Genomic DNA, 45,567 nt, shown 5'->3' on the forward strand with positions numbered 1-45,567 from the left:
AGTTCATTGGCGTTAGGTAAATGCCGATGTCCACAACCGCACGTTTCATCGTGACTATGTGCTGGTGGGGCAACGGCAGAGGGTAATACGGATGATCGCTGTAATGTACGGATCGTCAGTGGTCTGGTTATAAATGATTTATCTAGGCGAAATCCACTGGCACGCAGCAATAATATCAGACCAAAACAGGCGATAAGCACGGCACTCCCTTTCTCTACCCAATAGCGACTGAGGCTAAGGTCACCCATTGAAAAATTTAAGATAATCGCCAATATCAAAACGAACAGAATAGCCGTCAACCCTTGCAACAGACTGCCGAGTAGGGTCACCAAAAGACTGCGAGGCAACTGTTGTCGATGAGTGGACAGATATGTGGTAATTACAAATTTACCATGCCCCGGCCCGATAGAATGGAGAAATCCATAGGCAAAACTCCCCAAGACTAACATGACTCCCCCATTGTATTGATGCGCACGTAGTTGCAGGAGGTAACTTACCAGCGAGCGGTGCATATAAATCTGGGTATTAATGCAGAACTGAACAAAATCCGCCCAATAACGAACGAATACAAAAAGCGATGAAGTAAGCAGTAACCCTATGACTCCGATGCTAATCATACCCGTCAGAGTGATATTGACTGATTGTGTTCTCATGGCTTATCAGACTCAAGTTGTGTGCACCGGGCGACACCCGTATATGCCGCGTTATTCGGCCCAAGCAGGACCACCCACTAAGGGGCTATGATGGGATACATCCCTGTATCCCACCCTACGGGCCGACTGAATGCCGTTCAAATTTGCTCTTGGCAAATTTGTCGGCGGCTGGCACCGCTACGCCCCCTTCAACAGGCTTCCCCTAATAATAGACTTGATCAAGCGTTTTCAAGTTAATTAAGTATATAAGATTGATATTTAATAAGACTGAACCTGCGATATCACTCTTCGAACCACGGGGAAACAGGATCTGGGTAGGTGAGCCACTTCTCGGGCCCTTCCGCCATTTCCTGCTCAGTGAGTAGCGCTGCATCAAGTTGGCTGCGTAATACATTTTCATCCATATCTATCCCGATAAAAACCAGCTCTTGGCGGGCATCCCCTACATCATCAATCCAATGCGATGCGATAAAATCGAGAGATTCCGTATCTGTCGGCCACTCCGCTTGCGGAACGTTTACCCACCACATTCCACCTAACCCCTGATGTGCCACACCGCCCGCCTGCGACCATGTTCCAACATATTCCCGACGACTTGCAAGCCAATAATAGCCTTTAGATCTGATGACACCGGTCAACTCATTTTCCATGATTTGCCAGAAGCGTGCAGGGTGAAAAGGCCGACGAGCCCGGAATGTAAAACTGGAGATACCGTATTCATCAGTTTCAGGAAGATGCTCTCCCCGTAATTCTTTCAGCCAACCAGGAGCCTGAGCTGCTCTCTCAAAATCAAACAAACCGGTATTAAGTACCTGCTCTAGCGAAACAGCACCATATTGTGCGTTGATGATTTTTGCCACGGGGTTAAGGGAACGGATAATAGCAACGAGTTTCTCTTTTTGATCCTTATCTATCAGGTCGATTTTATTGAGAATAAGCACGTCACAGAACTCAATTTGCTCAATAAGCAGATCTACAACGCTACGTTCGTCTTCTTCACCTAAAGATTCACCACGTGACTGAATACTATCTTCAGATTCATAGTCGTTTAGAAAATTCCAAGCATCGACAACTGTTACCATGGTATCCAGCCTGGCAATATGTGACAGGCTCTCTCCATCATCGCCAGCAAAGGTAAAGGTTTCAGCGATTGGTAAAGGTTCAGAAATCCCGGTCGATTCGATCACTAACTGGTCAAAACGCCCCTCTTTGGCCAGTTGATTGACTTCCAGTAGCAGATCTTCACGTAATGTGCAGCAGATGCAGCCATTACTCATCTCTACTAACTTTTCATCTGTTCGGGAAAGTGCTGCGCCGCCATCTCTAACCAAAGAAGCATCAATGTTGACTTCTGACATATCGTTAACGATAACAGCAATACGCCTGCCTTCACGGTTATTTAAGATATGATTGAGCAACGTGGTCTTTCCTGCGCCCAAGAAGCCAGATAACACGGTGACAGGTAATCGGCTATCTTTTGTAATCCCTAGTGAAACCTCTGACATTGCTCACTGTTCTCCCAATACTTTCATCAATAATCCGTTAATCGTGTTTACCCCGCCAATTCCGTTACGGGGCTCGTTGACGGTAATCCCGCACAAACATTTGAAGGTCATTTTGATATTATTACGTTATAACATAACAATATCAATTGCCAATTTGATCGTTACCATTGAACCTGTGTAGTCATGCGGGAAGAGTTGGCTTTAATAAGCGCGGTCTGTGGAGGATTACCAGGCTAGACAGTACCTGACCGCAAAGCCGGGGAGTTGTTGATCAACCTACCTGTACCGACAGCATGCTGAGGGCCCCCATTTCGATCCCATCAACCGGGATCGACATCGCTTCATTGCCATCCCAACTCCCTAGGATGTACAACAGTGGCAGGTAATGTTCTGGCGTTGGGTTCGACAACATCGCCCCTTCATGCTGGTGATAATTCACCAACGGATGATGTTCACCCTGATAATCAAGATGGTCACGGACATATTGGTTAAAAGACTCCGCCCATGGATAGGGGCTGATATCTTGCTGCCATTTCAGCATACGCAGGTTATGTACCACATTGCCACTGGCCACCAGCATCACTCCTTGATCACGAAGGGCTGACAGCTTACGGCCTAGTTGATAGTGATATTCTGCTGGCTGGGTCCCATCAATACTCAATTGCACCACCGGAATATCCGCTTGTGGATACATCTTGATTAAAACTCCCCAGCTACCATGATCAAGCCCCCACTCGCTGCTATCGGCGATAACCTTAACCGGGGCCAGTAAACGTTGCAGTTCTGCCGCCAGTTCAGGCGAGCCGGGTGCCGGATATTGGATATCAAACAATGCCTGAGGAAAACCACCAAAATCGTGGATGGTTTTCGGCTGAGCCATTGCAGTGACTGCGGTCATTTGCAGGCACCAGTGAGCAGAAATAGCCACAATCGCCCTGGGCCTTGGCAATTGTTCACCCAGCGCACGCCATGCCTGCGTATAACGGTTTTCTTCCAACACGTTCATCGGGCTACCGTGGCCAAGAAAAAGAGCGGGCATACGAGAAGTGGTCATAAATTACCCTCAGCTTAGAATAATAATTCGTCTGCTGATGACATTACGCTCTTCATGCGGTTAAAAAAGTCAGATAAGTATGATAAAGATTTTCAATAAATTTGAATTACTGTATTTAACCAATAAAAAAGCCGCAACGCGGCTTTTTTATCTATACCGTCACCAATGGCGCTGCAGCGGTGTTCAAAACGCACGGCGTTTTGTCCTGCAACTTCATTGAACTTGGGTATACATCAGTCAATTAACTGACTTTTTTTCCTGTGCCTGACGGTAAGCCACCAGATCTTCGATGGTCAACACCACCATGTCATGTTGCTTGGCAAAGGTGATCACTTCAGGGGCACGTGCCATGCTGCCGTCATCATTGGTCAATTCACACAGCACACCTGCAGGTTTAAACCCTGCCAGGGAAACCAGGTCAACCGTTGCTTCGGTATGGCCTCGGCGGCTCAATACGCCACCGGGTTGCGCACGTAGTGGGAAAACATGACCAGGGCGATGCAAATCACTGGGTTTGGCATTATCAGCAATCGCCGCACGGATAGTGGTCAGGCGATCAGCCGCAGAAACACCGGTGGTGACACCTTGTGCCGCTTCAATGGTCACGGTGAACGCCGTCTGGAATTGGCTGGAGTTATTGCTGACCATCATCGGCAATTCAAGCTGCTGACGACGCTCTTCGGGGATACAGAGGCACACAATACCGCTACAATGGCGAATGGTCAGCGCCATCTGCTCAACGGTCATGGTTTCTGCGGCGAAAATCATGTCACCTTCGTTTTCACGATTCTCATCATCAAGCACCATCACACCACGTCCACTACGCAGTGCCTCCAGAGCATGTTCAACGCGTTCTAACGGCGTACCGAAATCTGAAAGTAGAGTCTGATTCATGGTAAAAAAACCTCATTAATATTATGGATTACCAGAATCAGGGCGATCTTGAGGAGTGGCCATCACAATAGCCGAAAAAATAACGCAAGCGGGCTTCGGCCCGGCAGGTGTCGTTACTCTCTCCCATCCGGACTATTACCGTCGGCCCCGGAATTACACCGGATCTGCTGACCTCTAACCCACTCCAAAGAGACAGGCTGAGCGCTCGCGGGCTTTCACCGTAAAAGATGATTTACCGCCGGTGGGGACTTGCACCCCGCCCTGAGAATAAGCCCACAAACTATAAACCTATCCCCTGTCTCTTTCAACTGGGTTCATCGCAAGAGGTTAATAGTTTATCTGGCAAGCAACACGCATTACACTAGACGGTAGCCACCCAATATCAGAAAGGGAAACACCACCATGATTGACCCGAAAAAAATTGAACAGATCGCACGCCAAGTACAAGAATCGCTGCCTAAAGGCGTCCGTGAATTCGGGGAAGACGTTGAGAAAAAAGTCCGCCAGGTATTGCAAGCACAACTGACCCGCCTGGATTTAGTCAGTCGCGAAGAGTTTGATATTCAGACCCAAGTATTACTGCGCACCCGTGAAAAACTGGCGCTGCTGGAACAGCGCCTAGCTGAGTTGGAAAACCAACGCCACAGCGCAGTAACCACCAAACCCGAAGAGTAATAGCGGATTTCTCCGCCATCATTATCAGGTGCGAGCCCCTCTAGGTGGGTTCGCAATAATGTGGTGCGCAATAAATAAATGTGGGTACGCAATAACTGTCGGTTCGCAATAACTGTCGGTTCGCAATAACTGTCGGTTCGCAATAAATGTGGCTTTTGCTTATTGCTTGCGGACTACCGCTGGCAGTTTACGCGGCATCACCAGCCAGATGACCGCGAACATTCCCAGTGCATACAGGCTTTCCCAGCCAATAATCACCAGCAACAGCAAGCACAGTAACGAGCCGACAATCGCCATCAGCCGGGAGCGCCCCTGTAATATCCGCCAGCCCGCCAGCATACACAGCAGATAAATCAGCACAAAAATCCCATTGGCATAGACCAACAACATATCCAACGGCAATTCCAGGGTATGAATCAGCAAGGTAAAGCTCAGGCAACTGACTGCCACCGCATTCAGTGCATTAACGGGAACCTGCCCAGCGGAGAGTTTAGCTAACGGGCTCGCGGGTCTCTGTTGTGCTTGTGACCACACCAGCCGGGCAAAACTCTGGGTATAAATATTCACGCTGGCAAAGCAAGCCAGATAACCGATGATGCAGGCAACCCATAACGCATGTTCGCCAAAGAGCTGCACCACAATGCCTGGCAGTGAAGCCGCCGCTGCCTGATCCTCACTATATGCATGGAAATGCAACACCGCGACAGTACAGCCCCAATAGACCGCCCCCGCGACCGTCAACCCCACCAGCAACGCCCGGGGAAAATCCCGTTCCGGGTTACGAAATTCTGTCGCCAGATGAGCAAAAGCCTCCAGCCCGACAAAGCACCAGAACATCACGGCAAGTGCGTGGAACATATTAGTTGAAGAGATATCGTGGATAGCTGGCCAAGCGATCTGTGCTGGGGTGATCCCCCCTTGCAGCCAGATCGCCACCACCAATGCGATCACCAAAAGAGCGATCAACGTCTGAATATTCGCGCTGGAACCAGCACTACGTAGGCCCAGTAACCAAATCACCACCAGTGTGGCAATTTCAACCAACAGTAATTGATTAGAGCCCCAACCAAATGCCGCTTGCCAGAAACCCACCGCAATCTGCAAGGCCGCAGGCAACCCCACCGGGATCACGGAAAGAAATAGCCAGGCGGTGACTTTGGCCATTCGCGGGCCAAACGCCAGGCCAACAAAGTGCGCAGCCCCTCCGGCACTGGGAAAATGGCGCCCCAATGCGGCAAAAGCAATGGCAATCGGAAAGACCAATATCAACAATATTGGCCAGGCCCACAGGCTGTCACTTCCCGCCACCAGTGCAGCCAAGGCGGGCACAGCAAAGACCCCGGTACCCAACAGTGAAGTGGACAACAGCCCCACGCCTTGTAACAAACTGAGTTCTTGCTTTAGTCCGCTCACTGTACACCGCCTTGTAAACCCAACCACCATACAAACAAATTGTAGCCGAGTTAATGGCCCTTAGTTGCTGGAGCGGTCCTTGATGGCTTTAATGATATTGGTCGTTGATAACCCATTCTCAAAGTTTAGTACTTTGACCTCACCACCATTAGCCCAGACTTCAACACTACCGGCAATTTCATGCGGTTGATAATCGCCACCTTTGACCAGCAGATCAGGCAAAATATCGGCGATAAGACGCTGCGGAGTATCTTCTTCAAACGACACCACCCAATCGACAGCTTCCAGCGCAGCTAACACCACCATGCGGTTTTCCAGCGGGTTAATTGGCCGGGTTTCCCCTTTCAGGCGTTTAGTGGACGCGTCACTATTCACTGCAACAATCAGGCGATCACCCAATTTACGGGCGTTTGCCAGGTAAGAGACATGGCCGGCGTGGAGAATATCGAAAATGCCATTGGTCATCACCACTTTCTCACCCCGTTGGCGCGCCTGTGCCACGGTCTTTTTCAGTTCAGCTTCGCTCATGACACCAAAACCGGTTTTTGCCCGGCCACGAATGGCATTTTCCAGCTCAATAGGGGAAACGGTGGAGGTACCCAATTTACCGACCACCACACCAGCGGCGGCATTAGCCAGGAAACAGGCATCTTCCAAGGTATTGCCGGCGGCCAGCGCCGCGGCCAACACACCGATAACCGTATCACCGGCGCCGGTCACGTCGAACACTTCTTGCGCCAGGGTAGGCAAATGCAGCGGAGCCTGCCCCTGTTGTAACAGGGTCATCCCTTGTTCTGAACGGGTAATTAACAACGCTGACAACTCATAATCCGCCACCAGCTTGATGCCCCGCTCAACCAATTCGGCTTCACTCTTGCAATGACCCACTACCGCTTCAAACTCAGACAGGTTTGGCGTCAATAAGGTGGCCCCGCGATAACGTTCAAAATCGGAGCCTTTAGGGTCAATTAATACCGGTACCTTGGCAGCACGCGCCAACTGGATCATCCCTTGTACCTGGCTCAACGCCCCTTTGGCGTAATCCGATAAGACTAGCGCACCAATTTGCGGCAATGCGTGCTGAATGCGATCAAAGATCGGCTGTTGATCAACGTTAGAGAAGCCTTCTTCAAAGTCGAGGCGAATCAACTGTTGATTACGGGAAAGTACCCGTAACTTGGTAATCGTAGGATGGGTGGACACCGACACAAAATCACAGCGCACATTCACTTCACTGAGTTTGGTATTCAGGGCTCGTGCGGCGTCATCAATCCCCGTCAACCCGACCAGACGAGAGTTGGCACCCAGCGAAGCGATATTCATCGCCACGTTCGCTGCACCACCTGGACGCTCCTCGATAGCCTCAACCTTGACTACCGGCACCGGCGCTTCCGGTGAAATACGGCTGGTCGGCCCGTGCCAATAGCGATCCAACATGACGTCACCCACCACCAATACACTGGCACGGTGAAAATCTGGCAGTGTCACTTTCATCCAATAACTCCCAACAAGTGATATTTCTCATGATTCAAGCGGCAGGAAGCCCTTCGCTCACTGCCGCTAGCCATATGATGAGTACAAAAAAAATTTGGCGAATATTAACATAAAAGCCGAAGTAGCCGTAAAAACTGACGACAAATTACCCCAACCATTTACGCCAACTGGCACACACCTGCTCACGCTCAGCCGCAAACAACGTCTGACTGACTTTACTGGACTGTTCTTGCAGTGCCAGGTGGTGAATTTCATCACGCATAGTGACATAGGCCATGGTTAACGCCTGCGCCTCCTGTTCCGGCATGATGTTATAATTGGCCATCAGCTCAAAGATCCGCACATTATCCGACCAACGCGTTAAACGCGGTTCCCCCCGGGCGTAACGCAACACCAGGTATTGGGCGATAAATTCAATATCGGTGATGCCACCTTCATCGGCTTTGATATCGAATAGATCACGCTGCTTACTCCCTAAATGGTGGCGCATCTTTTCCCGCATTTCCCGCACTTCTTGTTGTAGTTTGGTGACCTCACGCGGTTTACACAGAATCTCGTGGCGGATGTGGTCAAATTGCCGATGCAATGCCGGGTCGCCATAGACAATACGCGCCCGCACCAACGCCTGATGTTCCCATGTCCAAGCCTCATTACGCTGGTAGTCAGCAAACGCCTCTATCGTGCTCACCAGCATCCCCGCCGCACCGGAAGGGCGCAGGCGGGCATCCACCTCGTAGAGAATACCGGAAGAGGTACGGGTGCTGAACAGATGCATGATTCGTTGTGCTAAGCGCAGATAAAACTGGCGACCATCAATACAACGTTCGCCGTCAGTCATCACTTCCGGTGGGCAATCCAACAGAAAGACCAGATCGAGATCTGAGCTGTAGCCCAATTCCCAGCCCCCCAGCTTACCGTAGCCGATAACCGCGAACCCGCGCCCCTCACGCTCATGTAAATGGGTGGGTTGACCGTAACGGGCAGACATATCCATCCAGGCCTGCTGCACCACCGTATCAATGATGGCTTCTGCCAGATAGGTTAAGTGATCACTCACTTTCATCACTGGCAGAACTTCAGCAATATCTGCGGCGGCAATACGCAATTGCTGCGCCTGCTTGAACTGGCGCAATGCTTCTAACTGCTGCTCTTCATCATCTTCCGGGACCCGCAGGCGGTATTGGCGCAATTCACTGCAATACGCCCCTGGAGCCACCGGTTGATACAGCGTGGAGGTATCCAGCAACTCATCCAGCAGTAGCGGATAGCGTGCCAATTGGCTGGTGACCATCGGTGATGCCGCACAAAGACGAATCAGGTGGCTAAGGGCCGCATGGTTTTCCATCAGCAGCTCAAGATAGGTGGTGCGAGTAACAATGCTCAGCAGTAATTGACTCAAGCGCACCAACACCGTGGTCACATCATGACGTGGGCACACTTCAGCCAATAGGCGTGGCATCAATTGATCCAACACATCTCGCCCACGTGGACCGATAGTCCGCTTGTCTACATCATGACGGAAGCTGGCAATGGTATGCAGCATCTGCTTGCGCGACTCTGGATTCAGATGGGGCGTCAAAGGGGCCAGTTCATTCTCATCCAGCGCATCCTGCCATAGGCTATGGAAATGCTGATAGTTGGGATCTTCACCCACATCCGGGCTGTCGTCACCAATCAGCTCATCAAACACTGCTCGAACTTGCTGCATATGGTTATCCAGCAGGGTGACCAGCGCTTGCCAATCCGCTTGCCCCATCCCCCAAGCCAAGCGAGCCTGATCCAGCTCATCCTGCGGCAAGGTTTGCGTTTGTTGATCACCAATCGCCTGCAGCAGGTTCTCCAAGCGCCGCAGCAATAGATAGCTCTCACTGAGTGAAGCAACCTGTTGCTCAGCCAGCAGCCCTAACGCCCCCACGGCTTGCAACGTGGGTAACAGCGAACTCCCTTGTAAATCCGGCTCACGCCCACCGCGGATCAATTGGAATACCTGAGTAATAAACTCAATTTCGCGAATACCGCCGGCACCCAGCTTGATATTGTCTTTCAACCCCCGCCGCCGCACTTCACGGGCGATCATGCTCTTCATATTACGCAGCGACTGGATCACACTGAAATCGATATAGCGACGGAACACAAAAGGCCGCAACAGGTTACGCAGTTCCTGACTGTAAGGGTCTTCCGCCCCGCCCATCAACCGCGCCTTCACCATGGCATAACGTTCCCAATCCCGCCCCTGCTCCTGGTAATAATCCTCCAGCGCGGCAAAGCTCATCACCAAGGGGCCGCTATCACCAAAGGGCCGCAGGCGCATGTCGACACGATAGACAAAACCATCAATAGTTTGCTGATCCAGCACCTTGATCACCCGTTGCCCCAAACGGGTAAAGAACTGGGCATTATCCAACTCACGCCGCCCGCCCTGAGTGTGACCATTTTCCGGATAGGCGAAAATCAGATCGATATCAGAAGAAAAATTCAGTTCCCCACCGCCCAGCTTGCCCATCCCCAGGATCAGCAATGGCTGAGGTTCGCCCTGGGCATTACAAGGAGTCCCCCACTCGCAACAACAGGTTTGATATAGCCAGTCACGGGCGCTGACGATCAGCGTTTCCGCCAAGGCGCTCAACTGCTGCAGTGTATCTTGCGTTGAACACAACTGTAGGGCCTGCGCCCAGGCAATGCGCACTAGGCTTTCACGGCGGAACAGGCGCAATACCTGCATTAACTGCCCTTCGTCACGCACGTCTTCAAGTGTGTCCTGCAACCAGGCGGCATAATGCTGCCACTCATCCGCCACTGGCGGTTGCTTGCGCAGCGTCTCTAACCATTCTGGGTGATGAAGCAACATGTCACTGACAAAATCGCTCGACACCAGAACAGCCTGTTCGGTGTTACTGAGCACCATTTCGGCACCCAACGTTTCCTGAAAACGCTGCACAATATTCTGTGCCTGGCGCTGTAATGCAGCAGAGAGTGGCAACATAGTGATGGACCTGTGCTGTGGCCTGCCAGCCATGATTAATAAACTTGGGTATACACCCTTTAACTTAACCAAAACGACGCATGGGAAAGCGCCTGTTTACGACAAGATTCATACCAGCCCTGGCGATTCTCGGCGACAGCAGATTGCAACTCACGCCAACCCGCAATATAGGGTTCAGTTTCGCTATCAGGATAAGCGCCAGACAGTAATAGCAACGACAGTACCTGCCGGGTCAAACGTGGCAATTGCTCTTGGTAATCATCTTCGCTCAGTTTCTGCGCGAAAGCCGCTTTCAACTCCGCCACACAGCGCGCCAACATAATATCGCAGAAACGTTTGAAGGAACCGCCCAGCTTGACCTGTGCTTTACTATCAATAAAGGGTCGCCATGCAGCGGTCACTAACCACGACGTAAGTACCAACTTACCTTGCAGGTACTCTGGGCTGTAACACAACACCTGAGGCTCGGTGGTTTTTGCCTCCAGCAACGGCTCCAGTGCCGTCAAACAGGCGCGTAAATCCGTACTGGCTTTACGAGGCACCAGACCACCAAACAACACCAGCGCCTGGCGAATCAACGCTATCGCCTCTATCACCCCGTGACGGGCCTGTTGGTCACCACGTAACCAGAGCTCTTCATGATATTGCCAATGACTCAGCGCCTGCTCACAGGCAGCCACCATTCCCTGTTCCACGGTGGATTTGGCCGCCAGTTTCAGTACCTTTAGCGGCTGCCGCTCACGGGGTACATTACCTTGCGCCAAGTGGTAACCGCGAGCGGCCTTGCTCAGGCTCCCCTGCCGCAAACCACCTTGTTCAGCCAATTTTGCCGCCAAAGCCAGTAAATCCGCCGTTTCGCCACTTTTCAGCTCCAGCTCCAGTTCGCATATGGCTTCACTGTCTTCACCTGCACGCACTTCGCCTTGGTCAAAGCCAATCTCGACCTCGCTGTTACCGTAAGTAACCACCCACTTCTCACGCACAAAATCAGTGCGAAACAGCGGCTGCAACGCCTTTTGCAACGGCAGCAACTTGCAACCCTCTGGCCAGATATCCGCAGGGAATTTTTTCAAGCCCAGCGTGGGTTTAGCGATGGCAACATTATATTCTGGCCGCTGATGCAGCCCCCCAATCACCGAACCGGCGGTTTTAAGGGTCATCTCGTATTTGCCATCACAACCACGAATACGCAAACCCATATCATGGTTGCGCATAAAGTTATCGGCAGTTTCATAATAAATATTGGTTAGCTGCTGCGGTGCCACATGCTCATTAGGCCAGGCCGCAAATCGCTCGAAAAGCGTATCGACCGCAGTGGGGGAAACAATAAACTTCAGTTCTATTTCAACACTCATTTTGTTTTTATACTCTAAATCATGCCAGTTATATAAAGACACCAACCACTCACATTCCGCTCTGCTTACCCTGTCAAATCATCCGCAAGTTTGCGGGTATTCTGCAACTTGAATCAAGCTGAGGATGAGATCTCCCCGGGAAAGATAGCTTTCATTCCGGTTTTGCCGTTGCACCTTCAGATTTAACACTCTACTATCTTTCCATAAATCCACACAGAAACGATCAAACTATGCCGAAATTACGCCTGATTGGACTTACCATATTCAGTTTTAGCATCACTTGGTGCGCACATGCCGAAGATAAACGCTATATCTCCGATGAATTAAACACCTATGTCCTTAGCGGCCCAGGTAACCAATTTCGTGTTGTCGGCACACTTAATGCCGGCGAAGAAGTCACGCTATTGAACGTCAATGACAGTAACAGTTACGGGCAGATCCGTGATGCCAAAGGGCGCACGGTCTGGATCCCACTAAGTCAACTAAGTCAAACACCCAGCCTGCGCACGCAAGTACCACTGTTAGAACAGCAGGTGAAAGACCTGACCGATAAATTAGCCAACATTGATAACAGCTGGAACCAACGTACCGCCGACATGCAGCAGAAAGTCGCCACCAGCGACAGCACCATCAATAGTTTGCGCCAAGAAAACCAGAATCTAAAGAATCAGTTGATTGTAGCGCAGAAAAAGGTAGATGCGGTTAACCTGCAGCTTGACGACAAACAACGGACCATTATTCTGCAGTGGTTTATGTACGGTGGTGGCGTCGCGGGTATGGGGTTACTGATTGGCCTACTGCTGCCTCGCCTGGTGCCACGCCGTAAAAACAGCCGCTGGATGAACTAATAACCGTTACCTACGGTTCAAATATCTGTGGTTGTTGACCAGGTTCTTAAGCTCAAGATACCCGAGCCAAAACCGACCATGGGCATACTAATGACCGATGTTGCCAACAGCCCATCGGTCGGTTTGCCCTGATAACCGCTGTACCCACAATATTCAGGAGCTAAACCGTGAAGACTTACCTGGTCGGCGGCGCTGTACGCGACACCCTGCTTAATCTGCCGGTAGTTGATCGGGACTGGGTGGTGGTGGGTGCCACACCCGATGAACTGCTCGCGCTCGGTTATCAGCCTGTGGGTAAAGACTTCCCGGTGTTTCTCAACCCGAAAACCCATGAAGAGTACGCGCTGGCACGTACCGAGCGTAAATCGGGTCAGGGTTATACCGGTTTTAACTGCTACGCGGCCCCGGATGTCACCCTCGAAGCAGACTTGATGCGCCGTGATCTCACCATCAATGCCATGGCACAGGAAGACAACGGGAATTTGGTCGATCCCTATCATGGTCAAGCTGACCTGAATGCCCGCATTTTACGCCATGTTTCCCATGCCTTTGCAGAAGATCCGCTACGTGTTTTACGGGTAGCCCGCTTTGCTGCCCGCTTTGCCCCTTTGGGCTTTACCATCGCAGCGGAAACCCAGGCGCTGATGCGTAGCATGGCTGAAAGTGGCGAGTTATCCAGCTTAACCGCAGAACGAGTTTGGAAAGAAACAGAGAAAGCCTTACAGAGCCAGACTCCCCAGGTTTATTTCCAGGTACTACGGGACTGTGGGGCGTTAAAGGTGTTGTTCCCAGAAATTGATGCCTTATTTGGCGTACCGGCACCCGAAAAGTGGCACCCAGAGATCGATACCGGGGTACATACGTTGATGACACTGGCGATAGCCAGCCAACTCAGCGCTGAAGTGGCTATCCGTTTCTCCGCTCTGTGCCACGACTTGGGTAAGGGGCAAACACCGAAAGAACTCTGGCCCCATCACTACGGTCATGGCCCAGTGGGGGTCAGGTTGGTGGAACAACTCTGCCAACGGTTACGCGTGCCGAACCCACTGCGTGAACTGGCCAAACTGGTGGCGGAATATCATGACCTGATCCACACCGTTGACAAGCTACGCCCGGAAACATTACTCAAGTTGTTTGATAACATTGATGTGTGGCGTAAACCACAACGTCTGGAACAGATGATCCTCTCCAGCGAAGCTGATGCCCGAGGGCGCACCGGGTTTGAAAACTCACCTTACCCGCAAGGTGACTACTTGCGCCAAGCCTATCTGGTCGCCAACAGCATTTCGGTGAAAGAGGTGGTAGCCAGTGGCCTGCAAGGGCTGGCAATCCGCGATGAAGTGCGCCGCCGCCGCCAGCAAGCACTGGCAGAATGGAAGAAAGCGCAAGCCCCTTCAGCGTAATCATCACGCCAGGGGGGCTTACCCTTTTTACTCAATTACATAAACACCATATAAACCACACCCGCAACGATAAACCGGTAGATAGCAAACGGCACAAACGAAATACGTTTGATCAACTGCAGGAAAGTTTTAATCGCGATCAGCGCGACAACGAAAGCCGTAATAAAACCAACGGCGAACATTGGCAAGTCGGCCAAGGTCAGAAAATGCAGGCTCTTATAGAGATCCAGTATACTGGCCCCCATCATCATCGGTACCGCCAGGATGAAGGAAAACTCAGATGCTGCATAACGGTTTACCCCCACCAGCATACCGCCAGAAATGGTGGATCCTGAACGGGAAAAACCCGGCCACAGCGCCAGACACTGGAAGCAACCGATAGCAAACGCTTGACGATAAGTGATGTCATCCAACCCCACTGCCCGTGGGTTTTTCGGTTTTAGCCATTCCGCTACCAACAGCAGCACACCACCGGCAATCAGGGCATACATGACGTTTTTCGCTTCAAACAGCGATTTGATAAAATCATGAAACAGCAGCCCCAACACCACCGCCGGGAACATCGCCAGCAGGATATGCCCCAACGTCAGGTGCCCTGCCGTCTTCCCTTCATGAGCTACTGGTTTACCACCAAAATGAATGCCGATCAGGCCAAACAAGCGGCGCCAGAACACCACCACTACCGCCAGAATCGAACCCAGTTGAATAATCACTTCAAAAGTTTTGGCCGTATCCCCGGTAAAACCCAACCATTCCCCAACAATAATCATATGGCCAGTGGAAGAGACCGGTAGGAACTCCGTCAATCCTTCAACCACCCCAAGCACAAATGCCACAAACAATAAATGTACGTCTGTCATCAACCTGCCTACTCCGTTTAAAATTTAACAGCTTATTCTATACCCAGGTTCATTCAAGTTGCAGCCAATATCACTACCGCATAAAAATGACCGAGTTTCAGACTGGCCGCCTACCGCGTTCAATAATCACCCCAACCCGGTTTGCTTGGGCCACCGCCCCCGGTTTGCTGACTTTAATACGCACCCAAGGAGAGTTAAAACGTTGCAGTAAAATTTCAGCCACCTCTTCCGCTACACGCTCTACCAAAGCAAAACGATTAGGTTGTACATGCCCAATCACCGCCTCACTGACATCCGCGTAGCTTAGGCAGTCATTCACATCATCACTGGCTGCGGCTTGGCGATTATCCCAGGCCATTTCGATATCGAACACCAGCTTCTGTTGAATGGTCTGTTCCCAGTCATAAACACCAATGGTGGTGATCACACTAAGTTCTTCAATAAATACGATATCCATCACGTCATTCTCAGTTTTTGCCCTTGCCAGTACCACTTCTGGCTGAATATGCGTATTATCCATGGATATTGTAAGTAAAACGACCATTATTAAACGGAACCGCGTTATGAGTGCTACCGCGCTTGGCATGATTATCTTCGCGTATCTGTGTGGCTCAATTTCCAGTGCGATCCTGGTTTGCCGGATCGCCGGGCTACCTGATCCGCGTGAACAAGGGTCAGGAAATCCTGGTGCCACCAATGTCCTGCGTATTGGCGGGCGCTTGGCGGCACTGGCGGTATTACTGTTTGATATTATCAAGGGGATGCTGCCGGTCTGGCTGGCTTATTGGCTCAACCTGCCACCGCTATACCTGGGGTTAACCGCCATCGCCGCCTGCCTTGGGCATATTTACCCGGTGTTCTTCCATTTTCGTGGGGGGAAAGGCGTCGCCACTGCATTCGGTGCCATTGCACCAATCAGTTGGGACCTCACCGGCCTGATGACCGGAACCTGGCTGCTGACGGTACTCTTGAGTGGTTACTCCTCGCTGGGGGCAATCATCAGCGCACTCATTGCACCGTTTTACGTCTGGTGGTTCAAGCCGCAGTTCACCTTCCCGGTCGCCATGCTCTCATGCCTGATCCTGTTGCGCCATCACGACAATATTCAGCGCCTGTGGCGTGGGCAAGAAGGGAAAATCTGGGGGAAATTCCGCAAAAAAAATAAAGAAACAGCGGAATCGGCAGAAAAAAAAGAAGAGTAATCAGCGGCTAAGTTATCTATTCAAGCTTAATCCAGCCGCTGTTTATCTATTCACTTGGCGCTATCTAGCGTGACGGGGTTGAAATCAACCGCAGGCAACTCTGCCAGTGGCCAGCGTGGGTGCACCGAAACACTCAATTCACTATCGGCGCCATTTTTCAGCCGGATAATCCCGGCGTAGGCAATCATGGCACCGTTATCGGTACAAAATTCCGGGCGAGCATAAAAAACCTCACCCCGACGTTTTTTCATCATTTCCGCCAGTTTATGGCGTAACGTCTGGTTTGCACTCACACCACCTGCAACCACCAGCCGCTTAAGGCCGGTTTGCTCCAACGCACGTTTACACTTGATGGCTAAGGTTTCTACCACCGCATCCTCAAATGCCCAGGCGATATCAGCTTGAGTTTGCTCATCGTTACCGTTGGCACGAATCGTATTGGCAGCAAACGTCTTCAAGCCGGAAAAACTGAAATCCAAACCGGGACGGTCCGTCATTGGCCGTGGAAAGGTAAAACGGCCAGGAGTCCCCTGTTGCGCCATTTTTGACAACAATGGCCCCCCTGGGTAATCCAACCCCAACAACTTTGCCGTTTTGTCGAATGCTTCACCGGCAGCGTCATCAATCGACTCGCCGAGCAAGGTATATTCACCCACGCCGTTGACACAAATAAGCTGGGTATGGCCACCAGACACCAGTAACGCCACAAAGGGAAAGGCCGGTGGGTTATCCTCCAGCATGGGAGCCAGCAAGTGCCCTTCCATATGATGTACCGGTACTGCAGGGACGTTCCAGGCAAAGGCCAGCGCGCGACCAATGGTAGCCCCAACCAGCAGTGCCCCGACCAAACCCGGGCCCGCGGTATAGGCGACACCATCGATATCCGCCGCCGACAACCCGGCCTCTTTCAGCGCAGCCTGTATCAACGGCACGGTTTTGCGCACATGATCACGGGAAGCCAGTTCCGGCACCACACCACCATAGTCGGCATGCAGTTTAACCTGGCTGTAAAGTTGATTAGCTAATAAACCGGCTTGGTCGTCATACACTGCAATTCCGGTTTCATCACAGGACGTTTCTATACCCAGTACGCGCATTACATTTCCCATCATTCACGTGCAGCGGTCAGTTTATCACAATCCAGATAGCGTTTACTGCCAATCCGGCAAGTTGAATCAACCTGAAAGGCTGCTTTGGCTAAAGGATAATCATATGAGTTTGCCATGGTGCTTTACAAAGCAGCATGCATTGAAGTAAAATTCCGCACCATTTTGAAAAGGCTGGCGCTTGGCCAGCAGCAAACCGAATTTTATTGAGGTGAGAGGCACATGCCTGTAATTAAAGTACGTGAAAACGAGCCATTTGATGTTGCTCTGCGTCGTTTCAAGCGTTCCTGCGAAAAAGCGGGTGTTTTAGCTGAAGTTCGTCGCCGTGAGTTTTATGAAAAACCAACTACCGAGCGTAAACGTGCTAAAGCTTCTGCGGTAAAGCGTCACGCCAAGAAACTGGCTCGCGAAAACGCACGCCGCACTCGTCTGTATTAATCCTTCGGGGGCAACCCCACCGCGTGTTTGTTGGTTTTAAACAACACGCAGACCGAGTAGTTGCATACGAAGGCCGTGCCTTCCGGAAGGAAAGCGCGGCTTGTTCTTGTTTATAGCAAATATAACAGGGGCTTATGGCTGGGCGAATTCCGCGTGTATTTATCAATGACTTGCTGGCTCGTACCGACATCATCGATCTGATCGATGCGCGGGTGAAGCTTAAAAAGCAGGGCAAGAACTATCACGCATGTTGTCCGTTCCACCACGAGAAAACACCTTCATTCACTGTAAATGGTGAAAAACAGTTTTATCACTGTTTTGGTTGTGGGGCACATGGCAACGCCGTCGATTTCCTGATGAATTACGACAGACTGGAGTTTGTCGAAACCATCGAAGAACTCGCCGCCATGCAGGGTCTGGAAGTGCCTTACGAGGCAGGTAACGGGCCAACGCAAATTGAACGCCATCAGCGCCAAAATCTCTACCAACTGATGGAGCAGCTCAGTACGTTCTATCAACAGTCGCTACATCAACCCAGTGGGTTGTCGGCACGTCATTACCTACAACAACGTGGCTTGAGTGATGAGGTTATCCGCCATTTTGCCATCGGTTTTGCACCGCCGGGTTGGGATAACGCGCTTAAACGTTTTGGCGGGAATGGCGACAACCGGGCCGCATTGAATGATGCCGGTATGCTGGTGACCAACGATCAAGGGCGTACTTATGATCGTTTTCGCGAACGTGTGATGTTCCCCATTCGCGACAAACGTGGGCGAGTCATTGCTTTTGGTGGGCGGGTATTGGGTGATGGCTTGCCAAAATACTTGAACTCGCCAGAAACTGAAGTGTTCCACAAAGGCCGCCAGTTATATGGCCTGTATGAAGCACAACAGATTCACTCCACCCCGCAGCGCCTGTTGGTGGTGGAAGGTTATATGGATGTGGTGGCATTAGCGCAATATGGCATAGATTATGCCGTTGCCTCATTAGGCACCTCAACCACGGCGGAACACATTCAGTTACTGTTCCGCGCCACAGATAATGTGATCTGTTGTTATGATGGTGACAGGGCTGGCCGCGAGGCAGCTTGGCGTGCGTTAGAAACCGCACTGCCCTATCTTAATGATGGTCGCCAGTTACGTTTTATGTTTTTGCCTGATGGTGAAGACCCGGACACCTTAGTACGCAAAGAGGGCAAAGAGGCCTTTGAACAACGAATGGAGCTGGCGCAGCCGCTTTCCACTTTCTTATTCGAAACCTTGATGCCACAAGTGGATTTAAGTAGCCCGGATGGTCGCGCCAAACTGAGTACACTGGCACTGCCGTTGATCACTCAGGTGCCCGGAGAAACGTTGCGTTTATATTTGCGTCAACAACTGGGTAGTAAGCTGGGCCTGCTGGATGACAGCCAACTTGATAAGTTGATGCCCAAACAGATGGAAAATGCCAATCCTTATCAGGCCCCCCAGCTAAAGCGCACGACCATGCGTATGCTGATAGGTTTACTGGTGCAGAATCCACGTTTGGCTACACTTATACCATCGCTGGAAGGGTTAGAGCAGAGCAAGCAGGCAGGCTTACCGTTATTTTCTGAATTGGTGCAGACCTGTTTAGCACAGCCTGGGCTCAACACTGGCCAGTTGCTGGAGCTCTATCGGGACAATGAATTCAGTCCGCAGCTTGAAACCTTGGCAACATGGAACCATATGATCGTTGAGGATCAAGTTGAACAACATTTTTTAGATACATTGACTAACCTGTACGAGTCAATCCTGGAAAAACGCCAGGAAGATTTAATCGCCCGTGACAGAACGCATGGCCTGAACGCCGATGAGCGTAAAGAACTTTGGTCATTGCAGCTGGCGTTAGCGAAGAAAAACTGAATACCAAACGGCTTAAGTGCCGCTAAAAAACAGGGAAATGCCCTGATATATGTCGCCATAGTGGGCCGCGACAACAATGAAAACGCCCCAAATGCTATTGTTGGCAGTTTAGCCGACCGACACCAACCTAAATACTCTGAAGTGTGGATACCGTCTTATGGAGCAAAACCCGCAGTCACAGCTAAAGCTACTTGTCACCCGCGGTAAGGAGCAAGGCTATCTGACCTATGCTGAGGTCAATGACCATCTGCCGGAAGATATCGTCGACTCCGACCAGATCGAAGACATCATCCAGATGATCAACGACATGGGCATCCAGGTGCTGGAAGAGGCACCGGACGCCGATGATTTGATGCTGGCCGAGAATACCACCGATACTGACGAAGATGCTGCAGAAGCTGCAGCTCAGGTGCTCTCAAGCGTTGAATCCGAAATTGGCCGTACCACTGATCCGGTGCGCATGTATATGCGTGAAATGGGTACCGTTGAACTGTTGACGCGTGAAGGTGAAATCGACATCGCCAAGCGCATTGAAGACGGTATCAATCAGGTACAGTGCTCAGTTGCCGAGTACCCGGAAGCCATTACCTACTTGTTGGAACAATACGATCGTGTCGAAGCGGGCGAAGTGCGCCTGTCTGACCTGATCACCGGCTTTGTCGACCCTAATGCGGAGGAGGAAGTTGCGCCAACCGCTACGCACATCGGTTCTGAATTAACACCTGAAGAACAGAATGACGACGAAGAGGACGAAGAAGACGAGGATGATGCTGAAGACGACAACAGCATCGACCCGGAACTGGCACGCCAGAAGTTTCTTGACCTGCGCACCCAACATGAAGCAACCAGCCTGGTTATCAAAACCCATGGCCGTAGCCATGCCAGTGCAGCAGAAGAGATCCTGAAGCTTTCTGAGGTCTTCAAACAGTTCCGTCTGGTGCCTAAACAGTTCGACTTCCTGGTCAACAACATGCGTGCCATGATGGATCGCGTTCGTACTCAAGAACGCCTGATCATGAAACTGTGTGTTGAACAGTGCAAAATGCCGAAGAAAAACTTTGTGACCCTGTTCGCGGGCAACGAAACCAGTACCACCTGGTTTGAAGCTGCACTTGCCATGGCCAAACCATGGGCAGAGAAACTCAAAGAAGTGGCTGACGATGTTCAACGTAGCCTGCAGAAACTGCGCCAGATCGAAGAAGAAACCGGCCTGACCATTGAGCAAGTTAAAGACATCAACCGTCGCATGTCGATTGGCGAAGCCAAAGCTCGCCGCGCGAAGAAAGAGATGGTTGAAGCCAACTTGCGTCTGGTTATCTCTATTGCCAAGAAATACACCAACCGTGGCCTGCAATTCCTGGATCTGATCCAGGAAGGTAATATCGGTTTGATGAAAGCAGTAGATAAGTTTGAATACCGCCGTGGCTATAAGTTCTCGACTTATGCAACTTGGTGGATCCGCCAGGCGATCACCCGTTCGATTGCGGATCAGGCGCGCACTATTCGTATTCCAGTGCATATGATTGAGACCATCAACAAACTCAACCGTATCTCACGCCAGATGCTGCAAGAAATGGGCCGTGAACCGACGCCGGAAGAGTTGGCTGAACGCATGTTAATGCCGGAAGACAAGATCCGTAAGGTGTTGAAGATCGCCAAAGAGCCTATCTCCATGGAAACGCCAATTGGTGATGATGAAGATTCGCATCTTGGTGATTTTATTGAGGATACCACCCTTGAGCTGCCACTGGATTCTGCCACTTCGGAAAGTCTGCGTTCTGCCACCCACGATGTTCTGGCTGGCCTGACCGCGCGCGAAGCGAAAGTACTACGGATGCGTTTCGGTATTGATATGAATACCGACCACACTCTGGAAGAAGTGGGTAAACAGTTTGACGTTACCCGCGAGCGTATCCGCCAGATCGAAGCTAAAGCGTTGCGTAAACTACGCCACCCAAGCCGCTCGGAAGTGTTACGCAGCTTCTTGGATGATTAAGTTTTTCGACCCAAGCCCCAGCATTGCTGGGGCTTAATTATTGAAAGACAGAATAGACCACCTGCTTATTTTCCATAGTGGAAATATCCGCAGATACCATTCTAGATTCCCCCCAGTTCCTCTAATCAATTCTGTCACCGAAGTGGATACCAGCAGATTTAGTCACCATCAGCCATAAGGCATTCTGCGGGTATTGAGTTGTAAAAACGACCTCCGCGCTTGGCAATATCATCTCAGAAAATTCCGTCCTGCTTTCCTTTGACCCTATCCTTACCTCTACCCTAGTCAGGTTCCAAAGCTACGTTCGCTTGCCGTCCCTTGCAGTGGATACCCTTGCCACGGGTCATAACTCTGCAATTTAATGGTGATGGATATCCTCTTGAGATGTAACGCTAATTACATATTACTTTCATATTTTTACCATCATTGAGGACTACAGTGCAGGAGATCATTTTAAACTGATCATTTTAAACAAGGAGAGTAAAACATGCCTATTACCCGCCATCGCCAATCTCATTGGCTCAAGAAATTGTCTTATTTATTTCTCGTTTCATTCTGTTTGACATGTTTGTCAGCCTGTGACTCATCCGACAGTTCTAAATCTTTCAGTGATTTTAATAAAGAGCAGAAAGAAAATGAAAAAGAGGAAGGAAAAGAAAAAGAAGAAGAGAAAGAGAAAGAGAAAGAGAAAGAAGCCACCATACGTTGCGCCCCTTAATTAGGTCGAAACACCCCCTAATTATCACCTGATATTATAGATGAAATGATCCTTTAGATAATTTTAGTTGCAGGACAAAACGCAAAGCGTTTTGAACAGCGCTTGCGCTGGCCCTTTAGGGCGATGCCTTGTGCCGAGTAACGTGGTGAACTTATGACTCATCGGTCGTTAACCGATTTGAATTTCACAAAACAATAGCCCGAAATGTCAGCCCCATGGAGAAGTAAATCATAAGCACAGCCAGCACATCGACAACTTTCATTATTAAAGCGAAGAATAAGGGAAACAGGACTCCGTTATGACTATTGATAAAAGCAAACGCAAATTTTTAAAAGGGTCATTAAGCACCGTTGCTGCGATGACTGCTATGCAAATGTTCCCACCTAGCATTCAAAAAGCGCTGGCCATTGCGGCAAATAATGCAACCGGCACGATTAATGATGTGGAGCATATTGTTATATTTATGCAGGAAAACCGCTCCTTTGATAATTACTTTGGTACGCTCCCTGGCGTGCGTGGTTTTGGCGATCGCTTTACGATTCCATTACCCGATGGCCTGAATGTGTGGCAACAGAAGGATGGTAAAGGGAACACCATATTACCTTATCGTCTTGATCAAAATCAGGGTAATGCGCAACGTGTTGCAGGAACGCCGCATTCTTGGGTTGATGCCAGAAATGCCTGGGATAAAGGCCGCATGACAAACTGGCCTCAATACAAAGAACCTCAATCCATGTCCTATTATGGTGAGCAGGAATTAGAATATCAATTTGCCCTCGCTAATGCTTTTACCGTCTGTGATGCCTATTATTGCTCTCTGCATGGTGGTACTAATAGCAACCGTTTATTTCATATGACGGGGACCAACGGCGCAACCACACCTACCGGCAAGGTCGTGGTTAATAATGTCTTCGATGAACTCGCCACTGATACCGACCTGAATTACGCGTATGACTGGACCACCTACCCAGAACGTTTGGAAGCTAAAGGCGTATCCTGGAAGGTTTATCAAAATATGCCGGATAACTTTACTGACAATCCATTGGCGGGGTTCGCTCAATATCGCGAAGCCAATATCCTTTCTGGCAAGCCAGTCTATAACGATCTTCAACCGGAAGAAAACCCGAGTTATGATCCGGCAACCGATAGCAAAGGATTATATAAAGGTATTGCCAATACCATGTCCGATGGTGGTTTTTTAGCGAGCTTTAAACAGGACATCTTGTCAGGTAATTTGCCGCAGGTAACTTGGATTATTGCTCCTGCCGCCTATTCCGAACACCCTGGCCCTTCAAGCCCAATACAGGGGGCTTGGTATACCCAGGAAATTCTGGATGCGTTAACGGCTAATCCGGATGTGTGGAGTAAGACGGTATTATTCCTCAATTTCGACGAAAATGATGGCTACTTTGATCATATGCCTCCACCTTGTGCCCCTTCCTTGGATGAGAATGGTCAGCTTATCGGTAAATCTACGCTCAGTGATAAGGATTTATCGTATGAGTATTACACACATCCGATTGTTGATGGCACTAGAATGCCCCCTCAGGACCAAGATTGCTATGGCCCTGGTCCACGGGTACCGATGTATGTAATTTCCCCTTGGAGTCGCGGCGGTTGGGTCAATTCGCAACAGTTTGATCACACATCGGTACTGCGCTTTCTGGAAACCCGTTTTGGCATAGCCGAAGAAAACATTAGCCCTTTCCGGCGTGCGGTGTTCGGCGATTTGACCAGTACATTTAACTTCGCCAACCCTAATTTTGAGCAAATGCCCGCCCTCGCAGGTCGAAATACCAAAGACAATGCGGATACATTGCGCAATGAACAGCAAAAGAAGCTAAAAATTCCTGTTCCATCACAACAAGACTTGCCAGTACAGCAACCGGGTATAAAACCAGCGCGTGCTTTGCCTTATGAACTCCACACCAGCGCCCGCACTGATGCTAAGGCCCAAGTCGTCAGCCTGATCTTTTCCAATACGGGCAGTGAGGCGGCGGTATTCCATGTATACGATAAGTTGCATCTGGATCGCGTACCGCGCCGTTATGTTGTTGAGGCAGGTAAACTATTAGACGATATCTGGGCACTTGATGATGACGGGCGTTATGATTTGTGGGTATTAGGCCCCAACGGCTATCACCGTGCTTTTGCTGGTGTATTAACTCAGGATAGTGCTGCTGCTAATCCCGAAATACGTGTTTGCTATAACATTACGACAGGTGGCGTGATAGTGACGTTGATGAACAACGGTACGCAACCCTGCATCTTTAACGTATCAGCCCAAGCCTATCGTAAAGATGGCCCTTGGACGATTAACGTTGACGCTGGTACCCAAAAGGATTTGGACTGGAACCTGGACGATAGCGGGAACTGGTATGATTTTGAGGTGACTTGCCCAGCATTACCGGATTACCGTCGCCGTTTTGCTGGCCATGTGGAAACGGGTAAACATACCATTACCGACCCTGCCATGGGGCTGTTGTAAGGCATAGACCCGACATTGCGATTGATACAAACCTAATATCAAAATACGTCAGGGATTCACCTGATGTGCATTATCCCGGAGGTTAAACCTCCGGGAGCGTGCTTATCGTGTTCATCTTATTATTTAAAGCATAGAAATCCGGTTGACCAATAATTGCTTTAAAATTTAATTTTTCAAAAAAACGTCATAACAGCATCATATTGTAAATTTAAGTGCGGGAAAGGCCAGAAACCTTAAACCAATCCGATTAATTAAAATTACGTCATTTAAACAGCCTTATTATTTCTTCATAAAATATGAAAGGAAGCTATTATGATTGATATTAATCGCCGCCATTTCCTGAAAATAGCAGGAAGCATGGCGACATTAAGTATGATTCCTGAAAGTATCCAAAAAGCATTAGCGATACCCGCCAACCAACGTACCGGATCGTTACAGGATGTCGAACACATCGTCGTCTTAATGCAGGAAAACCGCTCATTTGATCATTACTTTGGTACCCTCAATGGGGTACGCGGTTTTGGCGACCCACGCCCCATCCCCTTGCCCAGCGGAAGACCGGTGTGGTATCAACCAGTAGGAAAAAATGCCGATCAACGCTTAGCTCCCTACGCTAATGTCAGTAACAGTAGCTGGCAAAAAACAGACTTATGGTATGAAGCGGATCCACTGGCACAGGCGAAAATGGATTATTTGCTGCCATTCAAACTCGACCCAACATCGACAAGTGCTCAGCATATGGAAAGCACCGACCATCACTGGAAACTGAGCCAAGGATTATGGAAAAACTGGGATGCCTGGGTACCGTTGAAAAGTAAAATGTCGATGGCTTATTTTGATGCCGCTAAAGATCTGCCGTTTTATTATCATTTGGCAGACGCCTTTACTATCTGCGACGCCAATCACTGTTCGATCTTTGCCAACACCGAACCCAATCGCGAATATTATACCAGTGGTGCCAGTGTTTACACCATGAGCGGCTATGACCCGAAAAACCCTAACAAACGTTTACATGGGCAGGAGCTTGACAGTAACTGGACTGGGGAGATGAAACAGGATACGCCCTGGGAAGGATTGTTATGGAAGAGTTATGCGGAGCAACTGCAGGAACATAATATTGACTGGCGTGTCTATCAGGCTTATTCAAATTATGGCTGCAATGAATTTGCTTATTTCAAAACATTCAGAAAGCTGGATGAAAGTTCAGATCTCTATAAACGTGGCCGCGCTTATGTGGGTGAAAAGCTCCCATCATTTGATGGACCTTACGATGAAATACTGGCAAATGCCTTGCAGGAGGATGTGCTAAATGATCGGCTACCTCAGGTTTCATGGATCATCTGCCCAGATGCGTTTTGTGAACACCCTACCGAAACCCCTGCTGCCGGACAGGCTCTGGTGGACAAGTTACTGCGAGCACTCACCTCTAACCCTGATGTCTGGTCAAAAACCGTATTCATCATCAATTACGATGAGAATGATGGTTTGTTCGACCACATGCCGGTAAATGTTCCCCCGGTGAATACCCAGCTCTACGGTTATCAGGGATTAAGCACGGTCTCAGTTGCCGAAGAAAATTACAATGGTGTGCCAATCGGCTTGGGGCCTAGAGTGCCGATGATGGTCGTTTCGCCATGGAGTAAAGGGGGCTGGGTCTGTTCCGAACTCTTTGATCACACCTCGGTATTGCGTTTTATCGAACAACGCTTCGGCGTGGCATGTGAAAATATCTCCCCGTGGCGTCGTGCACTCTGTGGGGATTTAACCTCGGCTTTTGATTTTAAAACGCCAGAGACTCTCCTCCCTCCCCTGCCTGATACCGTAAACTACAAAGCTGAAGCGGAAGCTACCGGGGCATTCCCCGACCCGCTACCGCCAGAAATACAGTCACGCCCGGTACAGCAGTTGGGGCAGCGCCGTGCCCGTGCCCTGCCTTATGAGTTTTTTGTTCATGCTCGTGTCGATACCAGCGAACAACGCTTTTGGCTTGATTTTGCCAATACCGGTGGCACCGGGGCAGGATTTATTGTCTATGCCAACAACCACGCCCAGTTTGATGACAGCGACAAAACCTATGAGCCCGATGATACCGTTCTGCCTGACCGTACCTTTGTAGACGCCAACGATCATAAAGGCCCATGGCAATATTCGGTCGAAGCCAATAAAACGCTTTCAGACAGTTGGGTATTCGCCGAAAACAATAAACAGGACCAGCCTTACGATTTTTCTGTGTATGGCCCTAATGGTTTCCTGGCTCAATTCAAGGGAATACTCCCTGCCGCACCAGAAATACCGATACAACCAGAAGTCGCACTCTGCTATGACATCACTTATGGCAATGTGTTGTTAACATTAAAAAACCCCACTAACAACAACATCAGTTTTTATGTTGCCAATGGTTATGACAGCAGTGACACCCGTTCTTTTACGGTTAAGGCTGGCATGTCGGTACAAGAAAGTTGGAACCTGACGGCCAGTTCACAGTGGTTTGATCTGCGGGTCACAACAACAGCCGGAGATGGCTTTTTACGCCGCTTTGCCGGTCATGTTGAGACGGGAAACCCCAGCTTAACCGACCCCAAAATCGGTGGTATTGCTGTCGATACTCTCTAAAACAAGGACTCATTGAATATCATGATTAAAAACCTCTTGGGGATATCCAAAGTCGTCTTCCTGGCAACCATGCTCACGGCCTGCAATGGAGACTCAACATCACAGGACCAGGGTACCGGTACGGGTACGGATAAGGGTACGGTTACGCCCCCGCTACCTGAGTCCACTGACGATTCTCGGCATGTCTTGCTGATTACTGTTGATGGGCTCGATGCAGCCCAGTTGCAACAGGCTATAACAGCAGGGACGATGCCGAGCCTATCATCATTATCCTTCACGCCTGCCTATACTGGTGGCATCGTAGGTACTGCGACTCAACAAGATCTGCTCAGCGGCCCTGGCTTGTCGACTATTTTCACAGGAAACTGGGCTAATCGCCATCAAGTCACTTCCGATACCACCGCGCAGGTTATTCAGGGGAAAACCCTGTTTACTCGCCTGAAAACTGCCGATGCCGCCCATCACAGCGTGGTTATTGCCAGTAACCCCTTGCTCCCAGACCTGTTACAAGATGAACAAAATAAGGGAGCCATCGATCACATGATCGATTGCGCAGGAGTTGATCTCTGTGTTGCTCAAGCTGCCAGTCTGCTGATCCAAGATGAGCAATATGACACGGTTGTCGCCAATTTTCACAACCTGTCATCCGTCTCCAACAGTGGACTCTATAGCGATTATCAGCAGGGGCTCAAAACACTTAACCAGCAACTGGATTCATTGTTTAACGCAGTGAAAAGTCAGCAGGCAAAGGCTCCGCTACAAAAATGGCTTATCATTGTTACCAGTGATCGTGGATTACGCAGCAAAGGCGCACTACCCGCTTTACCCTCGGCAAATCAAACCGTCTTCATCGCCATGAATCAGCCAGGTAATGCCTTGTTTAAACGCTCTACAGTGTCCAGTATTTATGACTATGCCAGTCAGACCGATGTTACGCCGACCATTCTTGATTTTATGGAAGTTAAAGAAGAGGACCTCGCTCAATGGGATATGGACGGGCAGTCATTACTTTCTTTACCCGCGGTACAACAGTTGCAGGCGACTGTCGATGGCAAAGAGATTAATCTGAACTGGCGGTTGGCAGCAGATAGCACCATTCCCGCAGGGATCACCGTCTATCGAAATGGCCAGTTAATTGACAGCCTGCCGGGCACTGCCACAACCTATCACGATTCTGCCCCTGGAATTGGGCTGGAAGGTGAAAAAAACTATACGTTTAACTATGTGGTTGCCGCAGACTATAGCATTGCTGCAGCAGATACCCCCATAAGCACGCCAGATAACAGCAGTACTACTCATAGTGTACCGACAGCGGTACTGGCATCGGTAGATTATCAAGCGCCTAACAATGAACTAGCACCAAAGTTACTTGATGGATTGCTCGCCTTTTTACCTTTTGATAATGGATTAGTCGATATCAAAGGGGGGAGTGGCTTGGCCAGACTGAATGCGACGGATACCCCCATATCTTTTACCAGTGATAACTTTTCTGGTCAGGCCTTGGTGATCGACCCGAAGGTAAATAGCTATACCATGCCTGCACCACTGGCCAGCCTGCCGCAATTTACCATCGGTTTTTGGTATAATTCTGATGCTAAACAAGCCTGGCTACCGATGGTCACTAATAAAGATTGGGATTCCGGCAAAAATAGCGGTTTTATCATCAGCCAGACCAGCGGTGCGAATGGTGTAACCATGAATTTTGGTGACGGTAGCCAGCGGGCAGACACCAATCTGTATCTTCCGTCGAATCAATGGGTTTACATTGCTCTGACTGTCGATGTTACGGCACAAAAAGCCATCGCCTATGTCGCTCAACCGGGACAAAAGCTACAAATCAGCCCGCTTGACCTTTCATCACTGAATCTGGCGAAAACCTTTTCCAACGAAACATTGGTTTTCAATGAGGATGCTACTGGCGTGTTTTACCGTGGTTATGCTATTGGCAGCGTTTCACCCAAGTATAACGATTTCGCGTTATGGGGGCGGGTACTCAGTGCCAATGAAGTCACCATGTTGTTCAGCTCTGGACAATCATTGACGACCCTAAACCCTTAAACGTTAACTCGGTAAGTTCTGTCGCACACGTTTCCTTTTCACTGTTCTGGTGAGAAGGAAGCGTGTGCCAGCTGAAAGCCGTTATCCAAAGTGGTCGTACCCAATCATCAATAACCCCTCATGGGATCACCGCCTGCAGTAGCCAACACTCCCCACTGAATAGGGATGGGTATAAATAGCAATAACGCCAACAACGTACTGTTTGCTGGCCTGACTGCAACGCTCGCAAAACCCATCTGCAATAACAATCGGCTATAGCTGAACAGAAAAGCACCATACAAACAGACGACTGTAGACCTGCATCCCGTCATTACCGTATAATCACGCCGCCTGGCCCCTTAGCTCAGCGGTTAGAGCAGTCGACTCATAATCGATTGGTCGCTGGTTCAAACCCAGCAGGGGCCACCAAATTTTAGTAGTAAAATCATATAATTAAGCCACCTTTCAAGGTGGCTTTTTTATTGGCTAAATTTCAAGTGGCGATAAAATGGCGATGTATTTTAAGTTTTCCCTATCTTTTACATAAAGCTACGCTCCTTCCTACCATAGAATGCAAGCGTGTGAATGACCTCAGCATGCACTCGATCAAGGATATCCTTCCTCAAGCGCGCCACAATTTTAGCTGCCATTTCATTTTCTAGACTGCTGCCAAGAGCTCGCAGGATCTTATCTGTATCGCTGATTGTGAGTTGTTGTGATGAGTTCAGGTCTAACACCCGTTGTAGGCGGCTATAGGGAATTGCTGTTTGCTCCGATATCGATCATGTGCAAGTTGAAAAGTTGAGCACACCAAAACAGGCACCCTCAAAATCACGCCAGCAGATTGAAGATAATTACCAGATCACGGCAGATATGGGTAAAGCGCGGGGAATGGTGGAACGTCCACTAAAGGTTAAAAAAGGCAGCACTGCAAATGCTGTCCTTTGGATTGAATCGAGGGATGATCAGTCGTGTTCTTGTTTACCTTTCTTGCGCTGTCTGCGTTTGATCTCGCCTCTGATTGAGGTTACGACAAAACTTGCGGTGCTTTCGCCTTCGTCCTTTACTTTTTCAAGTTCATCAATTAATTCAAGAGGAACCCTTGATACGATTTGCTGTGACTTGTTATTACGTGAACCCGTTGCCATTGGTCAACCTCTTCGCAATAGGTGGCATTCAGTATACAGGAAAAATAAATGCTACCAGACATTGAAGTGGCATTCACTTAGTTATATTGTAGTGAATGCCACCTGTAATGTATTACAGAGCAAAAATAGCGACGCCCCAGAGTGCTTCGAACCACTACCGAGGCGTCTAACCACAACGTTAGAGGAACTAACGCCATGGCTACCACAAAGTGTACCTACATCTTTGCGGCGATCAACCGCACCCAGAAGAAAGTTAAGCCCATTATGCTGCGGGGAACCGCGTCTGATGAAAAATCAGCCCGCCGCCGCTATGCCCCTGATTACATCTTGCTGTTTGCTGGCCGCCTACTGGTACAAGGGGGTGATCATGTCTGACCTGATCGATAGAACCCCACTGACTGCCCAAGAGGTGGCTTTTCAGTGCTTGGCACTGACGCACGCCGCCCTATTTTCAAATCAGCAAGCCATAAGGGAAACACTGCTGTTTATCCTTCTCGACAGAGTAGACACGCTCTATGAGATGTTGCCGGAACAATGCACAACATGCAGCGAACCAGCAACCAAATAGCAGGAATATAAACCATCAACCGGTCACACGCTGGGGCCAAACTCAGCCCCAAAATGGCACCAGCGGTGATATCCCCCTGTTGTAGTCGGGATAGGAAAGGCCAGAGCCAAGCACCAACTTTCTGTTTCCTGAAAGTTTTCAGCCTTGCCATACACCTGCTCAGAGCCGACGTGTGTCACACAGCCGCTTTATGCCCTGATGAAGTGGATGACTGGATCCCTGAAGGATTGAACGCATTAACTAAGTGGGCAAAGGAGTGATCGTTGGCCTGTACTGCGGCACACTTGAGCTGGCGCTTTTGTTGAATGGCTAATGCGAGAGTCGGCATTGATAACTATGTGACTAGGGTGACAAGTCTGCCGCGAGCAGACTTGAACGCTGCTTGCAGCGGCCCCGTGAGGGGCGAGGCTCAGGAGGAGCCGAGTATCTGAGAGAAGCCAACACCGCTGCAAGTTGAATAGCGACGGGTATATACTCAGTTTATATTAATCCATTAATGAATAGCATCGCTGCAAACAACCGGTGCTATTCAACATAATTTAATTTGTTATAAAAACCATTCTGGTTTCACACCAAAACGAGCCGACAGTGCCTTAATGTGAGTGATGGTCAAAGAACGCTGACCAGACAGAATCTGGCTAATCAGTGATTTAGAACCGATCTCCTCTTTGAGATCAGAATAAGACAGCTTGTGCTGGTCAATCAGGGTACGCAGCAGTGCAACGCCGACCGGCATTTCAGCGATAGCTTTGTTGAATTCAGCGAAACGAGGGCTGTTATCTTCATAGTCGGCAATCTTACTCGCCAGTAAGTCAATAAGTGGGTTCTCGTCGTCGTTCTCGATCAGGTAGTCCACCAGCTCCATAGCTTCGCGGTAATCGCTCTCGGACGAACTGCCCCCCAGGAAGGGGACAGCAGCTATGAGTTGTTTGGTTGCTTCAATGGCTTTTGCAGTGTCGATAATCATTCTTTGTTCTCCCTGTAATAGCGGCTCAACTTGTCGTAATCAGCATGGGTTGCGATGTGCTTCACATAGAATTGATTTGCTTATCTAGTTCCCTCATTGATGAGGGAACCATGGGATAACTCGCTGTTTCAATTTACTCAATTTGCTTGCGCGACTTTACCCGATTAGTTTCAGGTCGGCTCTGCGGTGCCGCTTTTGCTCATCGTAGTAATTCTCATGCGTTCCTAGGCTCAGGAGATAGATTGTTAGTTTTTGGTCCAGCCAAGTGTAGCCAAGCAGGTATTGCTGCTTCCCATGTAAAACTTATGTACCCACAGATAGCGGAGATCGCCTTTCGTGCGTTCGCCTATCTCTGGGTTTGCGATGATGCACTCAATCTCTTCATCAACGCTGTACTGATCTTCTTTACTCAGGCGATTAAAGACTTGACCGGTAAACCTCAATTTCCTGACCTGTCTTTTCTGCGCACATATTTCTTCATTCTCCCGTTGTCCATTTCTGATTTCGCCAGCAGGATTTCGTTGATAAAGGAAAACGGTAGATCGGGATTGTCCTCAGCAATCCGGCCAATCTTAGCCCAGTGCTCAATCTGTTTGGGCACGCTACGGCTCATCGCGTCTGCGTGTATTTTAACTTCTTTAACAAAATCATCATCTAAGCGGATGCTTGTTGCCATTTTAAACCTCATGATGTAGTCACCCGAGCCTGTAAGGTATTGGGGTGGTTTCAATTGCTACGTTAGTGTTTGACGCACTACAGTCGTTATTGCGCGACAATTTGTCGCACAATGCAACTTAATTACGTGCGAGGTCGATTACTTGTTGGCTAATTGTGTCTGCTTCACGCTCTGAGCTAACAGCTAGATTTAACCGTGGCTAACACAGCAGGCCATCAGGCCAGGTTGCCGCCAATCAATGAAAGAGTCAGCAATCCCCCATCCTTTGTGGTAACAGCTTTTGGCAGGTTTCCATCACTATTGGGCATATAGTTTTATACAGACCAACGACCGGAATCCCTCAGTTCTTGTGCACAAAGTGTCAAGTTTATTGCCCTACTTGCCCTGTTCACTTTTGAGCTTTTTGCCCTACTCGGAACCCGTGTCAGTACTGGCTTTAGTCTATGTTGGTATGGGCAAAAACCCTGCCGGTTGATGTATAGAAATATTAAGGTTTTTCAAGCGTGAAAGACAAAAGTGTAAAGCGGCCATATATCTGAATATATCGCTTATATTCGAATTGCCTGACTGACACTAAACTGTTAGAAAGGCGGTACGTTAGACTGATTTTATGGTAAATCCGCAGAAAAAATGAGAAGGGGTTAATATGCGACAAGTCACTATTGTTGCTTATGATGAGCAGTGGCCTAGCCTATTTGAGGCTGAAAGCTCACTGTTACAGATAACACTTGGCAAGGTGATCTCGCGGATTCACCATGTTGGCAGCACGTCGGTACCGGAGTTGGCAGCAAAACCAGTCATAGACATATTGCTGGAGGTTGTTAGTCTGAATGAGTTGGATAACTTAAACGTTGAAATGGTGCGAGCTGGATATAATGCACGTGGCGAAAATGGTATTTCAAATCGCAGGTATTTCACCAAGGGCGGGGATCAACGTAGTCACCAAGTTCATGCTTTCGTCGTCGGTGATACGCAAATCGTAAAACATCTGGTATTCCGTGATTATCTGATAAAAAACAAGAAAGCAGCAGAACTGTATGCCGAGATAAAACGTGCAGCGGTGCTAGCAAGTGAAAACGATATTCATCGCTATAGCGCTTTTAAGGCAGACTTCATTGAACATCATCTTCGACTAGCGCTCATGAACCTAGAATGATAGATAGCGTTTTTCGCCCTGATCAAGGTCATTTGAATAAATTCGATGCAGGAGTTCCAATTAACTTCCTCTCAATTATTTCAATGATCAGATCGAGTGGAAAAATTATTTCATTGGTATATTTCAGCTCTTCAATTGTCCACCAGTGGTGATCTCGAATAACTTTCTTTTCGTTGCTAGTCCACCTCGAGCGGTCAATATCTGATTTATCAGCATTAATAATAAAGAAACGTTCTTCTGCAAGAACAGTTTCACCACTTGGTAGCATCATTTTAAAGTTTCTGGATGCTATCTGCGGCCCTGCTGTTGTTCTTGTTAGCCCCGTCTCTTCAAATAATTCGCGCAAAGCAGCCTGCTCGTAAGATTCATTGTGTTCAAGCCCTCCACCTGGAGTTGCCCAGTATGCATTTCCACTCAACGCATCATCTTTATGGCAGAAACTAAAGAGCAAGACGTGATTTTCAGGTGAAAGAACTATTAACCGAGATGCTGGTCGAGTACGCAAAAATCCCCCTATATATAAAATGTCAACTTCAACTTTTGAAGTTATATAAACATAATTTTCATTAAAAATCGCCTAATATAACGGCATTCTCTCGCAGCTTTAACTACATTCAACTTCCACTTTTCGCTTATAGCAGACCTGACAGCCCATCAGTATGCCCGTTTCGTGCCAAATATAGTCATTCGAACCCTGAGAGTTACACTTTTAAGTGATTCAGGGTATGCGCTTACTGGTTACGAATATTGTGCCAGAATCATGTGATTTGATGATTGCCGCTTTGCTTTCGAGCCAGTAAGTGCTCCACGTTCGCTAACGAATACTCAGGGCATGCAGACAAACTGCTGACTATATTTCTTTCGAAGAGCGTGGAATGCATACCAATCCCCGGTGAAAAGGAGTTGGTTATGACTGCGATAGATCAGTTTGCTGCTCATGTTGGTTTGGACTGGGCGGATAAAAAACACGATGTCTGCGTTCAGTTTAAAAACGGTGAGCGTATATTCCATGTGGTTGAACATACTCCGGAAGCCCTTGATATCTGGCTTACCAAGTTACACCAGAAGGTAAAAGGCAGGATCGCTATAGCTCTCGAACTGAAAAAGGGCCCGGTAGTGTATGCTCTCCAGAAGTACCCATTTGTCACTGTTTTTCCAGTACACGCGTTGTCACTGGCCCGCTATCGGCAGACCTTTTGGCCAAGTGGTGCGAAGGATGATCCGCAGGATGCTGAGTTAGCGTTAGAGTTGATGCTACGCTATCCCGAAAAGATCAAAGCCATTGAACCCGACAATGCGGATATTCGATTACTTCAACAGCTAGTTGAACAGCGTCGACTGCTGGTCGAAGACAAACGCCGTTTTGTGAATCGTCTCATCAACACGCTTAAGCAGTATTATCCTCAGCCCCTGGAATGGTTCTCGCATCGGGGTAGCTTACTATTGTGTGAACTGATTATGCGGTGGCCCAGTCTGCAACAACTGAAACGCGCCAGGCGCGACACGATCCGCAACTTTCTGAATGCCAAAGGTGGCCGTGCAATGGCCCTTACCGAGCAACGTGTTGCGAGTATTGATAACGCGATCCCATTGACGACAGACCCGAGTGTTATAGAGGCTAATGCTTTGATGGCAACAGCACTGGCGACACAAATTAAAGTCGTGAGTGAAATCATCAAAACCTATGACGAACGAATCGAAACGCTGTTTGACACATTGCCAGACGCGGGGCTGTTCAAATCACTTCCGGGCATGGGGCCGTGTATGGGCCCACGGATGCTTGCTGCACTTGGTGATAACCGTGACCGGTTTAACAGCGCTGAAGAAATTCAAAACTACGCAGGTATTGCACCGGTGACAGAACGAAGTGGCCAGAAATCCTGGGTTCACTGGCGATGGCAGTGTGCAAAGTTCGTCCGGCAGACATTCGTGGAATGGACTGCGAAGACGGTTAACTCATCATACTGGGCCAAACTGTATTATCAGGGGCTGCGAGAAAAAGGAAAATCTCATCAGTCAGCGATCCGGGCTCTGGCATTCAAATGGATAAGGATAATTTACCGCTGCTGGAAGACCAGAACCCAGTACGACGAAGCAAAATATTTGCAGGCTCTCGAGGCGCGACACTCGCCCTTACTGAAGTCATAAAAAGCTTGTCGAATGTCTCAGGGCGTGAAGCGGACATTGCTGGCATCACAATATGTTAATCAACGGGTAGCTGGTCAGCGCTACATTATGAGGCATTAATGGCTTGGATTGATGCACTGACAGCACGTGTCGCAGAACTGGTGTCAAAAAATTCGAGGGGGCCAGCAATAGTGTAATCATTATATTTAATGGTACTACTACACATATATATGCGCGCGGTGCTAAGTTAGTAAATGAAATAGCTGTACTATTCATTTTCAAGCAGTATGCTTTATAGAGATTTGACGATTTTTTGATACAAAAAATTAACTACTTTCGTGCTCTCTGATATAATGCGATAGACATGCATACTGACGAGCAAACTGTTCTCTTTATTGACAAATTTAAACGGTGAAACTTTGACTAAGAGCAAAAATGAAATTATCGAAGAGTTGGGATTGGATACGTTAAATATCAATGAGTATGAAGGCAAGAACTTCGAAGTATACAAGTATTTCGAAGGTGAATTTGAGAAACTTATCAGTACAAATGCTGAACTCTATGGGATAAAGCCTGTCACTTTTTATATAGATAACTCTACGACATGTAACGCTTTTGCTATAAAACGTAATGGTTATAATATTATAGGGATCACTAAAGGTTATCCTATTCTTATTGGGAATAAATTCAAGGAAGATTTTTTTGATAGTTTATTATTTGCTGCATTTTTAAATAATGAAAGTGTTTCAGATGGCTTTGCGTCGTTATATAAAAATGAAAATTTCTCATTTAGTAAGTTCATGCTTGATTGCTCAATTCACTTTACGTTTCATCATGAATTCCGTCATTTACTACAGTTTAATGCAATCAAAGATAAAACAGACAACCATCTCACAGAGAATTGTTTTGAACGACCTTTCGATCTTAAAAAACATATTCTAGAATACGATGCTGATAAAAGTTCCGCTAATAAAGTTGTGCTATATGTTGCAAGTATTCTTAGAAAGTTTGGCTTTCGAACTGATGGTGAATTTTTAGCATTAATATATTGTGCATTAGGCAGTTTATTTATTACTAGAGTGTTGTTCAATTATGGCTTAGTTGGGCAATGGCAAGAACCTCTTAAACCTAACCCGATGAAATTTTATACCAAAGAGAACTGGCATCCTCATCCCGCGATTAGGGCACTCAACTTGCTGGATAGCTTCAATGTATTTATTTCAGATCGGTATCCTCATCTGAAAATTGAAGCCCAAAAATTGATAACAAATAGTATGGGGATTACGAAGTTGTACCTAGATAAATTATTACCAAATGTGGATACAGCAGGTTTGATCTTTGGGGATATGTTCTCAGAAATAGAGAAATCTAATGAATACAATAACTACTTACATAATGAAGCTTTGAGCGACCCGATAATACAAAAACTGATTGATAAGTCACTATGAATTGCAACTGTTTCTGTAGTCACTTTCATGAGAGCAGACCACAAAAGTGACTACTTCCGCTCTTCGCTCATAGCAGACCTGACAGCCCATCAGTATGCCAGTTTCGTGCCAGGAGCTGACATTGCGAGCATCGTGGTGTACTTGTCAGCTTTACACCGATGAAGCACATACATCGCGTAAACTGGTTCTACTTATCACTACCGTTAAAAATGGCGAGATTACCTATGATGGCGATGCAGAACATTATGTTACGGGGTATGGCCTTAAAGAAAATTCCTGCCTTGCTATATGCCTGCTCAGGGCCGACGTGCGTCACACAGCCACTTATCCCCTGATGAAGTGGATGACTGGAGCCCCGAAGGATTGAACGCATTAACTGAGTGGGCCAAGGAGTGATCGTTGGCCTATGCTGATTCATGCTTGATCTGGTGCTTTTGTTGAACTGAGCGAAGCATAATGTGATAGTTGGCTTGGTGCCAGGAGCGGATGTTTAGTGGTTCTAAAAACTCTCATGCGCGGCCAAATTTTGTCGACCACTACAATCACAATTTTACTGATTTGCAGGAAATTGATTGTCTATTTTAGCATCAGATCAATAGGTTTTGCGCTTTATTTTATCTATAATCAGGGGTAAACGTCAGGGGAACGAGTATGGCAACGGCAAATATAAATACAGCAATGCTAACTTGGGCGCGTCAGCGTTCCGGCTATTCTTTGCCTGCATTTGCCGCTAAATGCACCGTCAGCGAAGAACGCCTGATTCAGTGGGAATCCGGCGTGCAGCCCATGACGTTTAATCAGGCAATGCTTTTCGCTGAAAAGGCGCATGTCCCTTTCGGTTATCTGTTTCTGATAGCCCCACCAGTTGAAACGCTCCCCATCCCCGATTTGAGAACACAGGACAATCGCCCTGTTCATCAACCGAGCGCAGAATTATTGGATCTGGTAAAACTGATGCTCCAGCGTCAGGAATGGTACAGGGAATATCTTAGGCAGCAGTTGGCTGAACCCAACCCATTTGTCGGACGTTTATCTATGCGCAACAGCGTCGATACTATCGTCGAAGATATCCAGCAGGCATTGCGAGTTGGGCGATATCCTGAACGTGGCAACAGCGATGGTTACTATCGGGATCTGGTTAATCGTATAGAATCCCTCGGGATTTTAGTCATGCGGCAGGCTAATCTGGGCCATTTCACTCGGCCTTTACAGGTGGAAGAGTTTCGCGGGTTCGCCATTACCGATGAATATGCCCCCATTATTTTCGTCAACCACGCCGACGCCCCTGGCGCCCGGTTGTTTACGCTAATCCATGAACTGTGCCATATCTGGATCGGACAGTCCGGTATTTCCGACGGAGATGCACGTACTTCTCGTAAAGAAGAAATTTTATGCAATGCCGTGGCTGCTGAATTTCTGGTTCCGGCAGAGGAATTTACACAACTCTGGCAACCAGACCTAGAGTTCTGGCAGGATAATCTGGCTCCTCTGGAACTTCACTTTCGGGTTAGCCGGTGGGTACTGACACGACGAGCATTAACACTGAAGTTTATCGGATATGATGACTATGCGGGATATATCGCGGGGCTGAAAGCTGAATGGCAGGAGCGAGAAAAAAATGGTAAAGGCGGTCCAGGCTATTACCAGATAAAAAAAGCGCAAATCAGCCTGCCCTTTTCCCGCGCGGTTGTCGGACAGGCGCTGAGTGGCCAGCTTTTACTTCGGGAGGCAAGCGCGCTTCTCGACGGTGTGAGGCCAGCTAAAATTCCTGTTTTTGCGAAGGAGCTAGGGGTATGAGATACCTGCTGGATGCAAACACGTATATTCAAGCGAAAAATCAGTATTACGGCATGGACATCTGCCCCGCTTACTGGCACTGGTTGGATCTTCAGTTTGAGCATGGACTCATAGGTAGCGTGGATATGATTGGTAGGGAACTAAAGGATGGCAATGACGAACTGGCAGAGTGGGTAAAAGAACGTCCCGGTCATTTTATCAAAAACGACGATGCAGATACGCAAGCCGTTTTTACTCAAGTTGTTCAGACGGTTATGGCGGGTGATTACAATCCCGGCAATCGTGATAACTTTCTGGCAAAAGCCGATCCGTGGATTATAGCTAAAGCAAAGTCTATCGGTGCCGTGGTTGTGACACATGAGTCACTTGTTATTGAAGGTACTAAAAAAGTTAAAGTGCCAAACATCTGTCATCAATTCGGCGTTCCCTGTGTAAATACGTTCCAATTTCTGCGTGAATTAAATGCACGGTTTGTATTAGGCTCATAGATCTTCAATATAAAGTGTCAAGCCTATCGCCCTACTTGCCCCTGTTCACTTTTGGGCCTTGTGCCCTACTCGGAACCCGCGTTAATACTGGCTTTAGTCTATGTTGATATGGGCGAAACTCCTTCCGCTTGATGTTATAAAACCCTATATTTTTCAAACGTGGAAGGCAAAAGTGTAAAGCGGCCATGTATAGGCTCATAGCGGCCCTTGTAGCCCATCAGCCTGTCCGTTTCGTGCCAAGAGCAGAAGTTGATAAATATTTTAGGAAAAACAAAGGATTGAATTGCTACTAGTTAAACTGATAGTATCAATTATTAGGTGCTGCGCATGAAGATTATTGTATATAAAGTCGCATGTTTGTAAGGAGGTTGGTGTTACTAAATTGGAATATAAAAAATAAACACAAGTTAATTAATAGTATATTAGAGGTTAGGCTTGGGAATTATCCTTTTTAAGGTGATCAACTGTGATTAATCAATTTTCCGAAGAAATAAGTGTTTTATCAATACAGACAATTGGTCGTGAGAAATTAAATGGAATAATAATAGATATAAATAGAAAACTACTACCCATTAAATCTAGAAGCAAAGATAAATTGCTAGATGATAGCATTGATATGCTAATGGATAGCATTAAAGAAGAAAGAATACGAAATGCTATCGGCATTTCACGTTTTATACTCTATGGGGGTTTTAAAAACCCAATTAGTGCAATCAAAAAAAAAGGTGCATTTAGAACATCTAAATATGGTTACAAAACAAAAGCATTAAAATTTTTAATTTCTGACATATTTTGGGTTAATTTACTAAACAATAATGACTTAGGGTATGCAAGTAATATTTTAAGCCTCATTGAACTATCTCCTGAAATAAAATCACTTCGATTTAAAATAATATTATTCATAAAATCAAATCCCTATTTTATTAAAACAGCATTAGCTATTGCTGACATGATATATTACGACACCAAGAATTATGAAATAGCTGATGGAATGACAATGACGGATTCCCTTTTCTATAGAAACAAAGAAACCATATTATCATCCATATCTTATACATTAAGTTTATTTAAAGAGGTGACTTTTAATACAAGAGGTAACGCTGTTTTCCTTACTGATGAGGAATATAGCAATGATGTGTATATGAAATACTTCTACAACGCGCATTTAATACAAATATTTAATGACATTGAAATTAAAATAGATTTTTTTAGTTACACAGCACGTAAAGTCTACAATAATATAATTATTGAAAACTATGAGTTTGAAACAGCATTGCGCCGAAGTTATGTGAAATCAGACTTAAGATGGCGTTCTATTGCTACCAGAGCGATGGAAAATGAAACAATAACAAAGAAATTTAAGATGTTCTCCGAATTCATTTCGGAATTTTTTTCTGCCAATGACAAAAGTAATGATAATATTGTTTACGAATTAAAAGATTTACCAATAAAAAGAATCGTACTAAATATGCTTTGTTTTCATTATGGACACGAATGTAATATCTATAGCCATAACAGCCTGTTCTTGGAAGAGGCTGTTATGATTGAAACTTTATCTTTAGAAAACTATAACTATGAATATCTAAACATAAAATTGCACAAAAACTTTACTGCTATAGATATAATAAAAATACAAAGATACTTTGGTTATATTAGCCATGCATTCAACTACGCATGTAATGATTTACTTTCGAAAAAAACACTTAATTTGGACTTAATAAGAAGACGTTCAATATTACCAAAGTGTAGTATTGAACAACTTGCAATTATGCTAAATAGCATCTGCAATCATCCTATCGATGAATGTAGAGAGTTTATTGAAATAATTAGTTTTGACTTGTCACATGGTAATGATTGCGTTGATATTCAATACAGTCCAATTTTAAACATTGATGGCGAAGTTATATTTTCACCAACAATACTTCATAATTCCAATCTAGTTAGATCTATCGCATTTAGAAAAAAAATAAATCTATCTACATTTAATAAAAAAGATCATATGATAGATGCAATAAATAAAGCTTTAGTGGATAAAGGGTTTCATGTTAACGTCGATTTTAAATTTGGCGATGATGAAATTGATGTAATTGCCTACCTCGATGGAGTCTTATTTATATTTGAGTGTAAAAACCCCTATCATCCAGTAAGTGACTTTGAGTTGAGAAATACTTACAGCCATTTGGAAAAAGGATTTTCACAAATAGAAAAATTCAAAAAAATACTTAAGGATACTAACTCATTCAAACAACTACTTACAAAGGCAAGAATAGCACCTTCTGTTGTAAGTGATATTCATTATGGGGTTATAAATGCCAATCGCGTATTAAGCGGGTTGATTAATAATCATATAAAAACATTTCATGCGAATGAATTGATAAATTTTATCGAAACAGGGATGATCATGTCTCATGGCAATAAAATCAATACGTGGAAAAGTAACGAATTCGATGTAAGTGACTTAGTAGGTTATATCCAAGGGAGTAATAAGTTTTATAATGAGCTAGATAAATTAAAAAGAAATATTGCTCATGAATACAAATTCGAATATAAAAAATTAACTATTTTAAGTTGTATCTTTGAACTTAAGTAATTTGCAAGTTAGTGAGTTATTGTATGACCTCTTTGAAAAGGGCGGCCACTATGGTAAGTTTATGGCAAACTATAAACTGTCGATGTATCAAATATAGAAATTAGCAATTCGAAAATTTTCTTTGATACCTTTAAACAGACGATCATGGACGACCATCGTGGCAAAAAATTTTTAACTTGACGCGAATGGCGAAGTGGAGTGGTTAACCATCGCGCCCGGTCACGTACATCGCCCTGCCCTCGGTACCTTTGCCGGCATTAAGTCCAGTATCTGTTGACCTGCTCCCCATTAATTGAAACTTTATATTGTCAGTTAAACCTTCATCAGCAGATAGGTATGAACTTCCGTTTTTCGCTCGGATCGGACCTTCGGCTCATTTAGCTTGTCCGCTCCGTGCCAATCTGTACCGGGGCGGTTCAGCTCAGAAGTCGGATGAGATAATGCAACTAGGTTCGGTTTCCATACTATTTTGGCTACCCCATATGGCGGGTGAAATGGTCAATTCCAGTATTCGTATTTCGCCGTCATGAAGGCTTTATGTTTGTCCACATACTGTTTACCCGTCCGATCGACTGGGACGACCATAATATCCATATTGGCGCGTGTGCATTCTCCATGCGAGTTCCACTCCTCACACGTAATCAGGTTTTTTTCGATGGTGAAATACGTCTGGGTCTTGCTCACGGACAGTTCACGGCCCTCGTTATCATAGGCATACTCTTCTATCGTTGAGGGGGATTGGGTTTTGATCAGACGATCATTACCATCATAGCTGTATACAATCGTATTGTTATCTATCGCCAAACTTCCTTTGTTTACCGCCCTTGCCAGCAACCCTGATGAATTTAAAACGTAGTCTATTGTGCCCACTGTGGTTTTGTCTTTATCTTCTGCTTTTGTGGCCAAGATAATAGAACGATTAACCACGTGGCTGATAAATCCTTTATTATTAAGCTGGTACATTCCCTCCAGAGTCTGCCGATATAGTTGTGTGGTCTTCTGACTGTTGTTATCGGCTATGACTCCGTTCACATCCAACTGAATGCGCCAGCCAAATTCCGTTCTGTTAAGTTGAATTTCATTGGTAGCCGTGAAAACATTTTTCGGGCCTGTTGAGGTTTTGACCTCTTTTATACTGCCGCCAATTAGCTCACCGCATTGGCTGAAGTTGCTTTGAGCCGATACGCGGAGATACCCATCAGGGCTATCAATAGTGATTTCAACCGATTTGGGGATTTCTGTTCTTGTCTGCTGGCTCAAGAGGATGAAGTTGTTTAGTTTGTTTTTAGCGAAGGTTTCCGCTGTGCATTGTGCCGCATAAGTCTGGAATGTGCAGAGGGATAAGAGAATAATAAACAGGTTTTTATTATTGAATGGCATTATTTGTTGTCCTCAGGAACCGACCAGTTATCTGAATGTACCATTTAGCTTGCCAAGAAAAGGTTTATTTCTATGGCTCGGTTGAACTCGGGATCGTCTCAAATGAGGGGGCACCGAGTAACTATATGTTTTAATTTACTCAATTTGCTTGCGCGACTTTACCCGATTAGTTTCAGGTCGGCTCTGCGGTGCCGCTTTTGCTCATCGTAGTAATTCTCATGCGTTCCTAGGCTCAAAAGATAGATTGTCAGTTTTTGGTCCAGCCAAGAGTAGCCAAGCAGGTATTGCTGCTTCCCACGTAAAACTTATGTACCCACAGATAGCTGAGATCGCCTTTCGTGCGTTCGCCTATCTCCGGGTTTGCGATGATGCACTCAATCTCTTCATCAACGCTGTACTGATCTTCTTTACTCAGGCGATTAAAGACTTGACCAGTAAACCTCAATTTCCTGACCTGTCTTCTCTGCGCGCATATTTCTTCATTCTCCCGTTGTCCATTTCTGATTTCGCCAGCAGCATTTCGTTGATAAAGGAAAACGGTAGATCGGGGTTGTCCTCAGCAATCCGGCCAATCTTAGCCCAGTGCTCAATCTGTTTGGGCACGCTACGGTTCATCGCGTCTGCGTGTATTTTAACTTCTTTAACAAAATCATCATCTAAGCGGATGCTTGTTGCCATTTTAAACCTCATGATGTAGTCACCCGAGCCTGTAAGGTATTGGGGTGGTTTCAATTGCTACGTTAGTGTTTGACGCGCTACAGTCGTTATTGCGCGACAATTTGTCGCACAATGCAACTTAATTACGTGCGAGGTCGATTACTTGTTGGCTAATTGTGTCTGCTTCACGCTCTGAGCTAACAGCCAGATTTAACCGTGGCTAACACAGCAGGCCATCAGGCCAGGTTGCCGCCAATCAATGAAAGAGTCAGCAATCCCCCATCCTTTGTGGTAACAGCTTTTGGCAGGTTTCCATCACTATTGGGCATATAGTTTTATACAGACCAACGACCGGAATCCCTCAGTTCTTGTGCACAAAGTGTCAAGTTTATTGCCCTACTTGCCCTGTTCACTTTTGAGCTTTTTGCCCTACTCGGAACCCGTGTCAGTACTGGCTTTAGTCTATGTTGGTATGGGCAAAAACCCCGCCGGTTGATGTATAGAAATATTAAGGTTTTTCAAGCGTGAAAGATAAAAGTGTAAAGCGGCCATATATCTGAATATATCGCTTATATTCGAATTGCCTGACTGACACTAAACTGTTAGAAAGGCGGTACGTTAGACTGATTTTATGGTAAATCCGCAGAAAAAATGAGAAAGGGTTAATATGCGACAAGTCACTATTGTTGCTTATGATGAGCAGTGGCCTAGCCTATTTGAGGCTGAAAGCTCACTGTTACAGATAACACTTGGCAAGGTGATCTCGCGGATTCACCATGTTGGCAGCACGTCGGTACCGGAGTTGGCAGCAAAACCAGTCATAGACATATTGCTGGAGGTTGTTAGTCTGAATGAGTTGGATAACTTAAACGTTGAAATGGTGCGAGCTGGATATAATGCACGTGGCGAAAATGGTATTTCAAATCGCAGGTATTTCACCAAGGGCG

Annotated in this window: 37 protein-coding genes, 1 tRNA gene, 2 pseudogenes and 1 riboswitch (1 of these 41 cut by a window edge); of the genes and pseudogenes, 21 read left to right on the forward strand and 19 right to left on the reverse strand. The window is 47.4% G+C overall.

Features of this window, described 5'->3' with window-relative positions:
* From IO95_RS07335 to ribB, 4 genes are all read right to left on the reverse strand, one after another.
* A protein-coding gene (locus tag IO95_RS07335; protein ID WP_037384629.1) for a nickel/cobalt transporter crosses the window boundary here: on the reverse strand, window positions 1-653 show its 5' portion. Its footprint begins 361 nt before the window's first position; the window shows 653 of its 1,014 coding nt (coding positions 1-653); the start codon lies at window positions 651-653; its stop codon lies off the left edge, out of view.
* 281 nt (window positions 654-934) lie between these two features.
* Window positions 935-2,158, reverse strand: coding sequence for a zinc metallochaperone GTPase ZigA (zigA, locus tag IO95_RS07340; protein ID WP_037384632.1), 1,224 nt, complete (start codon window positions 2,156-2,158; stop codon window positions 935-937).
* A 271-nt stretch (window positions 2,159-2,429) separates the two neighbouring features.
* Window positions 2,430-3,212, reverse strand: a complete 783-nt coding sequence (ygiD, locus tag IO95_RS07345; RefSeq protein WP_023490352.1) for a 4,5-DOPA dioxygenase extradiol — start codon at window positions 3,210-3,212, stop codon at window positions 2,430-2,432.
* A gap of 237 nt (window positions 3,213-3,449) precedes the next feature.
* Window positions 3,450-4,106, reverse strand: coding sequence for a 3,4-dihydroxy-2-butanone-4-phosphate synthase (gene ribB, locus IO95_RS07350; RefSeq protein ID WP_023490354.1), 657 nt, complete (start codon window positions 4,104-4,106; stop codon window positions 3,450-3,452).
* 111 nt (window positions 4,107-4,217) lie between these two features.
* Window positions 4,218-4,379, reverse strand: a riboswitch (FMN riboswitch).
* A 129-nt stretch (window positions 4,380-4,508) separates the two neighbouring features.
* On the opposite strand from ribB, the gene IO95_RS07355 reads away from it, so the two are divergent.
* Entirely contained in the window at window positions 4,509-4,781 is a 273-nt protein-coding gene (locus IO95_RS07355) for an accessory factor UbiK family protein (RefSeq protein WP_023490356.1), read from the forward strand.
* 159 nt (window positions 4,782-4,940) lie between these two features.
* Here IO95_RS07355 and yjeH read toward each other — a convergent pair whose 3' ends face one another.
* The 4 genes from yjeH to IO95_RS07375 all read right to left on the reverse strand — a co-directional run bounded on the left by yjeH (window position 4,941) and on the right by IO95_RS07375 (window position 12,026).
* The gene (gene yjeH / locus IO95_RS07360; protein WP_023490357.1) at window positions 4,941-6,194 is read right to left on the reverse strand and encodes an L-methionine/branched-chain amino acid transporter; all 1,254 of its coding nucleotides are present in this window, start codon (window positions 6,192-6,194) and stop codon (window positions 4,941-4,943) included.
* 60 nt (window positions 6,195-6,254) lie between these two features.
* The gene (gene hldE, locus IO95_RS07365) at window positions 6,255-7,688 is read right to left on the reverse strand and encodes a bifunctional D-glycero-beta-D-manno-heptose-7-phosphate kinase/D-glycero-beta-D-manno-heptose 1-phosphate adenylyltransferase HldE (protein WP_023490358.1); all 1,434 of its coding nucleotides are present in this window, start codon (window positions 7,686-7,688) and stop codon (window positions 6,255-6,257) included.
* Between the two features lie 145 nt (window positions 7,689-7,833).
* Window positions 7,834-10,671 (reverse strand): bifunctional [glutamate--ammonia ligase]-adenylyl-L-tyrosine phosphorylase/[glutamate--ammonia-ligase] adenylyltransferase, encoded by a 2,838-nt coding sequence (gene glnE, locus IO95_RS07370; protein WP_023490359.1) that lies wholly within the window; start codon window positions 10,669-10,671, stop codon window positions 7,834-7,836.
* Between the two features lie 59 nt (window positions 10,672-10,730).
* Entirely contained in the window at window positions 10,731-12,026 is a 1,296-nt protein-coding gene (locus IO95_RS07375; protein WP_023490360.1) for an inorganic triphosphatase, read from the reverse strand.
* 230 nt (window positions 12,027-12,256) lie between these two features.
* Here IO95_RS07375 and IO95_RS07380 point away from each other — a divergent pair, with 230 nt between their 5' ends.
* Both IO95_RS07380 and IO95_RS07385 read left to right on the forward strand, forming a co-directional pair.
* Window positions 12,257-12,874, forward strand: coding sequence for a TIGR04211 family SH3 domain-containing protein (locus tag IO95_RS07380; protein WP_023490362.1), 618 nt, complete (start codon window positions 12,257-12,259; stop codon window positions 12,872-12,874).
* Between the two features lie 167 nt (window positions 12,875-13,041).
* Window positions 13,042-14,277 (forward strand): multifunctional CCA addition/repair protein, encoded by a 1,236-nt coding sequence (locus IO95_RS07385; RefSeq protein WP_023490364.1) that lies wholly within the window; start codon window positions 13,042-13,044, stop codon window positions 14,275-14,277.
* 35 nt (window positions 14,278-14,312) lie between these two features.
* Here IO95_RS07385 and bacA read toward each other — a convergent pair whose 3' ends face one another.
* Entirely contained in the window at window positions 14,313-15,137 is an 825-nt protein-coding gene (gene bacA / locus IO95_RS07390) for an undecaprenyl-diphosphate phosphatase (protein WP_023490366.1), read from the reverse strand.
* A gap of 97 nt (window positions 15,138-15,234) precedes the next feature.
* On the reverse strand, window positions 15,235-15,594 hold the full coding sequence (gene folB, locus IO95_RS07395) for a bifunctional dihydroneopterin aldolase/7,8-dihydroneopterin epimerase (RefSeq protein ID WP_037384678.1): 360 nt from the start codon (window positions 15,592-15,594) through the stop codon (window positions 15,235-15,237).
* Window positions 15,595-15,700: 106 nt separating this feature from the next.
* Between folB and plsY the strand changes: the two genes are divergently transcribed.
* Window positions 15,701-16,339, forward strand: coding sequence for a glycerol-3-phosphate 1-O-acyltransferase PlsY (gene plsY / locus IO95_RS07400; protein ID WP_023490370.1), 639 nt, complete (start codon window positions 15,701-15,703; stop codon window positions 16,337-16,339).
* A 50-nt stretch (window positions 16,340-16,389) separates the two neighbouring features.
* Here plsY and tsaD read toward each other — a convergent pair whose 3' ends face one another.
* The gene (gene tsaD / locus IO95_RS07405; protein ID WP_023490371.1) at window positions 16,390-17,436 is read right to left on the reverse strand and encodes a tRNA (adenosine(37)-N6)-threonylcarbamoyltransferase complex transferase subunit TsaD; all 1,047 of its coding nucleotides are present in this window, start codon (window positions 17,434-17,436) and stop codon (window positions 16,390-16,392) included.
* A gap of 231 nt (window positions 17,437-17,667) precedes the next feature.
* Here tsaD and rpsU point away from each other — a divergent pair, with 231 nt between their 5' ends.
* From rpsU to IO95_RS07445, 8 genes are all read left to right on the forward strand, one after another.
* Window positions 17,668-17,883 carry a 30S ribosomal protein S21 gene (rpsU, locus tag IO95_RS07410; RefSeq protein WP_001144069.1) on the forward strand — a complete coding sequence of 72 codons (216 nt, stop codon included), beginning with the start codon at window positions 17,668-17,670 and terminating at the stop codon, window positions 17,881-17,883.
* Window positions 17,884-18,017: 134 nt separating this feature from the next.
* Window positions 18,018-19,766 (forward strand): DNA primase, encoded by a 1,749-nt coding sequence (dnaG, locus tag IO95_RS07415; RefSeq protein WP_023490373.1) that lies wholly within the window; start codon window positions 18,018-18,020, stop codon window positions 19,764-19,766.
* Between the two features lie 157 nt (window positions 19,767-19,923).
* The gene (gene rpoD / locus IO95_RS07420; protein ID WP_023491307.1) at window positions 19,924-21,762 is read left to right on the forward strand and encodes an RNA polymerase sigma factor RpoD; all 1,839 of its coding nucleotides are present in this window, start codon (window positions 19,924-19,926) and stop codon (window positions 21,760-21,762) included.
* Window positions 21,763-22,249: 487 nt separating this feature from the next.
* Window positions 22,250-22,480, forward strand: coding sequence for a hypothetical protein (locus tag IO95_RS07425; RefSeq protein WP_023491309.1), 231 nt, complete (start codon window positions 22,250-22,252; stop codon window positions 22,478-22,480).
* Between the two features lie 298 nt (window positions 22,481-22,778).
* Window positions 22,779-24,968 carry a phosphocholine-specific phospholipase C gene (locus IO95_RS07430; protein ID WP_023491310.1) on the forward strand — a complete coding sequence of 730 codons (2,190 nt, stop codon included), beginning with the start codon at window positions 22,779-22,781 and terminating at the stop codon, window positions 24,966-24,968.
* A 312-nt stretch (window positions 24,969-25,280) separates the two neighbouring features.
* On the forward strand, window positions 25,281-27,581 hold the full coding sequence (locus IO95_RS07435) for a phosphocholine-specific phospholipase C (RefSeq protein ID WP_023491312.1): 2,301 nt from the start codon (window positions 25,281-25,283) through the stop codon (window positions 27,579-27,581).
* A gap of 21 nt (window positions 27,582-27,602) precedes the next feature.
* On the forward strand, window positions 27,603-29,639 hold the full coding sequence (locus tag IO95_RS07440; protein WP_023491314.1) for a LamG-like jellyroll fold domain-containing protein: 2,037 nt from the start codon (window positions 27,603-27,605) through the stop codon (window positions 29,637-29,639).
* Between the two features lie 332 nt (window positions 29,640-29,971).
* Window positions 29,972-30,047 (forward strand) — tRNA-Ile (locus IO95_RS07445).
* Between the two features lie 536 nt (window positions 30,048-30,583).
* Here the strand turns inward: IO95_RS07445 and IO95_RS07455 are convergent.
* A complete protein-coding gene (locus IO95_RS07455; protein WP_023491315.1) occupies window positions 30,584-30,766 on the reverse strand; it encodes a YlcI/YnfO family protein in 183 nt (60 codons plus the stop codon).
* A gap of 195 nt (window positions 30,767-30,961) precedes the next feature.
* On the opposite strand from IO95_RS07455, the gene IO95_RS07460 reads away from it, so the two are divergent.
* A complete protein-coding gene (locus tag IO95_RS07460) occupies window positions 30,962-31,141 on the forward strand; it encodes a host cell division inhibitor Icd-like protein (protein ID WP_023491317.1) in 180 nt (59 codons plus the stop codon).
* Window positions 31,134-31,334 (forward strand): hypothetical protein, encoded by a 201-nt coding sequence (locus IO95_RS07465; RefSeq protein ID WP_023491319.1) that lies wholly within the window; start codon window positions 31,134-31,136, stop codon window positions 31,332-31,334. The genes IO95_RS07460 and IO95_RS07465 overlap by 8 nt, the downstream gene beginning before the upstream one ends.
* Window positions 31,335-31,881: 547 nt before the next feature.
* Here IO95_RS07465 and IO95_RS07470 read toward each other — a convergent pair.
* From IO95_RS07470 to IO95_RS07480, 3 genes and pseudogenes are all read right to left on the reverse strand, one after another.
* Window positions 31,882-32,301, reverse strand: a complete 420-nt coding sequence (locus tag IO95_RS07470) for a type II toxin-antitoxin system HigA family antitoxin (RefSeq protein ID WP_023491321.1) — start codon at window positions 32,299-32,301, stop codon at window positions 31,882-31,884.
* 156 nt (window positions 32,302-32,457) lie between these two features.
* Window positions 32,458-32,744 (reverse strand): annotated as a pseudogene (locus IO95_RS26020) (type II toxin-antitoxin system RelE/ParE family toxin).
* The gene (locus IO95_RS07480) at window positions 32,741-32,977 is read right to left on the reverse strand and encodes a hypothetical protein (RefSeq protein WP_023492917.1); all 237 of its coding nucleotides are present in this window, start codon (window positions 32,975-32,977) and stop codon (window positions 32,741-32,743) included. Before IO95_RS07480 ends, IO95_RS26020 begins: the two are co-directional and overlap by 4 nt.
* A 646-nt stretch (window positions 32,978-33,623) precedes the next feature.
* On the opposite strand from IO95_RS07480, the gene IO95_RS07485 reads away from it, so the two are divergent.
* Complete coding sequence (locus IO95_RS07485) at window positions 33,624-34,133, forward strand: GrpB family protein (RefSeq protein ID WP_037384641.1); 510 nt, start codon at window positions 33,624-33,626, stop codon at window positions 34,131-34,133.
* Window positions 34,134-34,161: 28 nt separating this feature from the next.
* On the opposite strand, the gene IO95_RS07490 is transcribed toward IO95_RS07485, so the two are convergent.
* Window positions 34,162-34,638: an NUDIX hydrolase gene (locus tag IO95_RS07490; protein WP_037384644.1), complete on the reverse strand. Its 477-nt coding sequence runs from the start codon at window positions 34,636-34,638 to the stop codon at window positions 34,162-34,164.
* A 404-nt stretch (window positions 34,639-35,042) separates the two neighbouring features.
* Between IO95_RS07490 and IO95_RS07495 the strand changes: the two genes are divergently transcribed.
* From IO95_RS07495 to IO95_RS07520, 5 genes are all read left to right on the forward strand, one after another.
* Window positions 35,043-36,281, forward strand: a complete 1,239-nt coding sequence (locus IO95_RS07495; protein ID WP_023492769.1) for an IS110 family transposase — start codon at window positions 35,043-35,045, stop codon at window positions 36,279-36,281.
* Window positions 36,282-36,679: 398 nt separating this feature from the next.
* Complete coding sequence (locus IO95_RS07500) at window positions 36,680-37,708, forward strand: hypothetical protein (protein ID WP_037384647.1); 1,029 nt, start codon at window positions 36,680-36,682, stop codon at window positions 37,706-37,708.
* Window positions 37,709-38,359: 651 nt separating this feature from the next.
* Window positions 38,360-39,505 carry an ImmA/IrrE family metallo-endopeptidase gene (locus tag IO95_RS07510; protein ID WP_023491916.1) on the forward strand — a complete coding sequence of 382 codons (1,146 nt, stop codon included), beginning with the start codon at window positions 38,360-38,362 and terminating at the stop codon, window positions 39,503-39,505.
* Window positions 39,502-39,993: a DUF4411 family protein gene (locus IO95_RS07515; protein WP_023491917.1), complete on the forward strand. Its 492-nt coding sequence runs from the start codon at window positions 39,502-39,504 to the stop codon at window positions 39,991-39,993. Before IO95_RS07510 ends, IO95_RS07515 begins: the two co-directional genes overlap by 4 nt.
* A 466-nt stretch (window positions 39,994-40,459) precedes the next feature.
* On the forward strand, window positions 40,460-42,583 hold the full coding sequence (locus tag IO95_RS07520) for a hypothetical protein (RefSeq protein WP_037384651.1): 2,124 nt from the start codon (window positions 40,460-40,462) through the stop codon (window positions 42,581-42,583).
* A 498-nt stretch (window positions 42,584-43,081) separates the two neighbouring features.
* Here IO95_RS07520 and IO95_RS07525 read toward each other — a convergent pair whose 3' ends face one another.
* From IO95_RS07525 to IO95_RS07535, 3 genes and pseudogenes are all read right to left on the reverse strand, one after another.
* Window positions 43,082-43,963 carry a hypothetical protein gene (locus IO95_RS07525; RefSeq protein WP_037384653.1) on the reverse strand — a complete coding sequence of 294 codons (882 nt, stop codon included), beginning with the start codon at window positions 43,961-43,963 and terminating at the stop codon, window positions 43,082-43,084.
* Between the two features lie 158 nt (window positions 43,964-44,121).
* Window positions 44,122-44,408 (reverse strand): annotated as a pseudogene (locus IO95_RS26025) (type II toxin-antitoxin system RelE/ParE family toxin).
* Window positions 44,405-44,641: a hypothetical protein gene (locus IO95_RS07535; protein WP_023492863.1), complete on the reverse strand. Its 237-nt coding sequence runs from the start codon at window positions 44,639-44,641 to the stop codon at window positions 44,405-44,407. Before IO95_RS07535 ends, IO95_RS26025 begins: the two are co-directional and overlap by 4 nt.
* A 646-nt stretch (window positions 44,642-45,287) precedes the next feature.
* Between IO95_RS07535 and IO95_RS07540 the strand changes: the two genes are divergently transcribed.
* Window positions 45,288-45,567: GrpB family protein (locus tag IO95_RS07540; protein WP_037384658.1), on the forward strand; the 280-nt coding region annotated here is incomplete at its 3' end.

Source organism: Serratia sp. DD3 (assembly GCF_000496755.2).

Bases quoted from the DNA above. Each gene is read 5' to 3' on its own strand.
- folB (WP_037384678.1), bottom strand. From the start codon at position 15,594: ATGGATATCGTATTTATTGAAGAACTTAGTGTGATCACCACCATTGGT.
- IO95_RS07480 (WP_023492917.1), bottom strand. From the start codon at position 32,977: ATGGCAACAAGCATCCGCTTAGATGATGATTTTGTTAAAGAAGTTAAA.
- IO95_RS07425 (WP_023491309.1), top strand. From the start codon at position 22,250: ATGCCTATTACCCGCCATCGCCAATCTCATTGGCTCAAGAAATTGTCT.
- IO95_RS07485 (WP_037384641.1), top strand. From the start codon at position 33,624: ATGCGACAAGTCACTATTGTTGCTTATGATGAGCAGTGGCCTAGCCTA.
- IO95_RS07375 (WP_023490360.1), bottom strand. From the start codon at position 12,026: ATGAGTGTTGAAATAGAACTGAAGTTTATTGTTTCCCCCACTGCGGTC.
- IO95_RS07525 (WP_037384653.1), bottom strand. From the start codon at position 43,963: ATGCCATTCAATAATAAAAACCTGTTTATTATTCTCTTATCCCTCTGC.
- IO95_RS07495 (WP_023492769.1), top strand. From the start codon at position 35,043: ATGACTGCGATAGATCAGTTTGCTGCTCATGTTGGTTTGGACTGGGCG.
- rpsU (WP_001144069.1), top strand. From the start codon at position 17,668: ATGCCTGTAATTAAAGTACGTGAAAACGAGCCATTTGATGTTGCTCTG.
- IO95_RS07435 (WP_023491312.1), top strand. From the start codon at position 25,281: ATGATTGATATTAATCGCCGCCATTTCCTGAAAATAGCAGGAAGCATG.
- glnE (WP_023490359.1), bottom strand. From the start codon at position 10,671: ATGTTGCCACTCTCTGCTGCATTACAGCGCCAGGCACAGAATATTGTG.
- dnaG (WP_023490373.1), top strand. From the start codon at position 18,018: ATGGCTGGGCGAATTCCGCGTGTATTTATCAATGACTTGCTGGCTCGT.
- IO95_RS07535 (WP_023492863.1), bottom strand. From the start codon at position 44,641: ATGGCAACAAGCATCCGCTTAGATGATGATTTTGTTAAAGAAGTTAAA.
- plsY (WP_023490370.1), top strand. From the start codon at position 15,701: ATGAGTGCTACCGCGCTTGGCATGATTATCTTCGCGTATCTGTGTGGC.
- IO95_RS07380 (WP_023490362.1), top strand. From the start codon at position 12,257: ATGCCGAAATTACGCCTGATTGGACTTACCATATTCAGTTTTAGCATC.
- ygiD (WP_023490352.1), bottom strand. From the start codon at position 3,212: ATGACCACTTCTCGTATGCCCGCTCTTTTTCTTGGCCACGGTAGCCCG.
- zigA (WP_037384632.1), bottom strand. From the start codon at position 2,158: ATGTCAGAGGTTTCACTAGGGATTACAAAAGATAGCCGATTACCTGTC.
- IO95_RS07440 (WP_023491314.1), top strand. From the start codon at position 27,603: ATGATTAAAAACCTCTTGGGGATATCCAAAGTCGTCTTCCTGGCAACC.
- tsaD (WP_023490371.1), bottom strand. From the start codon at position 17,436: ATGCGCGTACTGGGTATAGAAACGTCCTGTGATGAAACCGGAATTGCA.
- bacA (WP_023490366.1), bottom strand. From the start codon at position 15,137: ATGACAGACGTACATTTATTGTTTGTGGCATTTGTGCTTGGGGTGGTT.
- IO95_RS07430 (WP_023491310.1), top strand. From the start codon at position 22,779: ATGACTATTGATAAAAGCAAACGCAAATTTTTAAAAGGGTCATTAAGC.
- rpoD (WP_023491307.1), top strand. From the start codon at position 19,924: ATGGAGCAAAACCCGCAGTCACAGCTAAAGCTACTTGTCACCCGCGGT.
- IO95_RS07470 (WP_023491321.1), bottom strand. From the start codon at position 32,301: ATGATTATCGACACTGCAAAAGCCATTGAAGCAACCAAACAACTCATA.
- ribB (WP_023490354.1), bottom strand. From the start codon at position 4,106: ATGAATCAGACTCTACTTTCAGATTTCGGTACGCCGTTAGAACGCGTT.
- IO95_RS07460 (WP_023491317.1), top strand. From the start codon at position 30,962: ATGGCTACCACAAAGTGTACCTACATCTTTGCGGCGATCAACCGCACC.
- hldE (WP_023490358.1), bottom strand. From the start codon at position 7,688: ATGAAAGTGACACTGCCAGATTTTCACCGTGCCAGTGTATTGGTGGTG.
- IO95_RS07515 (WP_023491917.1), top strand. From the start codon at position 39,502: ATGAGATACCTGCTGGATGCAAACACGTATATTCAAGCGAAAAATCAG.
- IO95_RS07355 (WP_023490356.1), top strand. From the start codon at position 4,509: ATGATTGACCCGAAAAAAATTGAACAGATCGCACGCCAAGTACAAGAA.
- IO95_RS07510 (WP_023491916.1), top strand. From the start codon at position 38,360: ATGGCAACGGCAAATATAAATACAGCAATGCTAACTTGGGCGCGTCAG.
- IO95_RS07465 (WP_023491319.1), top strand. From the start codon at position 31,134: ATGTCTGACCTGATCGATAGAACCCCACTGACTGCCCAAGAGGTGGCT.
- IO95_RS07455 (WP_023491315.1), bottom strand. From the start codon at position 30,766: ATGGCAACGGGTTCACGTAATAACAAGTCACAGCAAATCGTATCAAGG.